Source organism: Aporhodopirellula aestuarii, from assembly GCF_023701485.1.
In the GTDB taxonomy this organism is placed as follows: Bacteria; Planctomycetota; Planctomycetia; order Pirellulales; family Pirellulaceae; genus Rhodopirellula; species Rhodopirellula aestuarii.
Genome location: NZ_JAMQBK010000049.1, coordinates 57,672 through 113,346, shown reverse-complemented (window position 1 = coordinate 113,346; position 55,675 = coordinate 57,672). Strand labels below are relative to the sequence as shown.

Below are 55,675 nucleotides of genomic sequence, written 5' to 3'. Positions count from 1 at the left end.
AGTGTGGGAGTGTGGGAGTGGTTGCGCTTTCGTTGGCCGGCAGTATTTGAGGTCCGGTGACGTGCCTGCGCGGGACAGCCATCGCGGGAGCTCAATTTAATTACTGCGGGACTTCAATTTTAGCGGAACTACGCAAGCCGTCCGGTCCCGAGTTACCGGACGGCTTGCGTAGTTTCGTTGCAAATAGCACTAAAACAATCGACGTCCCCTGACGGCTCACTTCCCTCGCCCTGCCGGGCGGGGGGAAGTGAGCAGCGACTCAGCACGGAACTCAGAACGACCCTGCGTTTTTAGAACAGGTGTTTGATGTCTTCGTCTCGGGATCGGAATTGGACCCGATCGGAGAGCGTGGCGAAGTAGGCATCGGCACCGGTGCCGCCGTTCATGAAATCGACGGCTCCATCGTTTTCACTGGCGGCACTGAGGTCGTCGATTAACGCGGCGAGTCGGTCGGCCACCGAGTCGGTCGATTGCGACCAACGCGTGAAGAGGGTGTCGTGGTCGGTCTTGCCTTGCACGATACCGAGTTCGTCGCTGATGAGCAGGTCATCGTCGCTGCCGCCATCGAGCAAGTCGATTCCCCAACCGCCGACGAGGATGTCGTCGCCGCCGTTGCCAATCAGGCGATCTTCTCCCGAGCCACCGGACAGGTAATCGCTGGCGGCACCCCCGAGGAGTTTGTCGTCTCCGCTGCCCCCGAAGAGGAAGACGGGGATTGTGAGTCGTCGATCGGTGGAGATGTCATCGTCACCCGCACCACCGTAGGCTTCGATGCGGCTGATGTTTTCATACATCACGCGTGTCCAAGGTCCGTTGCCGTTCTTCGTTCGGACTTCGACCGAGTTGGGTTGGTTGCGGACGCTCAGCAGCATGATGTCGTCGTCGAGTTCGGTACCGCCGATGACGAGAACTTTCAGGCCAGGATTGTCGACGTCGTCCGGCGTGTCGATGGCGGTGAACGTGAGTGCTTGCGTCGCTGATCCAAAGCCGGCTTCGTTGTCGCTGAGCGTGACTTTGGCGGTGTAGTTGCCGGCGGTCGATGGCGTGAAGGTGAACGAGGTTCCCGAACCCTGCGCGACGAGATTGCCCTCGGCATCCGTGATCTCCCACACGAGGTTGGCAACCGCGGTGACGGGAAGGTCCGCGAGGACAACCGAGAGCGTGGTCGCCTGTCCGATCACCGTGGCTGTGGCCGGCGGCGTGATCGTCAGAGTGCGTTCGACAGGTGTTGGTGGGTCGACGTTTCCGTGGTCGGTACCGGGATCGGTTTCCGGCGACGGCGTAACAGTCCACTGGGCGTTGGCGTCGACCGAAGCGGCAGCGTCGAGCAGCAGTCGTTGATGGACCGACGTCGTGTTGGCGTTGCGGAACGTGCCAAGGGTTTCGCCGAGGTCGAGTCGCGGTTGGTCGGCTCCGTCGTTGTAGCGTCGGTCGCCAGACATGGCGGCGATGTGATCGTTGCCGTTTCCACCGCGGAGCACATCTTGCCCGTCTCCGCCCCGCAGGACGTCATCACCAATTTGGCCGAGGAGTTCGTCGTTGCCATCCCCGCCATTGAGGTCGTCTTCATTGGTGTCAATGTCGACGAGCCGAAGTGCCGGATCATCGAGGAAGGTACGAGCGGCGTCGTCGATGTATCCGGTCGTGTAAACGGATGCTCGGAGCGAATGATAGAAGGCAGGATCGTTGACATAGACGGGGCTAACGATGGAACCGTTATCACCGAGGAGAATGTCATTGCCATCGCCCCCGACCAGATCGTCGTTTTGGAAATCCCAATTACCATCGATTTGGTTGTGCCGGGCTTCGGGCAGGAGGCGTTCGGCACCTTCGCTGCGTAGACGTGTCCGGCCGAGGTAGTTTTGGTAATCATCGGCAGCGTCTTGCCGATGGGCGTCAACGGTTTGTGCAAGCAGTTCGCTGACGTGATTGTCGAGCTCGCGTTGTTCGACTTCGGTGGCCGGTGTGTTGGTGACGAGCGGGCGAACGAGGAAGCCGTCGTCGCCGATCAAAACGTCATCACCGAGCCCGCCGTCAATTTCGTCTTGATCGAGTTCACGGTCGACTCGTGGAACGATCGCGATCCGATCGAGCGATGGTCGATCGCGGAGTTCGGTTTCAAGGTTGATGACTCGCGATTCTCGACGAGACTCCAGGTTGAGTGTGTTCGTGTCAGCGGCGAGCAACAGGGTGCGGTTGAGCGATTCGAGTTCTTCGGGGGTGAGGCCGACCGTGACGGAAGACTCGGGAAGATCAGCGATGGTGCCGGTGACGATCGGCATCAAGAACATTGCGTCGCCGCCGACAACGGTATCGTTCCCGCTTGCGGAGACATCGTTTTTCGTGTCGCCGTAAATCTCGTCTTCTCCGATGATGAGATCGTGAAGGAAAACGTGTTGGACGTCGCCGGCGGAGATTGCGGGCAGGCCAGGACGGTCGGCTTCGGCATCGGCGAGCAAGGTATCGATGACACCGAGGTGGGCGACGCCGACGAGGCCGATTGCGTCGACCGCGAGCGTTTCGAAATCGGCGAAGTACCGTTGCAGGTCGATGGCGTTTTGGGAGGCGGTGCCGCCGCCCGGGACGCTGCGGCTGGTCGGTAATTCGAACGTGGCGTTGTCCCCGACGATGGTGTCGTTGCCGGCGTCGCCGCTAATCGTGTCACTGCCGACTCGCACGTCGCCGCTGAGGACTTCGCCGTTAACCGATTTGCGAATGAGTTCATGATCGAGAGCCAGTCCCTCAAGGGCTTGCATGATTCCGGCCATGGCCGTTTCGAGCGAATCGAGTGCCGCGTCGAGCGGTGCGATGCCGGAATCGAATGTGTTGTTGACGATCATGGAATCGCCGAAGAGCAGATCGTCGTCATCGCCGCCGTTGAGCGTATCGTTTCCGTCGAGATCACCCTCGTGACCGAAGAAATGTGGAAACGCTAGGAGCGATGGAGCGAGGAGGAGTCCGTTGGTTGTCGCGATCGAGTCTTCGCTGGCGATCGCCGCGAGTTCCGGATTAACGTTCGAAACGCGGTCCCATCGTGGGCGTTCGGCGATCAGGTCGCCGACTCGGGCAACCATTTCGGGGACAATCACGTGTCCGTCGGGATGCAGACTGAGTTGGAGGCCGGTCCAATCGTCGGCGATGGCGTCGACACCGATCAAACGGATCGCGTCGACCATTTGTGGAAGGTCTGTCCAGGCGGGCGACAGGTTAATGCCTTGGTCACCGATGACGGTATCATCGCCAGCGTCACCTGAGAGAATGTCGTTGCCACGGTCACCGAGGATGATGTCGTTGCCGTCGCCACCGTTGACGGTATCGTCGTCGGCGTCGACGAGATCGATCAGAATGGCGACCGTTTGCCAAAGACCGGTTTCGCTGTCGGAAAATTTCGCTCCGCCGGGCAGGTGCACTCCCGAGAAGACAACACGGTCGGCGGCGAGCAGTTTCGCGGCGAGATCAGCGGGTGGGTTCTGCAGCTGGATCGGATCGATCGGCACAATGTCGCTGACGGTGCCGATTTGTTCGGTAATCAGGTCTCGATGCCACACGCCGTCTTGGTTGAGTCGAGGCGTGCCGTCCTCGTTGAACGCACGCAGAATCTGACCGGCATCGCCGAGGATGAAGTCAACGCCCGCGTCGCCGTGGATCGTATCTCCGCCGAGTCCGCCGACGATCTCATCGGATTCGTTTCCACCGTGGATCGTGTCGTCGCCACGCTGTCCGATCAAAATGTCTTGAGCGTCATCGCCGTAGATTTCATCGTTGCCGCCGATTAAGTCGCGATCGTCGAACGCGTTGATTTCTCGAATGGCGATCGCGTCCATCGGTGCGAGGTAGTTCTCCCACGTGCCGAGTTGCGTGCTGAGCAATGTGCGAGAGATTAAGCCGTTGTCGCCAAGGATGACGTCTTCGTTGTCACCACCATGGATGATGTCGTCGCCGTCGGCACCAAAGGGAACGTTGTGTCCCCCGACAAGGTCGTCTTGCCCGGCACCACCACGGATGGTGTCACCACCTTGGCCGCCGAAGATGAAATCGTCGCCGTCATCACCGTCGATGGTATCGTCGCCACCACCGTCGAGTGCCCCGATGAAACGGCTGATCACGCGTCGGTCGACGACCCGTCGGAAGTCGACTTCGCCGTGATCGCCGAGGATGATGTCGTGACCGGCGTTGCCGTGCAGGATATCGCCCGCGGTGCCGCCGATGATGGTGTCGTTGTCGTCACCACCGTTAATCGTGTCGATGCCGCCGATGGTGGGGTCGATCGTGATGATTTGATCGAGCGTACTGAAGTCGCCGTCGAGGGTGTAGTCGATGCGCCCGTTATCGCCCATCAACACGTCGAGCCCGGCATCGCCGTCGATCGTGTCATCGGCCGCTCCGCCGAGTGCGACGTCGTCGCCACCGCCAGCGGTGATGATGTCGTTACCGCCGATCGAGGTATCGGTCGTTTCGATGAAGATCAGATCGCCGGTTTCATTGAACGTTGCTCGTCCGTTGTCACCGAGGATCACGTCGCGGGCGTCGCCGCCGGTGATGGTGTCACCGCCAAAGCCGCCGATCAGGATATTGGTCGAGTTGCCGGCCGTGATGATGTCGTTGCCACCTTCACCCGGAGTCGTGGTTTGCACGGTGGTGATGATGCCCGTGGTCGCGTCAAAGTTGGCGACGCCTTCGTCACCGAGGATCAAGTCAGCGACGGTGTCGGAACCGGCGAGCAGGCGATCGTCCCCGGCACCACCGAGGATGATTTTTCGTCCCGCACCGGCGGTGATCCAATCGCTCGCTCCGTCTTCCCAAGCGATCGTTTTGGCGGTGATGAGAATTCCGAATCCATCCGTTTCGACAACGTTGTCGACGTGGCTGAACGTGAGCGATCCGGAATCGCCGACGATGATGTCGAGCCCCGTTTCACCGGCCGGATTGAGGACTTCGCCGTCACGTGAGTAGTTGACGTAGTCGCTGCCGAAACCGCCGAAAATGCGGTCGTTGTCGGCGTCGCCGGTGATCTGGTCGCTGCCGCCGATGTCGGTCGATTCGCTGCGGGCGTTGACGACCGCGCGGCTGGTCAACAGCAACAGGGCCGTCGACGCGGCGGTGTCGTCGGTGAGGATCTCCGGCGTTTCGTTGTCATCGAACGGCCGAATCACCTCCAACGTGATGCTGCCGTGGTCACCGAAGATCAGATCATTGCCGTTGCCGCCGAACAGATTGTCGTTGCGGTTGTCGGCAGCGCCACCGGTCATGTCGTCGTAGTTGAAAGCGTAGTCAGCGGTGGTGCGGAAGAGCGTCTTTTGCTCCGCCGTCAACATGGCGTTGGTGTGGACGATGGAAAGGATCGACGTCGCGAGATCCATCCGCATGGACAGGTCCGCGTTCAGTCCCGAGTCGCCGAGGATCGAGTCATGTCCGTCGTTGCCGAAGATCGTGTCGTTACCGCCACCCCCGAGCAGCAGGTCGTCGCCCGAGCCGCCGTTGATCGTGTCGTTGCCGAGGCCGCCGTAGACGGTCACGCCGTGGGACGAAGTAATATTGAAGACGTCGTTGCCCGCGTTTTCATATCGAATCGCGGCACCGGTTCCGACATCGCCCGGTGCGGCGTAACGGGTTCCGTTTTGGAAGGTATCGCCGAGCAAGATCAGTGGTGCGTCAATATCGTTTTCGAGATTGAGGTCTCCGTCGACACCTCCACCAGTGACGGTGAACGTGTCACCGCCCATGACGGCCGATTCGAGCATCGTGTTGCCGCCACCGTGGATGACGGTGATGGTACCCGCGGCGGTGGAGTTGACGACGATGTTGTCGTTGCCGCTGCCCAACATGATTTCGACAACTTCGAGGTCGCGGTAATTGATGCCGGCGGGCAGCGTCGTGTCGGGATCGCCGTCTTCGCCCTCGATGATAACGGGCGTGGTACCCATTCCGATGCCGGAGATGTTGGTCGCCGTGACGGTCAAATTGTCGTCGGTGCGGGACGCGTCGTTGTAGACTTCCAATCGGTCGGTTTGCGTGGTCTCATCCGTCGGGTCAACTCCGCGATCGACTTCGAATGCGGTCTCATGAGGCAACATGATCGCGCGAGCGATGGCTTCATTGCTCTCCGCACCGATACCGCCGATGAAATCGATCGGCCCCTGGATGCTAGCCGTCAAGTGTGCCGAATACGCGAACGAAAGCTGGGGTTGGCCGGAGGAGGAGAACGCCGCGTTGCCCGTCACCGTGACGGTCACGGGAGTGGACCAGTTCGTTGCGTTAAAGCGGAGGTAGCCGGGGGTGTCGCCGACGGCCGGGAACATGCCAGGGGCGGATAGGATGACTTGGCCGTCGTCCCTCAACGGGACGTCGACAATGTCGGTGCCGGTCAGCGGTTTGGTCAAACGGATTGTGTACGAATCCGTCAGCGTGCCGTCTTTGCTGACCAGAGTGTTCCCGTCGGACTGCACGATCAGGGCGCCGGCGGAGTCGTTGTCGAGCACGTCGATCGATACGGTTGGGCCGTCGGGGTGGGAGGTGAACTCGGACGGACCCGCGGTGATCGTGTGCGTGAGCGTGCGTGGTTTGATGTTTTCGACGTCGGTGTCGTTGATGGCTCGGACGGTGACGGTTTGTGGCGTGTTCCAGTTTGCCGGTGTGAAGATCAGCGTCGAAATCTCGATGCCGAACTGATCGAAGAACTGGACCTGCGCGACGTCGTCGTCGGGGATCGATTGGCCGAGCGTGACGGTGACATCAGCGGTCGGTTGGCTGGTAAGCTGGACCGTGTAACTGTCGTCGACCCGTTCGCTGACCGTGTCACCTTCGAGGACGAGTGTGTTGTTCTCGGTCTCGTTGATGATCAGTCCGCCTTGATCGTCATCGAAGATCGTGGCTTGGACGTCCGCTAATGGGAACCGATAGAAGTCGGCTTTGTTGGATAGCACCGAGTGGTTGATTTGAGCGAGGCGTTGGCCTTCTTCGGCGTCATCGGCGATGCCGCGGACCTGGACCGTGTAGGTCTTGTTCCATTCCGCCACGTCACTACCGTCGAAAACGACCACGGCGGAGCGGACCCAGGTGGTTCCGCCGTCGATCGAGATTTCCAGCATCGCACCTTGGTTTCCGTTGTCGTCGACATCGTTGGTCGACGCCCCAGCGGCGGAGATGGTGACGTACACGAATGCGTCGGTGTAATCGTAGTTCTCTTCGGCCGTCCCGTCGCTCTTGGTACGGGGGATGACCATCGCGATGGTATACGTGTCGATGACGTCGGGTTTCTGCGAATTCACCTCGACGACGCTGGTTGCACCGCCGGATTCGGTGATCAGGATCGCACCTGCGACTTTGGTTTCGACGCTGCCCGAACCGGAACCTGCGACGGTGACTGGAATGCCTCCGAAGACGGCGAGATCATAGTCGGGGTTGGTCAGGCTTTCGGTGCCGTGGTTCACGACCGCTGACGAGCCGCGGTTGTCGGTCGAAACGATCGTTTGCGTGACGTCGCCGCCGACGACAACGGTGTCGGATCCGAGTCCGCCGATGATCGTGTAAGCAACACCGCTGCGGGTGCCGAGGACGTAGAACGTGTCGTCGCCTTCGAGCCCGTCGACCTTGACCGCTTCTTCGACGCCGTCGATGGTCACGTTAAGCCCGGCACCGAATACACCGTCTTCGGTCAACACAAACGAGTCATCGGCTTCGGTGCCGACGGCCGTCACGGTGTCGGTTCCGGCCCCACCGTTGATGCTGACGGGGGCGTTGATGTTGTATCGGATGATGTCTTCGCCGTCACCGCCTTCGATGACGGTTTCGCCGTCGATGATGAAGGCACGGATGATGAATTCATCGTTGCCGCCTTCGCCTTCGAGCCGGATCGCAGCCTTGTTGCTGAAGACGGTGAACTTGTCGCCGCCGTCACCGCCGTAGATCACCATCGGCATCGAGATGCCGTGACTGAGGAAGTTGTCCCCTTTAAGATCCAACAGCGCGATCTGATCTTCGACGGCCACGCCGCCGGTTTCGTTCGGGTTGCCGCTGAAGACCTGTCCAATTTGGAATGTGTCTTTTCCGATGCCGCCGTCGAGCGTGGTGATGACGGAGTTGTCGTCGCTAACGAACGTGTCGTCGCCGGCGAGAGAGTTGACCCGCAACCGGGCGTTGATCGCGTCGGTGTAGTCAACGCGTTCGTAAGTGTCTTCGAGCCCGTCGTCGTCATCGACTTCATCGGTCGTTTGCAGCAGGGCGACGAATTTCTCACGCAACAGGAACAAATCGTTGTGGGCGGTTCCGAGAATCAGGATCGAGTCGACGCCGTCATCGGGAGCCCCGGTGTCGTCGATCGAAATGCGTTCGCTGCCGGTGCCCGACAGTGTGATGTTGTAAACGTCTGTTCCGCCGGTTCCGTCGATGTAGTAACGGTTCTCGTCGAGATACTCAATGTTGACGGTGTCTTCGTCGTTGCCGCTGGTGATGCGTGAGATCGGTGCGGCGATGTTTTCGAAGATGTCGATGACGCTGCCGATTTCATCGATGTCACCGATGTCGACGTTGAGGAGGAACTCACCGCTCGCGGTGATCGTCGAAACGGGATCGCCTTCTCCGTCGACGGAGATATTACGTGCCATGCGGAAACTATCACCGACCTGGAAGGTCACGTTTCCGTCCGTCGCGATCACGAGGCTGGCCACGTCGAGCAACATGTCTTCACCGGTCGCCGCGGTATCGGGCAGCGTGACGACGATGTCGCCCGCCACCGAGCTGACGATGTCGCCGATGACGGCCGATCCCGCGGTCTCGGTCAGATAGATGCTGCCCGTCGTGGTTGCGCCGAGACGTTCTGACGGCTGGCTGTCATCGTCGGCATCGACGGTGTACGTCGAGCGAGTATCGACTTGGATCGGATGTGCGAACAGACCGATCGAGCTGTGGATGACGGCATCGACCGCGTCGGCGAGTCCCGCGAACAGTTCGACGGAGGTGCCGATCACGTCGTCGGCGGAAGTGTTGTCGGCGTCGAGAAGATTGCCGGCGGCCGACAGCGTGACGTTGCCCGAATTGCTGAGCACTTGTTTGACCATCAGCGGCCCGGCGACTTCATCGATCCAAATGGATTTGTCAGCCGTCGCGTTAAGCCATCCGCTGCCGTTGTCGGTCGTATCGATTAACAAGTGATCGGCGATCGAACCGATCGTGGCGTCTTGCGTCGGAACGCTGGTGGCGTTAATCGAAAGTGTGTGGGTGACGATGTGCGCGTCGGTGTCTGGCGTGACGATGCGGCCGTCGAGAACGCTGCCCGTGCTGTTGATCGTCGTGGTTGCCGATTCGGCATCGAGTTGGATGAATTTGAGTTCGCCCGCGACGCTGATTTGGAAGACGCTTCCGTCGACGGTCAAGGCGAGTTTGACGTCGTTGTCTTCGTCGTCTTTCTCGTAACTACCGATCGTCGTCGACACGTCGCTGCGGAGGTAGGCGTTGCCTTGGACTTCGCCGCTGATGCCGCCCGTGATGACACCCGTCAGGGCGTCGGCGAACGCGTGGGCGACGCGGAGGTCAATGGGGTTGGTGAGCGAGCCGACGTTGCCGTCAACGTTCAAGACCAACTGCGGTGCGTACACGTTCCAGTCGGTTGGGGTCGCGGATGGCGATCCGTCGACGAGGTTTTGGTTGGTGGTCAGTGTGACGATCCCGAGGGCTTCGAGTTTGCCGATCGTGAGATCGCCATCGGTGACCGTGATGTCCATGTTGCCACGGGCGTAAGCTCGGGAAACGATCAGGTCGTCGTATGTGATGTCGGTGCCATTGGCGTCGTACGTGCCGTTACCTTGGATGACGCGGAAATCAGCGTCGGATGATCCGGACAATTCCGCGGTGCGCGGAACGAGAACACGCAGCGGCGAGTTGACTCCGTCGACAATGTTGACGCCGCGGATGATTTTTCCGTTGAGGTTCACGTCGCCGGCGGCGATGACAGCGGCACCGTTGGCGGTTTCCAAGTCGACGAGGTCGCCGATCGAACGCACGCGAACGTTGCCTGCCGAGACGATCTGTTCGACAAACAGGTCACTGGCCCCGTTGAGTGCGACGTCGCCATCAGCGATTACCAACAGGGTGCCGTCGTTGTCGCCGTTGTGCGAGTCCGAATCGAGCGTTTCGATGTTGACGTCGTCGACAATTTGGATGGTGACGCGTTGCAGGTCCGTGGTGTCAGAGACGAGTTGGCCGTTTTCGAGCGACAACGGAATGGTGGCGCCGTCGACGACAAACTCCCATCGATCGGTGTCGGTGAAATCTTCGCCGGAAAACGTGACGTCTTCGCTGTTTCCTGCGTCGACGCCGACGAATCGGAAAATCTTCAACGCCTCATCGACGGTGACGACTACGGTTTTGCCATAGGCGACGGTGGTTGGTGCGAGGAACGCGGACGCGTCGAAATCGGGGCCGAGTTGACGCGGCACGTCGACATGACTCTCGTGCGTGATCGTCATCGCGTTCCACCGATTCGTGTCGGTGAAGTCTTGCGCAGCGAAGGTGAACGTTTCGCTGTGTCCGGTACTTCCGGCGACGAACTCATACAGTCCGTAACTGACGGTGTCGTATTCGACTAGGACCACGTTTCCGTGCGTGACGGTTTGGGCGATCGCATCGTCGGTGGTATTGAAGTCCACCGTGATGGCTTCGAAGTCCGGGTGGGTTGCGAAGTCGACGCCTTCAAACGCGAACGTACCGACGTCGGCGCCGGTGTAGCGGTAAGTGGTGCAGTGACGGCCGATGACGTCGTCGACGGCGGTTCGTGCGAGGAACGATTTGCGTTCGCTCCATTCATCGAGTCGGTTTTGGAAATCGCTAGCGGACTCACCGACTTCCTGTTGCGGGATGCCGAGACCTTGAGACATGTCGAACGTGCGGACGGCAGACAGTTGCCCGATACGTCCCGATGGCGGCGCGTCGGCGTCGCCCGATCCGTTGACTAACAACTCGATGTTGACACCGAGGATGTTGAGTGTCTCGGAGGTGTCTGCTGATGCACCGGAGCCGATTTGTTCGGTGTGCGGGAATAGGAATCGGCGTAGCGGCCCGGCCAGTGGAGAGGCGAGTTGGGCGGCGGAAAGTGCCCGGTCGGTGCGACGAGTTTGCCGGTCGTCGAGCATCTCGGTTTCGCTCGTCGGGCTCGGAACGGTGTTTGTTTCGCCGAGTACAAAGAAGTAGTCTTCGTCGTAGTCGCCGCTGCGGATCGTGCTGTTCAGACCGAGGGTTTCGTCGGTGAATTCGGCGGCGTTGGTGGTGTAGTGGTAACGCAGGAATTTGAGCTGCGAAAGGTCGCCGAATCCGCCACTGATTTCGGGAAGATCGAGCGTTTTGCCGGTGAGATAATCGGTCGAACCGTCGAATGGAGTTTCGGGATCGAGGTGTCCGCCGATAATCGCCGCATCGGCTCGAGTGATCCCCAGTTTGAAGGTCGTCGCGGTCGACTCGGCGACGTAGTACGTGACTCCGGCGCGGAGACCTTGACGTGTGGGGGCAAACGCACCGGTGTCCGACGGGATCGGGGTGGCGAGTTCGATGACCTTGGTTTTGGTGCCGGTGTACTGCACGAGGTTACCGGTAAGGTCCAACGCGTAATCGCCAGGTAAGAACTCGACACGATCCGTGAAGTTCAACGCGCGGGCGTCCAGACGGATTGTCGAGGAGTTGAAATCAGACGTGCTGAAGTTACCCGATTGCAAGTCGAAATCGGTTTCACCCGTGCCGGTGTAATGCACTAACTCGCCACTGAGCAACAGGATGATGTCGCCGGTGGAAAGGTTGACCAGTTGGGTGTCGTTTCCGTTCTGCGTGTGGTCGATCGTTTTCGCGGTCCAATTTGCACCGTTCATCGCGTCGCGAGCAGGCACCAGTCCGATGTCGAAGATGATCTCGTCGCCGTCGGATAAACCGTGAGGTGCGGTGGTCGTGATAACATCGGTTTCGTGGTTCATCGACGCGATGCTGATCTCGGTCGCGACATCGCGGCGGATCGAGTAATCGGATGCTTCGACGGGCCCGCCGTGGGAAAGGGGAACCAGCGTTGGGGTGACGGCAACAGCGTCGGCATGCGATGCGGCGAAGGCGACTCGTTCGGGGGCCGCGGGATCGACGACGACGTAGTACAGCGTGCCATCGGTCAATCCGATGTCGACAAACGTGTCTTCGGTGAGGTTGAAGATCACCGCGTCGCCGGTGGTGAGTCCTTGGTCGGAGCCGAAGATGAGTTCCTCGGTGGCCGCGTCGACGGCGGAGGCGATCGATTCGGTGCGGCTGGCTCCTCGGGTTTCGGTCCAATAGCGGTGGTAACGCTCGGTCAGTCCCGACTCGAGATTGATCATGCCGTACTCGACGGCCTCTCGGGCTTCTTTGTCGGTGATCGCGAGTTCAGCGTTGAGGGCGTTGAGTTCGTCGATCGTGGGACCTTGCAAGACTTCTTCGATCCCGTCACGGATGTCGCCGTGGAGGGTGGTCAGGAAGATGCTGCCGTGGAGCGATCGGACCGAGATGTCTTTGCGATACTCGGAGGCGGGTTTACCTTCGTTGGTTGCGTCAGGGTCGGCGAGGTCGGCCGTCACCTGGCTGCTGTAGCTCTTTGGCGAGAGCAGCACGAGGTTGCCGGTTTCTTCTTCGACGTGGATGTCGAGTTCGGCGAACGCCGACAACCCGCCGTCGCCGTAAATATTGCTGTCGATGCGGATCGGGCTGCCGTCGGCGCCGATCGTTCCCGAGCGAGTTTTGAGTTCGATGTGGTTGCCGCGGATGTGCCAGTTGGTAGCCGGTTCGGCGGTGGTGGTTGTGTCACGCTGGTAATCGGCGAGGACGACGATACCTTCGGCGGCGGTGATGAAAACGTCACCGGTGGCGTCGATGCGGTCGATTGTGATCGTGCCCGGGGTGGGTTCGGGTTCGCCGGCGCCGAAACTCGCAAAGGCGGCTGCCGCGGGTACAGGCGGCGCGAGATCGTTGTAGCGTTGCTCTTCTTGCTGTTGCCGGATGAGCTGGTTTGTGATGCCGTCGACGCGGACGGTACCGCCAGCGGAAATGATCAGCGGGCCGTTGTCGGTTTCGACGTTCACGTCGATGCTGCCGCCGGTGTGAATTTCAGGCGTGACACCATAGAAACCGACCGTCCCGGCGCCGATGACGTCCTTGCCGGCACTGAACAGGATCGTGCTGCCATCGGGCGCGTCGATGTCGCCTTTAAGGATGATGTTCCCACCGGAATGGACATCGATCGTCGACGTGGTGTCGCCACCGATAAACGAAATGTCGATCGGATAGTCGGCTTTGAGCGTGTGCGTGTAGTAGTCGGTAACACCGGTGGCGGTGGTGATTTCGGTGTGAATGGTTTTCTTTCGCAGCCATCCACCCCCGGTGGTCCAGCGTCGCGCGTTCTGGCTCTCGTTTTTAAAATCACTGCCCACGACGTTACCTGGGAAGATACCGCCGGAGGCTTTCGGGAAATCACCCGACGCAACGACTTCCCATTTGTCGGTGTCTCCGTAGTCTTGTTTGGAGAGTTCGAATTCGGCGGGAAGGGGACCGACGTATTTGTAGTACAGGTTCGATCCGTTGAGACCCTCGTGGTTGTTCCCAACGATATAGACGTGAGTGTTCGCCTTCATTTCGACGGTGGCGTCGGGAGCCTGGGAATATTTGATTGTGTAGGCTTTTCCATTCGCATAGGTGTGACCTGATTCATTGGTCGGATAGCCAGCCTCGCCGGCACCGACGAGGACTTCGGACTCGAGAATCGGGTAGGCGTCACGGAAGTTGACGGTTTCCCATTTAAACGATCCGTCTTTGACGAGGAAGTCACCGAAGGCGTTGTCACCGAACAGGTTGAACGAACGTTTCTCGTACTTCTGAACAACGACCTTGGTTTTGTCTTGGCCTTCGACCCAGACGTAGAGCAGTTCGGGTGCGGGATCGCTGTTGCCGAATTGATTGACGATACCTGGACGGTATTGCATGACCGGGTCGGCACTGGCGTCGGTGACGGTCGGATTGGTTGGGTGCAGTGAATATTCAATGCGAGAGAGTGCGTCGACTCCGGATGCCGTGTCTGATTCGCCTTCGATGAACGTTCCGACGTAGTTGGTTGCCTCCATGCCGGCGTCGCTCATCGTGTAGACCGTTTTGGTCAAACTGTTCGTATCGAGCAGGATGATTTGGCCGACGCGGTCGGTGGTCGTGTCGATCTCGTTGAGGATGACGTCGTAACCGCTTTGGTTGTCGATCTTGACATTGGCGTGTCCATGGGCGGCGACGATGCGTCCGTTACCTGTCGACATCAGCCGTCCGGCGAGTGTGATGCGTCCGCCGGTGGGAGTGATCGGGTTGAAAACGATCGCTTGTTTGGCCGCGTCGAAGTAACCGCTGACGGGGACCGAAACCGGTTCCGCACCGCTGGTAAATGTGATCCCGCCGATACCGTTGCCGTTGCTGTCGGTCAGCGACGTGGTTGAGGAGTTTTGATGGAATGTCGATGGGACGTTAACGGTGATCGTGTCGACGCCTGATTGGATAAGTCCGTTGACGTTGAGTTGACGTGCGGTGATCGTGATCGCACCCTGCGCGGTGATCGCGGATTCGTCTTCGTTGATGGACTCCTCGAGGTTGCTTCCTCCGCCCGGAATCGGGATGTAGAACGTTCTGGTAAACAATCCAAAGAATGAGAAACGGAACGAGCGGAAGGCCGGAACTCCGACATCGGCTGCGTCGTCGTAGGTTCGATATCGCGGGTTACCATCTTTGTTGAAGACGGCACTGCGGTAGTACTGGTAGTTGATGTATTGCCGAGGGTCGCGATTGGTATGCAGCCAATCTTCGCTGTTGAGATTGAAGTCTTTGCCAGCCTCGATGTTGACCGACGCACCACGCACTTCGCCGCTGACGGTGATGCTGCCGAACGCGTTGACGATGTGAACCGATCCGTTTTCGTTGACAACATCGCCGCTGATGTAGAGATCGTTTGGGGCGGTGAACGTGGGGGGAGTGCCCTCAGTGACCAGACCGTCAGTCGATTCGGTGTTGGGGACGGCGATTCCCGCGTCGTCGGCGGTCATCGTGTTGTTGGTGATCGTGATCGTCGAGGTGCCGAAGCTCGATGAGTTGTCTCCCGTGCTTGCTCCGGCGTGACCTGCGGGTGCGTTCGGATCGGCGACGGGAAGGACTTTGCGATAGTTGTGGTAGACAAATCCGGGTTCGAACTGGACGAGCTCGTCATCTATCACGACGACCCGTCGGTTGTCGCGGACGATGGTCTCACCGACGATCGGGATGAACGGTGTGTTGTTTTCGATCGTGATGCTGGATTCGTCCCGAGCCATCACGTTGGGGTTGTAGGTGAACGGAGCCGAGGCGTCGACGTAAACCGAACCGGGAGCGGCGTAGATGTTTGGCAGTTCGACGAACATCGCGTCGAGTTCTTCCCGCACGACGGTGATCGTTTTGGTCACCGTACCGTTGCTGCCCGCTTCTTCGATCGTGCGTTGTTCGGTGAGGCCGAGGTCGGCTAGCGTCGCGTCGATTTGGGCGAGTTGGACTTCGTATCTCGCGATCGCTTCGGGGTTGTTGGAATGAGCGTTCATCCATTCGATGACCTGCTCGCGTTGTTCGAGCAACAGGTTGCCGACATTGCGATACGACAGCGTGGGCATGTCGATATCGGGGTTCTTAATGACGTAGAACTTGTTGTTGAGACTGGCTTCGAAGACGGCGGTCTGGCCACTGGTGTAGACGACAGATCCGTTCGATGCGGCTTCGGCTTGGGTCGGAGTTAAGACACCGAGGTCCTGCCACATCGAGGTGTCGGCGTAGTTGATGTTTTGCAGGATGAGCTGTTGGTCATCGAGTTCGGGCCGGAGGTTGCCTTGCCCATCGAGGGGGCGATAGCGATACGATCGGCCCGCGACGCCTCCGGTGTGGTAACTGCCTTCGACGGTGACGATATTTCCGATCGATACATCGACCGCAATTTGATCGACGGTGAGCGTTGCGAACTCGTAGGGGATCTGCGAATCAAGATCGAGGCCAAGGAATTCTGCGAACGCATAGTCGCCGTCGGCTTCGAGAAAGTTGCCGCCGTTGGGATCGAAGACGTAACCTGCGGGAGCGGGTTCGGAGGTGCTGGCTGCTTCGGTGATCTTCTGTTGATCGAACGCGACGCTGCGGATCACCATCACGGATTTATTGTAGATCCCTGCGGTGACGTGGGACGCGTCGGCTCCCGTCGAGACGGTGACTTCGGAGGTGCCGTTGCGACTCGTGTTTCCACCGACATCGTAGCCATAGGGGACGAGTGAGAGGCTGAGCACGAGGCCGTCCGTATCGACGCGGACGGGGATGTCAATGTTTTGCTCGGCAACGAGCACGACGTCTTTGAAACCTTCGATGGCCGCGTTGTTGTTGAGAGCCACGCGGTTGACGTAGGTGGCGTTGGCATCGGGCGTGCCGATCGCGACCGAAGGGCCGAGCGAGGCGGTGGTGACGTCGACGTTGCTGCTGAGCGAAACCAGGTTGGGGATTTGGAAGTTGCTCCGGCCCGACATGATCTGTACCTGAGCACCGCGGATCAGGCTGTCGTCGACGGTGATCGTGTTGTCGACGTTGGCGTTGGCGTTCGCATCGGCCCCAGCGGCGACACTCACGCCAGCGGAGAACAGATTGCTGCTGGGGAACAATCCGACGTCATGCGTTGTGGCGATGTTGACGTCGCCGCGTTTGTTAATCAACGAGGCGCCGCTGACAACGACGTTGGCGTTGGTATTTGAGCTGATGTCGCTGTTGGCGTGGGTGGCGCCGAAACCGGAAACGGCTTCGATCTTCGTCCGGTCGAACGCTTCGGCAACGACGATGGATTCGATCTCAAGCAGGCCTGGATTGTCCGCGGTTCCGCCGTCGACTTCGATCAAGGCGCCGTCGCTGATGGTGATTAAGGCTTCGACGTTGTCGCTGGTCGTGCCGATGTCGGTCTTGCTCTCAAGGATGGTTAGCGAACCGAGGCCGACCGAGCCGCTTTGCAGGTTGAATCCATTGTTGATGCCATCTTTATGGACGCGGTTGGTGGCTCCGATTGAGAAGTGGTCGGCGTAGATTTCCGCGCCACCGTTGATTTCGATGTCAGCATCACCGGTGAGCGTGTTATGAGTGCCGGCACCCGCACCCGTGGCGAGACCGACGGAGTAAGCGTCGGCTGAGGAGTCGACGTGCTGCGTGTTCGCAGACGTAATGCTTATCGGGCCGGCGATGACGACCACGTCGGAGCCGACTTTGGCGAGCGTGCTCTGGTTGCTGGTGATGGTGCTGTCCGATGCCGATGCGGACACGACACCGCCACCGGCGGCAACCGTGGTGGCGAGCAAATCGTCGTAGGAGGTTGCCGACATGATCAGGCGTCCCGCCGAAATTGCGGATCCGTTGTCGATCAGTGACGTGACGTCGGGGGCAGCGTTGGTGCCACGGTTGATTTCCGACAACATCACGCCGACCGCGATGGCGCCGAATGCTCCACCGAGAGCGTCCGCACGGGCGTAGCTCTCTCCATCGGCGAGGATAGACAACTCGTCTGAGGCGAGGATGACGGAGTCGTCGACCAACGCGTTGACGGTGGTGCTGAGGTTGGCATTGGCCGAGTTGGCGGCAACGCCAACGAGTGACGCCGAGACGCCCGCCGTCGTGGTGCGATCGATGTGGGCATCGGAATCGGCGCGGATCAGGACGTCGACGCCTTCGATGCGGGCCGATTCGACGGTCGCTTCGACGGTGCTGGCGAGATTGTTTGTCACCGTTGCGACGCCGATCGCGGCACCGAGGCTGATCGCGACTGTGACGGCGGTGGCATCCGCGTCGACGTAGGCGTCTTCGTTGGCGCGGGCTGTGACGGTGGCGTTTGACTGGACGACAACGCCGTCGGCGATGCTAGCTTTGACGTCGTTGGCAATGGTGTTGGTGATGTCCATGCCGCCACCGCTGGCCGAGACGAGGCCGCCGGAGACCGAGGCGACGACACCGGTGACTTTGTCGATCCGCATTGCTTCGGCGTCGGCCATGACCATGATGTCACCGACCGCGATGATCTTCATGGCTTCGTCGTTGGCGTCGGAATCGTCGTCGTCGATCCAAGCTCGCACGTCGGCGTCGATGGTGTTTTCGATCAGCGTGACGGCAACGGAAACCGCGCCGAGTGATACCGCGAGGGAGGCACCGACACCGGTGGCTCGTAAAACGCGTGAATCGGCCGTGGCCTTCACGGTGACGTCTTCGCCGGCGCCGGCGGACGTTCGGCTGAGGTAGGAGTGGGTGTCGTTGGACAGCGACGTGTCGCTGGTCGTTCCGGTGGCGGAACCGGCGAATCCGATACCCGCCGCGATGGCGACTCCACCGGCGAAGGACAACGTGCGGACGGTTTCAGTGCTCTTGGCGAGCACGTCGATGTCGTTGCCGGCCGAGACCATCGAATCGGTGATCGATGCGATCGTTTGGTGCGTGTTGGATCCCGACGCGGCGCCCTCGGTTCCGATCGTGTTGTCGGCGAGTGCGACACCGATCGATCCGGCACCCGCGACGCTACCGCCACTGACTGCGGCCGCGACCGCGAAGACTTTGGATTCGATGTGCGACGTGTTTTTGGCGTCGAGCAGAATGTCAGACCGGGTGATGCCGATGAGCACGGTCTCGGCAAGGTCCGGGTCGGGAGTGTCGAGTGATGGCGATTGATCTTCGACGGCAAAGATCAACGCCCCGTCGGCGACCGCAAACGAGTTGTCGATCGTCGTCGTGACGACGTTGTTGATTTCATTGGTCGCGGTCGCACCGGCACCCGACAACGCGATCCCGACCGAACCAAACGCGAGCGACACGGCGGCTGCCACCGATACTGATTCGATGGTCGCGTTTTCAGTTGCCGTCAGCGAAATGTCGCCTTCGTATTCGTTTTCGATCGTGTGCGTAAAGAAGTAAACGGTTTCGCCGTTGATATCTTCTTCGGTACGCTCGGTTGTGACGGTGGAGTATCCGGTCGTGTACATGCCCCGGTTGATATCGCGGATCGACGCGTCGATGTTGTTCTCGATCACGTTGGTGGCGAGCGACACACCGATCGCGAGTCCGATCCCATTGGCACCGAATGCGGCAGCGATCGCAGCGGCACCGGCGAAGGAATCGATCTGCGTGTTGTCGTCAGCGTCGAGCGAAACGCTGCGGGTGTGGTAGGTCGGGAAGCTCGTCGCGGAGAAGTTTGCGAGTTCCGACGCATCGGTGGTCAGGATGAATGCACCGTCGGTGCCGCGATAGCCTTCGATCGTCGGCGCGGCGTGTTCGCCGTCGATTGTCGAGGCGACGTTGAGCGTGATCTCGTTGTAGGAACCGACCCCGGCACCGGCCAGAGCAGCCGCATTGGAACCGAACGAGGCGGCGACCGAGGCGGCGAAGACAAACGACTGGATCTTCGAACGGGCTTCCGCGTCGGCGGTCAAATCACCCGTGGCAACAATCGCGGAGTCGTGCAGGATCGCACCGACGGCCTTGCCGATCGTTGGATCATTGGCGTCTTGGGCGACCGGGGCGATATCGGCCCGTTCCCATTTCTCACGGTCGTTGAAATCCAATCGGGTCAACCAGTTTTCGTCGGCCGAGGGATTGGGATCGCTCATCGCGGGTGCGCCGATGTAACGATAGACGTCACCGGCACCTGGACCCGCGGTGACTTGGATGGTTTGCCCGTTGGTGATGGTGATGTTGCGGTTGCTCAGGTCGTGATCGATCGCAACGGCCACGTCGGCTTGACCGATGATGTTTCGAGCCAGCGAGACACCGATGGCGGCACCGACGGCGTTGGATCCACCGGCGATGGCAACCGCAGCGGAAACGACGAACGAGTCGATCGCGGTGGATTGTTCGGCGTCGACATCGACGTGACCGTTCGCGGACAGCCGGCTGTCGACGATCGTTGCGAGAGTCGTGGCGTTGATGCGGTTGGTGGCTTCGGCACCTGCACCGGCAACGGCGACTCCGGTGCTGCCGAAGCTGGCGCTGATGGCGGCGGCCGCGGCGATGGCGTCGATCGAACCCGACGAATTCGCGCGGACGGTGACGTCGTTGACGGCGAAGTCGCGGACGAGATAGGTTTCCTCAGGGCTGCTGTCGGGGATGATGGTTCCCGTGTCGACGACGCGTTCGAAGTGGGCGGTGTCGATCGAAGCGAGCGTTTGTGAGGTGATCGTGTTTTTGGCGAGGCCGACGCTGATACTGACCGACACCGCGTTGCTGCCCGCGACGGCGATCCCGAGTGAGGCGGCTCCGGCGAGAGCGTTGATCTCGGAGGTGTTTTCCGAAACGACGAAAACGTCTTGAGCGTAAAACTGATGATCGGTTTCGTTCGTCGGGGCCGGCACGTTCTTAATGGCGGCTTCGGCGTCTGCGTTGATCGTGTTCTCCACCGACGCACCAGCACCGGCGAGTCCAACGGTGGCCGATGACGAGCCGCTGATCGCGACGCTGCCCGCGATGACGGTGGTGCTGATCCGTTGGCCCGAGATGGCGCTGACGTTGACGTCGTGTTCGATCAGCGTTTTCGAACCGTCGATAATCGCGCGGGTCGATCCGAAGTGATTCGTGGAACTGTTGTCGCCGATCGTGTTTTCGGCCACGGCGGCTCCGATAGCGAGTGATCCGCCGCTGGAGCTGGAAAACGATGCCGATGCGGCAGCTGCGATCACGGTCGAGACGATGCCGGCTTGACTGGTCGCGATCACGTCGAGATTGCCGCTCGATGTTTCGTCGCCATCGGCCACGTCGACAATCACCGTGCTGCCGACGATGGTCGCGAGGACCTCGGTCAAGATCGTGTTGCCGGTCGAGGCTCCACCACCGGAAGCAGCGAGTCCGTTCTTGCCACCGGCCGCGGCGAGTGATGCGGCTACGGCGACGGAAGAGATCGACGATTCGCTAAAGGTAAGTGTTTCGCCTTCTTTAAAGATGATGTAGGTCTTGCCGGCGGTCTCGTCAACGAACATCCACGACGTTCCGACGAGGTTGGCGTCGTCTTCCTTTTCGCTGCCGTCGCTGGCGAGGTCTTGTTCGTATTGGACATCCTCATCGGTCGACTGCTGCGCATCGCGAGCGGCTTTTTCCTCGTCGGTGAGCTCTTCGTCGTCGGCTTCTTCGACCGGCTCGAGGGTTTCGGTGCCGAGCTGCGAAAGCGTCAGGACTTGCCCGGCCGGTGCGGGGACACCAAAAATTTGTTGGTAGAGCGTCGCTTTGATGGAGGCGTCCGCAGACCGATCGGTGATGTATTCATTGGCGACGGTGTCTTCGTCGTCGGAGTCCGCTTTGGCTGCGTCGTCGAGGTTGGTCGGAGTGAGTCCGCCACCGAGAGCTTCGCCGGGACGGCCCAACGCTTGGGCGACCACGCGGACTTCGTCGTCACTGGTCACGATGCTGCCTGCTGAAATGCGGGCGATCGTTTGTCCTTCGATTTCGTTTTCGGCGATCGAGATTCCAACGGCGACACTGACGCCCGTTCCCGATGAGCCGACGGCGAGCGACAACGCGGCCCCGACGGCGTAGGCACGGATGCCCGATTGGTCTTCCGTGAGGACGTGGACATGACCGGTTTCGGTCGTTCCGAGATCGCCGTCATCGAGTCCCGCGGTGACGACCGAGGCGCCGCGGATTTCCGCGACGAGTTGACGATCGAGTTGATTCAGCATGCCGGAGCCCGACGCGGCGACGCCGACCGCGGCACCCTTGGTGGTCTTGGCCAGAGTGGCGGTGACGGCGGTGGAAACGGCGAGCATGTTGGAGGCATCAATGGCCTGAACCAAAATGTCGCTTCCTGAAGTCACGTGGGCATCGTCGATGACCGCGAGGGTGTCTGAGTCGATCGTGTTCCAGGAAAACGAACCGGCAATTGCGATCCCGACGCTCGCTCCGCTCTTGCGATTGCTCTTTGATCCGGAGACCCCAGCGGTGATGGCGAGAATGTCAGATGCCGCATCGGCCGCCACACTGATGTCGCCATCGGCGTGAACGTCGGCACCCGCAATCCACGACTGAGTATCGAGTTCGAGATCGTTGCGTGCAAACGATCCCGCCAGGGCGAGTGCGAGACCGCCGGCTTTGGCGGTGGCCACCGCGCCCGAGACCGCGGAAATGCTGGTTTCGTTTTGCGAGGAAACTGTCAGTTCGCCTGTCGCGTTGACATCACCGGACGTGTTGATGTAGGCGAGCGTGGAATCCGTAACGGAGTTCCAGGTCACGTCACCGGCGAGTCCGATACCGCTGGTGAAGGAGTTTTTGCCTTTGGCGCCTCCGGTTTTGGGAGATTTCGCGTTAGCGCCGCGAGCTTTGGTCTTGCTGACTTTGGTGCCGGCAACGCCGAGCGTCCACAACGATCCCGACATGCTGGCGTCGACGAGGATGTCACCGTTGGCATCGATGTCGAGGCTACTGCCCGATGCGGGAGGCGTGAGGCTGTCCCCTTTTTCGCCGACGATCGCTGCGGTTTCGCGATTGACGTCTTGCACACCCACCGAAATTCCAACCGCGGCGATTCCCGCGGTCTGCATCGCGCCGACCAATGACACGTGCGATGTTTCGTCGTCGGCGAGGACGCTGATGTTTCCGCCCGAGACGACCGCGTCGTCTTTGATATGTGCGATGGTCGTGTTGTCTTGATTGAGCACACTGACACTGCCGCTGACACCGACCTTGCCCGCTTCGCCGCCCGCTTGGACGAGATCGTAGCTGACCATGACTTCGGTGACCGACACGTTGACGTCGCCATCATCGCCGGCACGGACGAGTGCGCCGTTGCCAATCGTCGCGAGGGTTTCGTTGTTGATCGTTTGCAGGAGGGCCGATCCGCCCAGACCAGCGACACCGGCCCGGTTGCCAATCGGTGAAAGTGTGTCTTTAAGTTTCTCTTTGCCCTTGGCGACGTTGACGATGTTCTCGGCGTAGGCGTAGATCGTCACGATGCCGGCGAGATTGACCAGTTCGATGTTGGTCGACGCGTCCACGTTAACGCTCTGTTCGTCGGTCTGGTAGGCAACCTTTTGATTGATCCGTGCACCGTCACCAATCGTTGCGCCGGAGTGGTTGTCGTAGTCAACGACGGCGATAGAGGCCGCGATCGTGTACTTGGCTGCGCCCTCGACTCCGGCCGGGTTGTTTTCAGGATCGGTCCCGTTGCCGGCGACTTGGGTGGACGCCCAAATGTTGACCGTCTCGCCGAGTCCGAGATCGGGACCCATCGAGGTGTTGAGTTCTTCGCGGAAATCGGTGGAGAAGAACGTCTCGGCGTCAAAACCGTCTTCAATCGTCGAGCGGGTGAGTTCGCCAAAGGGCAGTGCGGCGATCGGATCGACCCAGAAAGGATCGGCGAGAATCGGATAGCTAAGTTCGCTGGTGACGTCGATGGCTTGTTTCGCATCGAGTTGACTGCCACCGCTGACCGTCGCGTCGACCGTGTTGGTGAAATTGCCGATTGAGAGAGCGAGGCCGGCGGCAAAGGTTTTGTCTTTGTCGCGGACGCGGCGTTTCTTGGGTTCGGTGTTGGGATCGTCATCGTCGCTGGCTTCGTCGCCGCCGTCGGAGATTACGGTGCCTTGTGATTTGACACTGACCGATTGCTCGGTCTTGGCGGTGATCGCAATGTCGCCGTCGGATTCGAGTTCCGATAAAGGCCCCGTGGTGGCGAGAACCGTGTGCGTGAACTCGCTGTACGCGACCGCTCCGGCGATCGAGAAACTGCTGTTGATGTTGTCGACTTGCCCGGATGCTTCACCGGCTTCTCCCGAGAAACTGCTCAGCCCGAAGTCGTCGCTTTCGGAATCGTCATCGTCGTCCCGGTCGACTTGACGTTGGCCCTTGGTGATCGCGTCGCGTGCCTTCGGTTCATCGCCGATGCCGGCGCCCGTCTCGACGGCGTTGGACGCGGTCAGCACGGCAGCCACTTTGATGCCCGATGCCATCATTGTCTGCAGTGAATGATCCGTGGACGTTGCACCCGAGACGGTCAGTTCGATCGGTGCGGCCGCGAATGCGTCTGACCGAGTTTCGCTCAACCGGATGGTTCTGTCGTTGATCCTGGTGACGTAGTAGGTTTGTCCGCCACCGAGGCCGCGGATCGCCGAGTCGCCAACGGTGACTTGGCTGAGGCGTTCAAAGGCGTGGTGATTGCCACTGACGTTTGTCGGGGCGGTCAAGTCGACTTCGCCGATTCCGTTGTGCAATTTGAATGTTTCGCCATCGACGTCGGAAACGGTGTACTGCGTCCCGGCGGTCATGCCATCGATGTCGACACCGCCGTCGTTGAGATACGTGATCACGTCGCCGTCAACAAAACCGTGACCGGGAAAGGTGATCGTGTTGTCGGTCGCGTTGACGGTGGGGCCGGCGGTCGGATCGAACCGAACCAGCCCTATGGTTTCGGTCGGCGCAGTCACGTACGGGGTGAACGTGATCTCAATGTCGGAATCGTTAGCGGTCAGCCGGTGGGTTTGCCCCGCGGTCGCGGTGGTCAAGTTCATCACGCTGCCCGAACCGACCGCGTTGTTGCCGGTGGGAGCCACACGCAGTTTGATCTCATCGAGGCTGACCGCTTCGACTTCGTAGGTGGCGTTGTCGACGAGACCGAACAGATTCGAGCCATCGGCGTGGTAGGTGACGAGGTCACCGGTCAGCAAGCCGTGATCGGTCAAGAACAACGTTTCGGTGTCGACGTCGGCGTCACCGTAGAGCACTTCGAAGGCGTGGAAGTCGGCCCCGAGCGTGGCGCCACCGGTGATCGTGATTGGTGCACCGGCGGTGGTTTGCAATTGGATCGTGTCGGCATCGACGACATCGATCAAATAGGTTTCGTTGGGGACAAGAGGTGCGACGGCATCGCCGCCTCCGGTGCGATAAACGACTGTGGTTCCGTCAACGAGTCCGTGTTCGGGAATGTTGAATTGGTTGCCGACAATCAAAGGCGAGGTACGTGAACCGTCAAAGTTGACGACGACATAGTCGCTCGTGATTGCGGCACCGAGCGTGATCGTTCCCGGATCGCTCAGGCTGACGATGTTCGCTGACGGATTGGTTTGCGTCGTCGCGAACTTGATCACGTCGCCGCTGACTTTCACGACGTAGTAATCAGTGCTTTCGAACAATCCAAACGCCGTGTTGCCTGCGGCGGTGTACCGGACCGTTTGCCCGGTTTCGAAACCATGATTGGGCAGTGTGATTTCGTTGGTGGCGGCGTCGATGATGGTCGACGCGGAAACACTGGTGGTCGTTTCCGGCGTGATCGCGGCAGCAGCCAGATACGCCGATCGACCTAATGTCTGTGTCTCGACGTTGGTCGGGTCGGTGCGATAGGTGACTTGGTCGCCGGTGACGAGTCCGTGATCGGCGGTGAAGGTAATTTGATCTGCGTCGTTGTCGACAGTTGATGATGGTTCAAAGCTGATCGGTGTGTTGGTGAACCCGAACGCGTGCGAGTCCCCCACGGCACCCGAGGTCAGGTTGATCACGACGAGCGGATCGCCATCGGCAACGGGTTTGGACAGTTTGATCGTTTTGCCCGTTCCGTCGTATTCGGCGACGATGTATGTCTCGCCGTCAGCCAAACCGCCGATCGGTCGGAGTGAATCGATCGGCTGAGTCTCGGGATCAGATCCGCCGACGACGTACTTCACTCGTTGTCCAACCGTGAACACGGTATTGCCGACCGCGATCGTGTTATCGGTCGTGTCGACGATGCCCGCGGCGGTGGGGTCGATGACAATCGCGTCACTTTGTTGCAACGTGTGAGTCGTTCCGGCCTCAATCAATCTCGCATCCAGATCGATCGAACTTTCGCGGGTGAACTGGATGTGGTCTTTGTCGATCACGACGACGCGAACGGTTTGTCCGTGAGTCAATCCGCCGATCGCGGTTCCAACGGTCGGTGAGTCACTCAGGTCCGTCGCGTCTTGGGCGAGGTAGATGAGTTCCTCGCCTGTTTCGAAACCGTGGTCCGTTATCTCGATCACATTGGTCATCGAAGCAACGGATGGGTCGAGACCAGATTGGTCGGCATCGGTTTTGGTGAATCCGATGAGGGAGGTCGCCGTGCCCGCGGTGATCTTACCGTCAACCGTGGCTGTGATGTTCGCGTCATCGAGTCCGACGGCGACGCCGATCCCGCCGCGTCCGTCGACAAAGATTTCCAGCCCACTGGTGGCAGCGTTGGTGACGTCACCGATCGCGTGGATATTGACGTTACCGGCGGCGTTGATCGTCACGCCGTGAGCGATGGTGGCGGTGCTGGTCGTCTTGGTGTTGGAAACGGCGATCGAGGCGCCGAGTGCGTTGGTGTTTGCCGGAGAGGCTTCTTTCTTGAATACGTCGCCTTCGGCGGCTTCCTCGTCGTCATCGAGTTCGTCCGCATCGGTATTGATCTCGGTACTCGCCGACACTTCCGCCGTCGTGGTCGCGTCGGAAATGATCGAGACGCTGCCGGTGTTGGCCGTGATCGACGCGCCGCCAGAAACGTTGATGATCGAGCGCGAGGTCGCTTGGCTGTATCCGGCGCTGAGGTTGTTGGCTGCGGAGAGGATCTTGCCGAGAGCCGATTTTCCGGACGTGTCTTCGGCGTCTTTCACCGCGACGGCGTCCGTGGAGGCGTCCACGGAGGTCGTCGAATTGATTTCGATGTCGCCTGATGCCGTGATCTGGGTTCCCGCGAGGTCGATCGACGCACCGCTCTCGCGGACCATCACCGACAAGGGGATGTTCGGCAGGATGCCGTCGTTGATGTATTCCTGAATGGGGCCAAAGATGTTGTTTTGAGCCCAGTCGGGTAGCTCGTCTGCGAGATTTTCGTCGGCTGCCGTGGCGTTGATACTCACCGAGGCAGCGTCAATGTCTGCGGAGCCGATGCGGATGTCGACGTTCTTTTCGCCGTAGCCGAATGGTCGTTTGCCACCGATGAACGAACTCGTGCGGTTGGCCGATAGGTCCAATTTTCCGTTAGCATCGATCGTCACATTGTCACCAACCATGATCAGTCGGTCGTCCAGTGCGATTGAGATTGGCAAATTGTCCGTGATCCCCGCGCCTACCTCATCGCCAACGCTTGACATCGTGATGTTGTTTGCGGTCAGCGACGTGGTCGTGGAAACATCGGTGGACGTGCCGGTTCCGCCTCCTATCCCAGTGCTACCGATGAAGATGGATTCCCCGATGAGCTTGAGGTTATTCGATGCACCGATGTCAAACGCACCGTAGACGTGGATCGTGTCGTTTCCGCCCAAACCGTCGATTTTTAGGTTGTCGAAATCCGCGATCGGTTTGGACGTTTGGGGGACTCCGTCGAGCGACCAATTCAGGACACCACTCAATGTGCTGACGACAATTTTGTTCGCGAACTCGTTTCCCTGAATTTCAAAATCCCCGGCCAGCAATTGACGTTGCTCGAGCGATTCGATTCGTGATAGACGAGTGCCAAGTTTGCTCTGCTTGCGTTTGCGGCTCGCAAGCTTGGAGTTCTTGCGAGTCGAGCGCGTACGAAACTGCTGGAGCAGGAAGTCGATATTCATCGGCTGGTGGCCCAAATCCATTTGGGGTCATTGACGGTTGTCAGTTGCCATCATGGCGACCGCGTCTCGGTGGAGACGAACATCGACTTGAGCCAAAAGCGGGATTTTTGACGTAATAAGACGATGTGTGACGTAAATAGTCAAAAGTGACACACATCGCTAGATGAGTTTCACGCCATGTCGCCCTCGGAATGGCCAAGAGTCGGCCGCAGCAGCGGTCTGCCATCGACCACCGTTTTCGATTGCTCTCGCCGTCGGCGCCGTTGAGGGATCTCGCCCATTTTGCGAGTTTTTTCGGGTGGTGAACGAGAGTTCCTTATCTCGTTTGCTCTCTGAGTACCCCCCAGTCTCAACACGGGTGCGGGACCGGTCACGCCAAAATTCCGCTGTCGGCATGGCGTGTCGCGATTCATTAATTAGTAGCGATTCATCCCAGCTGAGGCGGCGAGCTTGCTATTTTTGAGCGTGTTGACTCAGTGACAGGGCAAATAGCCAGAGCATTGACGGTGTTTTAGGACCCCGGTAGGTTGGGGGGCGTCGATTCGTCCCAAGGAAAACGCAGCTACAACCTGTTTTTGGGCTCGAGAACGAGATGGTTGGCAGGGGTTTTTTGATAGGGACACATATGTCACGCATGATCGGTTGTTTGGCTTTCTTGTTGTGTCACTCGATTCTGGTGACGAGTCACGCGGAGACCTGGAGCGACGTCTCGGGAAAGTTCCGAGTGGAAGCGGCGTTTGTGGGCGTCGTGGGTAATCAGGTTCAGTTGAAGAAGGCAGATGGCCGGGTGATCAACGTTCCGATCGCGAAACTTGACGCGGCCAGCATCGCCCAAGCAAAACGATTGCATGAACAAGCGAACGCTTCGGTCAAACCAACAGCGCGAGTTGCGGAGGAAGCAGCAGTTGCGACTGCCGAGTCTTCGGCTGCGTCTCTTGGTCAGGACCCTACGATCGAGGACACGCTCAACGTTCTCAACAGAACTCGCTACGCCGACCCGGCCATTTTTTGGGACTTATTGCCTCGGACATATCGTCGCGATGTCAACGAATTGGTGCGATTGTTTGCCAAGTCGTGTGATGCGGAAACCTGGAATGCGGTCGTCGGATTGGTTCGCAAGGTCCATCGTTTATTCGATGAGAAAGAAGACCGGATTGTAGGTAGTCCGGCGGTTCCAGCCGCTCAGAAAGAGGATGTTCGCCAAGTTCTCGTTGTCACCGGCCCGGTATTGCAGGCGATTCTGAGCAGCGACCTGGCGGAGCGTGGGGCGATGCAATCCTTCGACGGGGACCAATTTTTTCAATCGCAGTACCCCGAATTGAAGAAGCAAGTGATCGAGTTTGCGGAAGTGGTCGACAAGATGCAGCCGGATGGTTTCGCGGCACAGAAGTTTGATTTCACAATGCAATTGGTGTCCGTCGACGGGGACACCGCCGTTGTCAACGCAACTTCCCCGACGCAACAGAAAGAAATGCGTTTTCGACGAATCGAAGATCGGTGGCTGCCGGAGGAATTGTTGGATCGGTGGTCGACCGATATGACGGCTGCCAAGCGGGCGTTGGAGGCACTCCAATCCGACGAGGGTCGGGAAGCCATGACAGGAATCAATCAGGCGATTTCCATGGTCTCCGGCATGCTCGATCCGCTCTTGGAGGCGAAGACTCAGGAGGAGTTCGAAAGCGGCGCAATGAGTTTAGCGGTGTTTGTGCAGTTCTTAAAAGCGAGCACGGGCGCGTCCGAGCGATAAGCGACCGCCCGTCATCGCCGCTGGGGCACACCGCCGCGTCGTTTTCTTACCCGAGTGCTATTTAGGCGGCGGCACCTTTTGTTCCAAACGAAGCGGTGATCAAGGGGCGGCAACGAATCGCTTGATCCGTGCGTTCTGATTCAGGTGCCTCGGCGGTCGGGGGGGATTGGTGGCACTGCGCACGTTCGTTGTTGGGAAGCTGACAACGGCCGGGTCTTGTCGGGCGAGACTTCTGCTAAGATTGACCCCCGACAGCGAATGAACGATTCACCAATGTCCGCAAGGAGTCAGCCCTGTGCAGTCCTTTTTTAATCTGTACTTCGACGATCCGCTGTTAAATATGGCGACAGTTCTGGTCGCGGGGATCATCGGCGGCGAGATTTTCGCGATGATGCGGCTACCGAAGGTGACCGGATGGATCGCCACGGGAATTCTGTTGCGGATGTTGGCTCTACCTGGGATGAACACCACGGTGGACCCGGGCTGTTTGGACCGGTTTCTTCCTTATATGCACTTTGTGTTAGGGTTCATCGCGTTCACGGTGGGGGCCACCCTGTATTTCGCGAGTCTGCGCAATACCGGGAAACGGATCGGTTTGCTGCTTCTGGGAGAACTGCTTCTCACACCCCTGGTCGTCGGATTATTGCTGTACTTTCTCGGGCCGTTGGTTCCCGGAGGCGACGTGATGACGGCGAAGCCCGCTCTCGTCCTCGCAGCGATCGCGATTGCGGGGGCGCCGGGGACGACGGTGTTGGTGATTCAGGAAGCGCGAGCTCGTGGGATCTTGACCCGTACGTTACTCGCAGCGATCGGACTGATCGACATGATCGCGGTCGCCGTGTTTGTGTTCATCACGACAATTTTGGGTGACGAATCGGGTATGTCGCATGCGTTACAAAGCGTTGTGTTTCAGTTCACCGTGACGTTTCTGATCGGTGGCGGCTGTGGCGTGATCGCGATCGTGCTAACACGGACCTTGGTCAGTCCGGCATTTTTAGGCCCAACGATGGTCGCGGTCATTTTGGGTTCCTGGGGGTTTGCTGCAGGGTTTGGAACCTCGGGTGGAATTTTGGCGTGTACGTTTGCGGGCATCGTCGTCACGAATCTCCGCCACGACTTGGTGCGTTCCGGGGAAGCCTACCTGCAAACGATCGGCGGCGCTCTGTTCGCCTTGTTTTATACCTTCGCGGGCATGCGATTGGATTTCGGATTGGTGCCGCAGGCGGCGGCCTTGGTCGGGTTGTACTTCGTTGCCCGATTGATCGGAAAGTGCGTCAGTGCTTTCACTGCCATGTCGCTGGCCGGAGTGACCGCCAACGTTCGTGGATACCTGGGCGTGTCGCTGTTGCCGCACGGGGGTGTTGCGGTTGGATTGATCCTGTTGGTGTCGGGTGAGAACTCAGGGTTTAGCGAAGAGGTCCGGACGTTGGTCAACACCGTAGGATTGTCGGCGCTCGCCATCAATCAATTACTCGGTCCGAGTGCGACACGATTCGCGTTGGAACGATCAGGCGAAGCGTTCAAGGACCGCGCGAGATTGTTGGACTTCCTGCAAGAGCATCGCATTACTGTCGGGTTGAATGGTGACGACCGGGAAGCAACGATTCGTCAATTGACCGCGCAGCTCTATGCGACCTCCAAGATGGATGTTGATCAAGAAGAGTTTGTTCAAAGGGTTTTGGCACGCGACGAAGAACATTCGACCTGCCTCGGTAGCGGACTGATGATTCCGCACGCAATTTTGGAGGAAGGGGAAGGTCACGAAATTCGGGGTGTGCTCGGGATCAGTCCGGAGGGACTGGACTTTGATACTCCCGACGGACGTCTCGTCCACGCGGTGTTGCTGTTGGCGACCCCGGAAATTGAACGCACACGCCATTTGCAAGTGCTTTCGGCATTCGCCACGGCGATCACACGCGACGCCAACTTGGTCGAGCAGCTGTACCACGCCCGCAGTCCCGCGCACGCCTACGAAATTCTTCACGCCGACAAACACGCCGATATCAATTACTTCCTCGAAGAGGCGGCCGATCAAGCCGGTTTACGGGGAATCTAAGCGGATAGCCGCGAGACCGTGGGTAGCCGCGATACTGTGGGCGGATGGGAAACCGCGGGTGTCGCGTCGAGAATGTTGGTTTTGTGTATGCGTTGGTTGGTTGGTTGGTTTGACCGACCGACCGCTCAACCGGTTCGGTTCACGGTTTGGCTGCGCGAAAATTCTTGCGGTAGGCTAAAGGGGTCAGGCCGGTGACTTCGCGGAACCTTTTGGTGAAATGGCTTTGGTCGTAGAAGCCGGTTGCGTTGCTAACGTCGGCGACGGAATAATCGGTCTGGGTCAAAAGTCGCCGCGCGTGTTCGACGCGGCGGGCGAGTAAGAACTGAGTGGGTGTCATCCGCAGCAGCTCGCGGAAGCGTTGGTTGAAGTGGGTAGCCGACAACCCCGCCCGCGCCGCCATCTCTTTCATCGAGATCGATTGAGTGAAGTTCGATTCGATAAACTCGATCGCGGGGGTGAGTTCACGAAAGCTTTGCTTCTGTTCCTCCGGTGTGTTGATGGGGTACATCACCCCCGCGACTCCGATCACGCTCCCTTGAGGATCATGGAGGGGCGTCTTGGTGGATTTGTACCAGTGCGGCGTGCCGCGAATGTGGGGCACCAGCCAGACTTGATTGGCGATTGTGACGCCGCCTTCCATCACCCTGCGGTCTTCTTGGTGATAGGCTTCGGCGAGCGTGGGGGGCTGGAAGTCGGCGTCTGTTTTGCCGAGCAGATCTTCATCGCTGTTAAGTCCAAACACGTCGCGGAGCACGGGGCGGTTGACGGCGATATACCGATGCTTCGCGTCCTTGGCGTAGAAATAGACGGTCGGCAGATAGCGGAATAGTTCGATTACGTCCGCCGCGCTGGGATGCCGTGCGAAGAAGCCAGAGGCAAAAGGATGTGAGGTCGAGGGAGTATTGGTCATCGTCAAATTGTACCAAAAAACGCTCGCGTAGTTACAAGACTCACATTGTCCTTTCTCTAGAATGCGGGTACTCGATGGAGACGGTAGGTCACGTTATTGCCTAGGAAGCGGCGGTTTCCTTCCCGTCGCCATCCTCCCGTCCAGACTTGGTCACCCCGTGACCGCGTTCCCGCCTCTTCCTTACTGAAGCGTCAATATCTATGGATTTCATTCGGAGCATCTCTGTACGTTTCATCACCCCGGTCGCGATCGCAATCGTTGGATTGGGGATTTGGAATCCGGTTCGTGCTGAGATCGATTTCAACAGTGATGTGCGACCGATTCTTTCGGACAAGTGTTTTAAGTGTCATGGACCTGATGCGGCGAACCAGGAGTCGGAATTTCGAGTGGATTCGTTTGAGCACGCGACGGCCGATCTCGGTGGTTACTTCGGGATCGTGCCGGGCGATTTGGATGCCAGCGAGGTGCACCTGCGGATTCACGATGAAGACAGCCCGATGCCGCCAGCGGGCGATCTCAAGAAGCTGACGGCGGACGAAAAGGCAATTTTGGATCGATGGATTTCCGAAGGTGCCAAGTTCGCCGCTCACTGGGCATTCGTGCCGCTTCCCGAATCGGTCGAGGTTCCAGACGCCGGAGACAATTGGGCGGAAAACCCGATCGACCGTTTCGTCGCGAACGTGGTCAAAGGAAAAGGTTTGACACACGCGGCGCCGGCCAGTCGTGAAAAATGGATCCGGCGGGTCACGTTTGATTTGACCGGGTTGCCCCCAACCGTGGCGGAGATTCGCGAGTTCGTGCAAGACGAATCCAACGATGCGTATGAAAAGGTGGTCGATCGTTTGTTGCAAAGCGCCGCGTGTGCAGAACGATTGACGAGCGAGTGGTTAGACGTTGCCCGATATGGTGACACGTATGGTTATCAGCGTGATGACGAACGTTTTGTTTGGCCGTATCGAGATTGGGTGATCGATTCCTTCCACCGCAATATGCCCTATGACGAATTCGTGACCTGGCAACTTGCGGGAGACTTGCTACCGGACGCAACCCGGGACCAGAAACTCGCTACCACGTTCAACCGATTGCACTCGCACAAGAAAGAAGGTGGTGTGGCGATCGAAGAGTTCCGCGTCGAGAACGTCGCCGACCGGACGCACACTGTCGGCGCCGCGTTCCTGGGGTTAACGATGGAGTGTTGTCGATGTCACGACCACAAATACGATCCGCTGACGGCGGAGGACTACTATTCGATGTCGGCGTTCTTTGACGACATCGACGAAAACGGATTGATCTCTTACTTCACTGACGCGGTTCCGACACCCGCGATGCCCTTCGCTGATGAGGAGCAACAGGCCGTGATCGATTCGGCGGAAGCCAACGTGAAAGCCGCCGAAGCCAGATTGCGAGAGCACATCGACTCAGGTCTCGACGAATTTTTCGAAGCATGGCTGTCGATGCGTCGCACGTTGGAGCCGATCCCGGGACACGTCGTCGGATTGTCGATGGACGAATTGGAAAAAGCAGAAGGTGGCGATCTCACATCGGAAACGGGTGCCAAGCTGTCACCGGACAAGGTTCACAGACTCCGCAATCAAGCCGCTCCAAACCAGGACGACAAGTTCGCGTTAACGTTTACCGAAAACAAGCACGTCGATGGCAAGTTCGGTAAAGCGATTGAGCTGACGGGAGATGACTCGATCTTCATGCCGGGTGAAGGACACTTCGAACGCCACGATCCGTTCTCGATGTCGCTCTGGATCTGGTCTCCGGAGGTGGAAACACGCGGCGTTCTGATTCGTCGCTCTCGCGGTTGGGATGACGCCGGATCGATCGGGTACGAGCTGACACGCGAAGGAAACAAGCTTGTCGCAAAACTCTGTCATTTTTGGCCCGGTGACGCGATCGCAATCGAAACGACCGATGAATTGGTTGCGAAGAAATGGACGCATGTCGCGATGGTCTATGACGGTTCGAGTCGAGCCGATGGGCTGCAGATTTTCATCGACGGGAAACCCGCCGCGACTCGAGTCGTCGTCGATCACCTGACCCGCAACATCACGCAGTGGCGCGACGGTTATCCCGACTTGGCGATCGGAGAACGCTATCGTGACCGCGGCTTCGTCGGCGGACGTGTGGATCAGTTCGATGCGTTCGATCGGCAACTCAGCGAACTTGAGATCGCCCAGCTTTATGATGGTCAATCGTTGTTTGCAAGTTTGATTCGGCCTCGTGATCAGCTTTCTGAAGCGGATCGAACCGCCTTGCGGGACTACTATGTTTTAGCCGTAAACGAAAAGTCACGGGCGCTTCGCAAAGAACTGCGGGAGGCTCGCGTTGCACTGAACAAAGTAATCGATGCGACACCCGCGATCACGGTGATGCGGGAAAGTGCCACGCCACGCCAAGCTTATTTGCTCGAACGCGGCGTCTATGACCAACGCGGCAAACCGGTTGATCCACGCACGCCCGAGTTTTTACCGCCGATGGACGTGAGTCTGCCTCGCAATCGGCTCGGGTTCGCCCGCTGGCTGACGCATCCCGATCATCCGTTAACCGCTCGAGTGACGGTAAACCGTTATTGGCAAATGATGTTCGGCACCGGATTGGTTCGCACATCCGAAGACTTTGGCAACCAAAGCGAACCGCCGTCGCACCCCAACTTGCTCGATTGGTTAGCCCGTGACTTTGTCAATTCGGGTTGGGACGTTCGCCATCTGCTTCGTCAGATCGCATTGTCAGTGACCTACGGTCAGACCAGCGTGGTATCTCAGGAAGAACGCGAGAAGGATCCCGAAAACAAATATCTCGCACGAGGAACCGGGCAACGTTTATCGGCCGAAATGATCCGCGACAACATGTTGGCGGCGAGCGGATTGCTCGTTAACCAAGTCGGTGGACCGCCCGTAAAAACCTACGATGTGGCGTTGGCGTATAACCCATTGGAGGTCGATAAGGGTGAGAAGCTCTATCGTCGTAGTCTCTACACGTTCTGGAAGCGAACGTCACCTGCGCCGGTGATGATGACGTTGAACACGCCGACACGCGAAGTATGTCGATTACGACGTGAGATCACGTCAACGCCGCTGCAAGCACTCGTGTTGATGAACGGTTCGCAGTTCGTGGAAGCCGCACGAGTGATGGCGGGCAATCTGCTCAATGAGCACGGTGATGGCGTTCGCGAAATGGCGAGCGACGCGTTTGAGCGTTTGACGAGCCGCCGCCCAACCGATCGTGAAACGGAGATTCTGATTCAATTGTTCGACGAACAGTTGCAAGGTTTCCAGGAGAATCCCGAGCAAGCCAAGGAGTTCCTCGGCGTGGGACCGGCCAAACCGACTACCGAACAAACACCCGCCGAATTGGCTGCCGCGACGGTGTTGGTCAGTTCGATCATGAACCTCGACGAATGCGTGAGGCACCAATGAGCGTTCCCACTAACCTTCCACTACCCACTCAGCCGCAAGAGAAATCGATGAAGACTAACGTTTGCACTGGATTTGACGCCACGTCGTTGTCGCGTCGGCAATGGCTCGGCCGATTCGGCTATGGCCTGGGTTCGATGGCACTCGCGGAGTTGTTGCATGCGGACAAAGCGATCGGGGCACCGTCGGCGGTCATGCCGGAAACCCATTTTCCGCCGAAAGCGAAACGGATCATCTTTCTGTTTCAGTCGGGGGCCCCGTCACAAATGGACTTGCTCGACTACAAACCAAAGCTCAACGAAGTCAACGGGCAAGAACTGCCCGCTTCGGTTCGGATGGGGCAGCGACTGACGGGCATGAGTGCCCACCAAGCCTCGTTTCCATTGGTCGGTTCGCCGTTCAAGTTTGCGCAGCATGGAGAGAGTGGACACTGGATGAGTGAGCTGTTGCCGCACACTTCGAAGGTCGCCGATGATTTGTGCGTGATCAAGTCGCTCAATACTGAAGCGATCAACCACGGTCCAGGTGTCACGATGATGCAAACGGGATCTCAATTCCCCGGCCGTCCAAGCATGGGGGCGTGGTCATGGTACGGACTCGGCAGCGAGAATGAAGACCTGCCCGCCTTCGTCGTGATGGTCTCGAGCAAACGGGGCGGACAACCGCTGACGGCCCAGCTTTGGGGCAGCGGTTTCTTGCCGGGCAAATACGACGGTGTCGAGCTGCGAGCGGACAAGGACGCGGTCTTGTATCTGAACAGCCCCGCGGGTATCGACCGTGTCAGTCGCCGCAAAGCTCTCGATCGGATTGGCGAACTGCATCAGCTGCAACTCGAAGCCACCGGAGACCCTGCGATCGAAAACCGGATCACGCAATATGAGATGGCTTTTCGCATGCAGACGTCGATCCCGGAAGTGACGGACGTTTCCGGCGAGACAAAAGAGACTCTCGCGTTGTACGGTAACGAAGTTTCGACGCCGGGAACCTATGCGGCGAACTGTTTGCGGGCGAGACGTTTGGCACAAAAAGGGGTGCGTTTTATCCAGTTGTACCAGCCCGGATGGGATCAACACGCGGGGTTGCCCGGCGGACTTAGGAACCAGTGCCGGATGACAGATCAACCGACCGCCGGTTTGATCCAGGACCTTAAGAACCACGGCATGCTCGATGACACATTGGTCATATGGGGCGGTGAGTTCGGACGGACGTGTTACAGTCAAGGAAAGATCACCCCGGGCAGTTTCGGTCGCGATCATCATCCGCGTTGCTTCACGATGTGGATGGCCGGTGGCGGCGTCAATGCCGGACATTCGCACGGTGAAACGGATGAATTCAGTTACAATGTTATCAACGACGGCGTGCACATCCACGACTTCCATGCCACCATCTTGCGTCTGATGGGAATCGATCACGAGCGATTGACCTATCGGTACCAAGGCCGCGATTTCCGACTGACCGATGTCCACGGACACGTGGTTGATGATCTGATCGGGTGACCCTTTCTCTTCCGCAACTAGAAGCCAAACGTTGGAGACTTTCGAGCAAATCTGGGAAACGTCGCGGACGAATGATTACTCGTGGGGGTATTCCTATGTCGTTTGGTCGGGCGTAGCGTTGTTGGTGCTCTTGTCATTGGTTCGACACAAGGTCATCCGCCGCGTTTTGAAACTGGTCGTGATCGCTGGGGGCACGATGCTCGCGACGCATTGGTCTGCGGCAGAGATTCACGAAAAGTGGCGCCTTCGCCGAGAATGGGCAGACATGCATCCTGATCGGATGACCCAGGATGGGATGGAGGCATTGACGATCGACGGGGCCAATCTGACGATGGGGCCACTGATCTTTGGTGTCGGTGCGATAATCACGTTGCTCGGCGTCGCGACATTGCTTTTTTTTGTACGGCTAGTCGTCGTCCATGTTCGCGCCCCGACGCCGCAGTCGGATACCGATGTGACCGACGCCGTCGAGCCCCCGATCGAAACCGGAAACCCATACCAACCGCCGGCTTAGGCTGGTAGGCAGGAGTCTCGTGGGATATTGGCCGCTGAGGATGAACCGCGGTTGAGACGTTCAACCGGGGATAGCACCGGATTGTGAAAGGTGCGTTGCATCCGCGAACCCTGCTTTTGTGCCTTTTGTTTGATTACACCTGCTGAATCTCGCAACTGCGAAACACGCCGACCAGAAATTTGGCGTAGGATGTTTCCTCTCTTTCATTGCGAATCGCGATAAAGTGGAATCACGCCATGATTCCGTCAGACTGATTGACGCTACTTTTCTCTGAATTTGGATTCTTCCGATGACTGTTTTTGATCTTTGGTTGCCGATCGTGCTTTCCGGACTCGCGACGCACATCCTCAGCACGTTGAACTGGATGGTGTTTCCGCACCACAAGCCCGAATGGCAAAAGCTGCCCGCGGAGGATCAGCTTCAAGACATGGTCGTCCTGGAAAAGATTCCGGCAGGGCAATACATGCTGCCTTTCACTGATCGTCCTGAAGAGATGAAATCCGAAGCGTTTCAAGGCAAGCAAGCGAAATGCACCGGCATGCTGATTTTGTGGGAAAGGCCCATCAACATGATGTCGGCGATCGGAAAGACAATCGCTTTCTTCATGGTCGCCGCATTCGTGATCGGGTATCTCGCTTCTCTCGCGTTGGCTCCAGGGGCATCATTCGGGACAGTTATGCAGTTTGTCGTCACGGCTGGTTTGCTCACGCACTGTGCCGCGCACTTCCCTCACGTGTTTTGGTTTAAGCGACGGATCGCGATGGAGTTGCTCGACGGTGTCGTGTATGCGGTCGTCACGGGATTGATCTTCGCGATTGTTTGGCCGTCGGCGTAACCGAACGCGGTGCCCATTGACTCGTCGCCCGTGATCAATTTCCGACTGCCCTCCGCCAGAGATTGATCGCCCGGGTTTGATTTTGGCCGGTCCAGGCGGGGTCAAACGGTGGCCCGCCTCCGTAGTGGCTACGTAGCAGATAGTCACACATCGCCCGTTGGCCTAGCGATTGCCCGGCGAGCCCGATCATCAACAGCTCGATTTGGACCGGGCTGAGTCCAATCCTTTGACGTAAATTCTCACACATCTGTTTGACTTGCGCCACCGTGCGGGGAGACTGTATCACTCGGCTGACGCCTGCCCAAATCGCCTCGTAACGCGGGTCCCAAGCGGGCGTTTCCAACAATCTCGCCAACGCCGCATTGCGAATTTCTGGTTCGGTTCGGCTGAACAATCGGGCGAGGTGTTGATCGGACAGTGTGGCCTGCCACATCGCGAGTGTGGCAAGCGTCCGCGCGTCGTTTGCGTTCCTGCTAGGAAGCGACGCGAGCATCTTGGTCCGCCCCGCTACGTCGGTTAATAGATTGTCAGACGTGGATAGCTGAGCGAGCACAACGTTGGTGACGGGAATCGTATCGATCGGCCGGTTCACCCAACCCGGCATCCGCTTCACTTTGCCTTCGATGCGCGGTTCCGCGTTGGGCGATAGAACCAGCAAGCTGTCTTCGAAAGCATTCCCTTGGATCGATACCGTGCCTGAATGAATCTCAACGGCAAACCCTTCCAGTTGGTGCCCGATCACGACGGAACCGTCGGTGTCCCATCGCAGTTTCGCGACCGGTTGGCTGGCCGAACGCAAGTCGATGACCGTTCCCGATAGGATGTCGGCTAATGCGACCGATCCGTGCTGGACATCGATCACGCAGGAAGCTGTCGGTTGATCTGTCGTGAGATCGACATCACCTTGCAGTTCGATTTTCGAGTCTGACGCGAGGACCAGACGGCCATTCTGTTGGACCTTGGCTTCGGCACGTGATAGCGGCAGCGTAACCACGTTGAATGATCGACGGTCGTTTGCATCGTTCAACGAGATGGTCGATTCCGCGAGCGCCGACCAAGTTTCACCCCGACTGTAATCACGATTTTCGGGTTCGTCGTTTTGGCTCGCGGCCAATCCAGTGATACGAGTCCAAACCAACTCGTTGAGCGGCGTTGCGACGGGAGTGGGGGTACGTGTTGTCGGGACGCTTGAAGGTGTCGGCGTGATAGCAACTCTGTCGTCCGTGTCGCGGTTGGTATCATTCGATTCCCGCATCGACGGCATTGGAGTCGCGACGTCCGTCGGATCGAGGGCGGGCGGCGGAGGAGACTCAACGATTTCAATGTTCTGCGTGTTGTCTTCCGGTAGTTGTTCGGGGGGAATGATGTAGGGGAGTTCGCCGGTGTTACCCTTGTCGGGGTCAGGGCTGCTAGCGATCTGGTTGTCAGACGGCGCCGAGTCGTTGCTCGGACGCGCGTAGATCAATGCCAGCCAAACGGCCGCGGTCGCAGCAACCGCTGCGGCAATCCAGAGGCCGCGTGATTGAGATCGACGTCGAGAGCGGCGGATTGGGGACGCGTCGGGCTGGACAGGTTGAATATCGGGGACGGTCGTCGTGACTGATTGTGAAATCGCGTCTTGTGTCGCGTCAGAGACTTCCGGTGATTCGACGTTACCGGTCGCCGCGACGCTCGGTGGCCCCATCTTGAGGAGGCGTTCGGCGAGCGATTTGGAAATATTGGTCGTTTCGGTTTGGGACTCCTGTTTCGCCTTCACTGCAGCGACCAGTTCCGCGATGACGCTGTTGTCGACTTGGACGGCACTGAGGACCAATCGAGCTTCGTCGTCCGAGGCGTTTCCATCGGCAAACGCCGCCACGGTTCCGATCGGGATGATCGGCGAGCGGGCATCGGTGGAAGGGGCCTCTTGACGAATGTCGCTTGCAACCAACGAGACGATTTCGCTCAACGTGCGCACCGACCCCCTGTCTCCGCGAGTATCGCTGAGATGTCGGTGAATCGTGGTCAGGAGCGTTTGTTGGTTCACGAAATGCTTGGGGGCGGTCGAAGCGTTGAAGTAGGTGTTGGGGAGTGCCGCGGTGAATGGTGTTCTACGACGAGTCGAACGTATCCGGTTCCAGGTTTTTTCTGAGCCGTTCTTCGGCGCGGCGAAGGGTCACGCCGATCGAACCGATCGGCATGTTCAGCCGCTTGCTGATTTCGGCGTACGATTGGCTTTCGAGATGGAACAGACGGACCACCTGTTGTTGCTTCTCGGGCAGCTCAGCGAGAGTTTCGAGTAATCGTTGCTGTTGTTCTTTGCGAATGATTCGCCGAACGGGTTCGTCATCGCCACTCGCCGCTGAGTCCAACGAGTCTTCCTGCTCGTTGCCAGATCCGTCGATACGTTTGCGGGCGAATCCTCGCGTTGCACAACGCGTCGCGACCACTGCTAGGTACGTGACGAGCGATGATCGGCCTTCGTATGCCTGCAGCGCCGCGGCATCGTTCGCCAAGATCACCGCAAAAACATCCGCGGTCGCGTCGTCCACCGCGTCATCATCGTTGCCATGTCCAAAAGCCACCGCGACGTCCGCAACGCGGCTGCGAACGATCCGTCCGAACCGCGTGACGAAGTCTTCCCAGGCGATTGCGTCACCGCGCAGCAGTCGATCGACCAACGCACGATCGTCTTCGTGCGAGGCGGGTGCGTCGACATCCCTGCAGCCGGCAGAGCTGGTTCGCTGCAACTTGAAAGGCCTGAAATTCGATCGAAAAGGATTAAACCGCGATTGAGATCTGTCGCTCAAACGTGGCGTCAACCGATGGTACACGATCCGGGCACCTGTGACGGGAGGCTAATTGAAACGCCCGGTCCCTCTCCTATAGCATCGGTTTAGGTTCTAACGGATGACACGCGTCGTCTTTCACTTTGTGAGTGAGTGTCAATGCACTCTTTCACGCCGTGAAAGGCAACCGTCTTGCGTTTCATCAGTCGTCGCTGAGGTAGATCGCGACCACATCGAATCGGTCGACGAACAGATCGTCAAAACCGTCGGTGAGGATGAAATCGACCACGCCGTCGCGAGCATGGATATCATCGCGTCCTTCGCCGCCGTTGAGGCGATCACGCCCAGCACCGCCGATAAGCACATCGTTACCCGCGTCACCGTTGATTTCGTCACGCCCGTCGCCACCACTCAGTTTGTCGTCGCCGAGACCTCCATGGATCCGGTCATTGCCGCTGCCACCGCGGACGCCATCGTCACCGGCACCACCATGAATCAGATCGTCACCGCCGCCACCGTAGAGAAGGTCGTCGCCCCGCCCCCCAAAAATTTTGTCGTTGCCGTCGCCACCGTAGATGACGTCATGGCCGCGATTGGTGTCCGAAAAGTCGCGGGCGTACACATCAGGATCGACGTAACCTTCCGGATAGCTGTTCGTGGCGTCGCCGAATAGCCAGTCGTCGCCATCGCCGCCTGACAATTCGTCGTTGCCGGAGCCACCGATCACGTAATCGTCACCGTTGCCGGCGTCGATCCGATCATTGCCCGCCCCGCCGAACAGGATATCGACTCCGTTGTTCCCGGCGATGGTGTCGTCGCCGTCGCCGCCTTCGATGTAGTCGCCATGGGCGCCACCGGAGACGTGATCGTTGCCCGCTCCGGCGTGGATCACGTCGTATCCCGGTCCGCCGGCGATTCGATCGGCCTGTTGACTGCCGACGATCACGTCGTTGCCGCGGCCGCCGTTGATACTCGTTGTTTGGCGAACGCTCTCATCGATCGTGACGGTATCGTCGCCGCCGCCGGCGTGGATCTCGATATGCCGAATCATGGCATTCGGGAACTCGGCAACTCTTCCGTCTACCGTCACGACCAGGGTTTGTGTCTCTCGGACGGTGTGAACCGAAATGTCATTGGCTCGATCGTCAGCGTGGACGGTCACGAGTCCATCGGCGAGGACGCCGACCGCGCTGAGCACGTGCCGATCCTCAAACGTTTGGTAAACGAGTCGCCTGCTCGACTTTCGTGGGAATCGGTTGCTGCGTTGGTTTCGAGAGATGCGGCCCATGTTGTTTTCCTCAGAACGGGGATGAAAAGTGTGCTCGGACACCGAACACCCCGTTAGTGACAGGCCAGGCCGCGTTTCTTACAGCTCTTACGGTAATTTTGGAAAAAAGTGGCTGAGGAGTATGAATCGCTCAGATTCGGTCGGTGCGGTGATCTCGCCAGAGGGGGGCGGTCGCTGAATCAAGGCACTGCTTTTGGTCTAGAATTGCCGCAAACAAAAATGTCCGCGGGTTCGAGAATGGAACGACAGCTTTGAATGCAATGAAGGCAAATACGGTTTGGGGGATGCTGCTCATCAGCACGGTCTGTCACACATCAGCGATGGCCCAGGATTCGAAAAGCGTCGACAGGAATGCTTGGAAGAAGAGCGTCGGACGGGCCGGTTTGAGCGGATGGCGAGTCAATGTCATCGCACCGGATCCAAACAATCACGGGCCCGATGGTTTCAACCCGCACGACTGGGACGGAGACGGTGATCTAGACGTCTTGGTCAACTATGAAGAGGGCGGATACAGTCGCCTATACTTTAATCCGGGAAAGAGAGAGGTTCGCTCGCGGTGGACCGAATACATCGAGTTTGCCCAGCATGGGAAGTGTGAAGACTCAGGTATCGGTGACCTCGATCACGATGGCGACATCGACTACGTTGCCAATGGTGGACACGTCTATTTCAATCCCGGCACTGCCGACGTCAAAGATCCCGCAAAGTGGGAGAAGATAACTCTGTTCGAGAATGAGGCACGCGTTCCCGTTATCAGCGACATCGATGGCGACGGTCTCAACGATCTCCTCGTCGGCGCGAACGCATGGTACAAGCAACCCGTCGAAAACAAGCACGACGCTACCCGTTGGCAACGTTACGAACTCGGCAAAGCCAAATGGCCCATGACATGCCTCATCAATGACATCGATGGTGACGGCGACGACGACGTCCTCGTCCAAGAGCGTCGAGTTCAGGGCACGTTCTATTACGAAAACCCCGGCCGAGATAAAGTGACGAAACCTTGGCCCGTCCGAATGATCGATCCGACGAAAGGCGGCATGTTCATGGCACCCGGCGACGTCAACGGGGACGGTCGTCTCGATCTGGTCAAGTGCGGTAAAGAGATTGTGATTTACATCCGCACCAACGATTCCGGATCACCGCAGTACAAAAAGATCAACGTGCCGGTGCCAACCCAGCCTGAGAGCGTGACGGTCAAAGCCAAGCCCAAGGGAGTCGCCCTTCTGGAAATCAACGGCGACGCCGCGCATCCCGAAATCGTGATCATTCCCGAGTACGAAGCGCAGCTTTGGTACTTGACTTTATCGGGCGACGGAATGTCCCCGAGTGACTGGACGAACACACTGATGGACATGCCGAGTCCGGAGTCGCGTAAGAAGATGGATAACGCCTATCTGGTTGACCTCGATGGCGACGGAGACACCGACATTGCCACCACCGAAGAAAACGGAGGTTGGGGTATCATCTGGTTTGAGAATCCGGCAATCGAGTAGCGGAACGGGTTAACACCGATCGGCATCCGCCTTTCTGCGAACGCGTCATTTTTCACGCAGCTCGGTCGCTTGTGACGTCGATCGAATTACTGCGGGATTTCAAAGATAGCGGAACGGCGCAAGCCGTCCGGTGACTCGGGACCGGACGGCTTGCGCCGTTCCGCTAGAAAGAGAACAAAAACAATCGATGTCCCCTTATGGGGCCAGGCAATTGTGACAATTGTATTGCAGAGCGAAACGTGCAAAATTCGAACTTGGGTGTGCGTTGAAAACATCGCATCGATCGGTGTAACGAGTGTTGGACAATCGAGATCCTGAGTTATCCGCTTTGTTACGGAAAGGGTGCGAGAGTGATTCACGGTGACATGCAACAAATGAGCGCAGGCCGGGATTTGTTGTCGTTTCAGAACGACCATCTTAATACAATGTTGTTTTGATCCATGCGTGAGACTGAGAACCGTTCAATGAAAACGTGGCCATCGAGTACGATCGTTCTCATGACGGTGGTGTTGGCCATGGGATCCAGCCGTGCTGCCGCTCAATTGTCGTACGAGCAACAGCCGATCGAGTATTCCCAATCGAAAGCGACTGATCCCGTTTCTGTCTTGCGGCAACGGGTCGAAAGCGGAGCGGTTACGCTGGCGTATGACGCTCATTATGGATTCTTGGTTTCGCTCTTAACCGAACTGGAAATTCCGGTGTCGTCACAGACGCTCGTGTTTTCCAAAACGAGCCTCCAGCGGCATCTGATCTCGCCCGCTAATCCACGAGCGATCTACTTCAATGACGATACCTACGTCGCATGGATTCCCGGTGCCGAAACGATCGAGATCGCGTCGACGGATGCGTTGTTAGGAACCGTTTTTTACACCGTCGATCAATCGCAACCGAAGATGCCGGCTCAGGTTGTCCGCAAGACAGAGCGATGCTTGTTTTGCCACGCATCGAGTGATACCGGGCGTGTCCCAGGACTGATGATGCAATCCGTGTTCGTTAATCGAGATGGAGATCGAATGTTTCCGTCCGATTCGATTCTGCCGGATGCAGATGGACCGCTGGAGGCGCGCTGGGCGGGGTGGTTCGTCAGCGGTCGACATGGCAGTCAATCGCATTTAGGGAACCTGATGATCAATCGGGGTGACAAAGTCAGCGGGGAGGTTAACCACGGCAATGGGAATGTGGTCGATCTGTCGAAGTGGTTCGATGTCTCGAAGTATTTGTCGCCGCATAGTGATTTGGTTGTGCTGCTTGTTTTGCAGCATCAAGTTTCGATGCATAATTTGCTCACCGAGTCCAACCATCGAGCTCGAATCATGATTCATCGATCGGGGAAGGAACATCAAAAAGGGGGACACGAAGCATCCGTTTTGTCGGCCGAGGACCGGATCGTTTTAGATCAAATCGCCGAACGTTTGGTGGATGGATTGTTGATGGTTGGGCAAGTCGAGCTGAGCGAGCCGTTGTCGGGAACGAGCGAATTTGCAGAAGACTTTTCTGAACTGGGGCCATCCGATCGCGATGGCCGAACGCTGCGTGATTTGGATCTCGGGCAAACCGTCTTTCGATATCCCTGCAGCTATCTGATCTATTCCAAAACGTTCGACGAACTTCCGCAGTCGTTGCTCGATGCGGTGTATCGACGTTTGAGCAACGTGCTCGACGGCAAAGACTCGCGAGAGAAATACGCCCATTTGTCGATGCAGGCACGAGAAGACATCTTGGCAATCTTGTTGGACACGAAAGCCGAGTTTTCGTCCCGTTGAGCTGACCCCGTCGCTCGCGATGGTTCACGTCACCGCGGTTGCTCTCTCGATCGTCATCGATTCACTCCGCGTGTCGAATTCGCTCTCGTGACGGATACGATCGGGCTGTCACGGTTCGTGGCGCGAACGCGTCTTCACCACCGGGCCGGGCTTTCCCGTGAGCCAGGTTCGCTGCCATCGATGCAAATTCGCCCGAAAGAACAAATTGATCTATTGGGGGGTGAGCTAACTCGCTATCCTCGAGTTTCACGCGTTTTAACAAGGGCATTTCACGCGTTCTTACAAGGGGTAGATGATGAAACTGAATGCTGGTGTTTTGATGTTGTTTGTGGCTTTGTCTCCAGGTCTGGCTGCTGCCGATTGGAGGGACCGCATCTCTTCCCGCACGGAGTCTGGGTCGGAGAAAGTCGAGGAGCCGCTTTTTGATTTTCCGATTTCGCGAGCGCTCGGGGTCAAGGTCCCGGTTCACATTATGAAGGCGAGGGGCGAACGTACGTTCAGTGTTCCTCTTGCGCCCTTTTTTATGTTCCCCGCCGACCATGAGTTTGATGCTCGCGTCGCACCTGTGGTGGATTTCCCCGACAAGTCCGATGCGAATCATTGGGACGGCTTTCCCATGGCGACCCGCTAACGGGGCGGCATTGACATGCGTTGAGCTGATCGCCCGAGATACGTCATGGCCTTTTTGCGGTTTACCTGCGGACGGTGACGGTGCGTAGGTAGTTGCCGGCGAAGGTGAAGATCATGATGCCGAGGGCGAACAGGGCATAGGGGATACCCCAGGGGCCGTCGACCGCAATCAACGCGATGGCGGTGAAGCAGAGGACGGTCAGGACGACGCTGATCGCGATGCACACGGTCCTGGGCCAGCCTTCGTCGACTTCGAAAGAGGTCGAGATCGGCAGCGAGAGGAAGACGGGGGCGAGGAACATGATGATCCCGCCCACCAGATCGCCGCGGATCGCTTGGATGATCCCGCCCACGACACCGATGCCGATGCACGTCCCCACCAGATTCGACGACCAGCGTTGTTTATCGCTGAGCAAAAATTTACCGAACGGGTGAAATCGCAGAAACGTGTTGAACAACGGTTCGGCGATCCAGCTGAGCAGGCAAAAGCTGAGATAGAGGATCGAGATTGGCAGCACGTACGGTTCGATTGCCGGGTATTGATCGGCTAGCGAATTGAGTAGTCGCATGCCGAAGAACAACCCCAGGATGATCGCCCACTGGGCTCCTTGGGCCATGCGTCCGATGAACGAATAGAATCGAAATACCAATCGGAACAACAAATGATTGTTGTTGAGTGCTTCGATCATTCCCGACCGCGCGAAATTGTCCGTCGGGTCGAGTCGCAACGCTTCGCGAAAGGAATCTTGTGCAGCGAGGTGGTCGCCGGAGTGGAGTTGCGCCCAACCACGCATGGCGTGTGATTCGGCGGAGTCTGGATTACGTGCAACCGCCGCATTGGCTTGCGCCAGAGCATCGTCGGGTCGACCCAAACGTTCGAGTGCGAGCGAGCGGATCGTGCTGCAGCCTTCGCTATCGGGGTCGATCGCTAGGCCTTCGGTGGATGTCTCGAGGGCGTTTTGCCATTGCTGTTGTTGTGCATGGATCGACGCGGCGAGTGCGTAGTACTGCGGCTCGGCGGTGTCCAAGCGGATGGCTTCCTTGGCCGCGTTCAACGCCTCGGGTAATCGCTTGCGTTTCTGCATGATGACAGCGAGCGCGTAGTGCGAAAAACCCATGTCGGGTGCTTGATGGATCGCTTGCTCAGCTTCGCGGGTCGCGTCATGCCACTGATCGCGGTCGTGCGACATGCACAGCGACAGCATCGCGTGGGCTTCGGCGACACCGGGGTCTTGCGCGAGAAGCTGCTTGAGTTGATCGGCGGCCTTGTCGCTGCGGCCCTGCCTCATCAACAAATGAGCTCGTTGGAGAAAAACTTCGGAACTCATTTGATTTTCAGATATTCCAAGATGTCGTCGTACGTGCCGCCTTGGTTGGCATAGACCGCATGGTTCCGAGCCGTCGCGAACCATTCTTTGGTGGAGGGTTTCACCGTTTTTAATGTGGCGAGCAAGTCCTTCGTGGTCAGCGGCGTGGGTTTGCCCGTTTTCACGGCTTCTTGGAGTTTGGTCTCGACGGCGCGGTCGACGACGGCTTGCAAATCGGCTCCCGAAAATTCGCGACTTTTCTTGGCGATCGCCTGGCAATCAACGTCGAGAGTCGGTTTGCCTTCGATCAGCAGTTTGACAATTTCCACACGAGCCTCTTGGTCCGGCGGTGGCACAAAGATGACTTGATCAAATCGACCTGGACGTCGAAACGCGGCGTCGACGTGCCAGGGGGCGTTGGTGGCGCCGAGGATCAGCACGCCTTCGTTATCCGATTCGACTCCGTCGAGTTCCGACAAAAACTGATTCACGAGATGTCGGCCGGCACTCTGTCGCATGTCGCTGCGGCTGGCTCCCAACGCGTCGACTTCATCAAAGAACAACACGCAGGGACGGTTGCGACGCGCTTCTTCGAACAGCGAGTGCAGATTGCGTTCGCTGTTGCCGATCCACATGTCCAACACATCATTGATGCCGATCGACATGTATCTCGCGTCGACTTCGCCGGCGGTCGCACGAGCGAGGTGCGTTTTGCCGCATCCCGGTGGCCCGTACATCAAAATCCCCCCACCGACTTTTTTGCCGTATGCGGCATACATCTCGGCGTGCGTCAGGGGATGGATGATTTTGACTTCGATTTGTTCTTTGACTTTCGTCATCCCGCCGACGTCGGCGAATTTGATCTTGGGGCGTTCGACTTTGCCTTGGCTCGGGCCGGTATCGTCACCTTCGGAAGTGAGGCGAATGCGGCCATCGACGACTTCGTTCTCGTCCTCTCTGCCACCGAACGGCGACTCGTCATCGCTCGACCAACTGCCAATGCCCAGCAAGCCTTCGAGCTGCTCGTCAGCCACTTCATCGTCGAGATCGATCGCTTGTTTGTAGCTCGACACCGCACGCGAAACTTCACCGGCTCGGTACATCAATCGTGAGTGAAGGATCAACGCGGGGGCATACGTTGACGGCCCGCTGATCAAGGTTTCCACGATCGCTAACGCGTGTGAGTTTTTGTCTTGCCGGTAGTAGGCGTCGGCGAGCAAGGTTTTGATCGATCGCGAGTCCGGGTACCGGGTCAGCATGTCTTTGAAGTGCTGCTCAGCTTCACCATATCGCAGCATCGTCATCAGAGTTTTGCCGAAGTGTTCAGCCAAGTCCAAACTGTGCGGCGCCAGACGCATCGCGACTCGTAGTGCCTCCAGTGCTGCTTCGGAATCACTCATGCATTGCGCCCCTCAAGTTGGTGATCTTAATTTGATTAGCTGTGCGGCCCGCGGTTGTCGGGCTTCAAAGCCCCGACGAATGCGAACTGCAAGTATGCCGCTGCTCAATTCCAATACGCTGCCGCGACCTCGCGGTGATTCAACGCTGCTAACTTAGTCGGTTCGGAATGCAGCAACAACTGGCGGGCGGTCGAGCGAGTCCCGAACCGGGATAACATCGACGTAGAGGTTGGGGCGTTTCACTCGGTTGCAAGCTGAGCTGGTTTTAGAGCGTTTATGTTTCTGCTGTAGCCACCGTCGCCAGACGGTAGACCACGTTCTGGCTACCTATCAAGAGTAGCGGAACGGCGCGAGCCGTCGGGTCTCATTCTCATTCTCAATGCTGATAAACATGAATCGGTACGGGAGGGGGAAGAGGTGATTGTCTTGTTTGGCTGCGCGGTGGATGTCGACGGTGTCTAGCTCGATGCTGGGTTCACCGGAAGACTCGAGCCAACGATCGAGTTCGGCGCGATACAGTTGGCGAATCACGCCAGCGTGTGAAGCGGAGGTGATGCATGGGCTCTCGGGGGTGCCGTCAAAGTTACTGGGTAACGAAAGCATGATCAGGGCAAGGCAGTCGATCGCGGTGTGTGGCATGTCTTGGCGGGGCGCGATCCGTATCAGGGTTTCCGGTCGTAGTGGCTGTCCGGCTCACTCCACCTGTCCTTGTGGCACCGTTTGTTTCGTCTGTCTGGAAAAATTCGGGGGAGTCGATAGCACCCATGCTGTTCCGGTTCCTCCAGGTGTTCCGAATGGTTTCTTTGGGTGGAGTCCGCTGCGTCAAGGACGCGTGCTGCGGACTTGTTCGATGGCGAACCACGGCGCCCGTTTACATTCAATCGAGTAGGGAGACACTGATGGCGGCAGATCTTACACGGTACTTTTTGATGTTCGCGTGCGTGGCGTCGGGCTTAATCGCGTCGACGGCACGCGCACAGGTCATTCGAGACGAGGACATTGCCAAGGATGTTCTGGATCGAGGTTACAGCTTCGTGGGCAACGTGACGCAGTTTGGAATGGGCGTCGTGGACGGAGGAAACGACGACGAACCCGATGTCTTCCGATATTCCGGTCATGGCGATTACCTCCTCAATGCAGACTTGCATCAGTTCGGTTGTCAGGAAGGGTTCTTTTTGCGGATGCGAGTCGAGCATCGTTTTGGCGACTCACTCAATCCGGTGAACACGGGATCCGCGTTGCCGCCGGCGCTTGCCGGAAATCTACCGGTGGACAACGACCACGTTTACATCACGAACCTTGTGTTAACACAAGCGCTCTCGGAAAACTTTGCCGTTTTCGGCGGTAAGCTCAATTCGCTCGACGCCGATCAAAATGACTTTGCTTCCGGACGCGGGATCACTCAGTTTTTGGGTGCCGGCTTTGCACTGAATCCAGCCGCGATTTTGGCGTCACCGTATTCTTCTTTGGGCGTCGGAGTTGCCTATTTTGAAGATGCGGTTCCGGTCGCCTATTTCAGTGTTTCGAACCCGATCGACACAACGCGAACATTTGACCTGGACGACGTCTACGAAGAGGGAGTCGTTTTGACCGCGGGGATCCGAAAGGAAACCGGCTTCTTCGGTAAAAAGGGGCACCACTCGTTCACTGGAATTTGGAACAGCCGAACATTCACCGAGCTCGAACCGGATCCGCGGGGGTCGGCTCGAGACAACGAAACCTTTGCCCTGACGAGACCTCGCGATGGTGTTTACGCGCTGCTCTATAACTTCGATCAGTATCTGGTCGAGGATAGCCAGGGTCGCGGATTTGGGCTCTTCGGACGCTATGGCAACAGCGACCCGAAAGTGAATCCCGTCGAAAATTACTTTTCGCTGGGTATCGGCGGTAACAACATGATAATGAGCTCTCGACGCGACGACACGTTTGGCGTCGGTTGGTACTACGCCGATTCGAGTGACGACGCGAACCTCCAGGATCTCATTACAACGGTTGATTTCGAGGATGGCCAAGGCGTCGAGACGTACTACAACATTGCGATGGGAACATGTGCGTTCCTGACGTTCGATTACCAGTACGTCAAGTCGGTGGCGGGAGATCTGGATCCGGCTCACATCGCAGGATTTCGTTTGAACTTGGCCCTATAGTCCACGTCGTTTGTCCCGCTCCTCGTTGTTGGTCGGCGGCGAGGTTTCGAATCGATTCGCCGGTGGCAATGCAGTGTGGCGATTTGCGTTTTAAACGATATCTAAGGACGAGACCCTCGCTTACGAATCGAACGGCTGCATCGTTGATTCCACAGGCTGATTGCGAATCAGGCTCATCACCCGCTCGTTAAACCGAGCGGGTGATTTTATTTCATGTCGGCAACGAATACTGATTCGTTTCCAATGCAGGCTGGGCGATTCCGCGTCTGAAGAAAACGTCAGATATCAAAAAGACGTGTTTGGCCGCAGGGCTAGTTCGACTCCGCCGTGGCGGAGGGAACCCGGTAGAGGTGTTTGCCTTGTTTGGCTGCGCGGTGGGTGGCGATGGTGTCTTGGTCGATGCCGGGATCGCCTTGGGATTCGAGCCAGCGATCGAGTTCGTCGCTGAGTTCTTGCCGAATCGACGCGGTGGAATCGGAGTCAATCAGGTTCTGCATCTCGTACGGGTCACTGGCGGTGTGGTACAGCGTCTCAGCGGGCCGTTGTTGATAGCGGCGGACGAGGTTGTAGATCTCCGGTGACGTGGTGGAATCCCAGATCCAGGTCCGCCAGTAGTTGCGGGCGACGTTCGTATCGTGCTGCGTCCCCATCACGTGCTTCTCGATGTAAAGATTGTCAGGGCTCAGATTGCGGATGTAGCGGTAGGTGCCGTTACTGATTGAGCGAACCGGGTAGGGTGGGCCTTCGGGGACGTTGTTGTGCACGGCGTAGACGTAGTCTCGATGACGATCGGTTTCTTGCTTGAGGACCGGTAGAAAGCTCTTGCCGTCGAATGCATTGGGATCGACTTTGCCGCCCGCAGCGTCGACCAGCGTGGGGGCGACGTCCGCGTATTGGACCAACGCATCGGTTCGCACCGCATTGGGGACAACGCCGGGCCAACGTGCGATCAGGGCGGTGTGCAGTCCCGTGTCCCAATTCGTCCATTTGTTACCAGGAAATTGTGAGCCCTGTTCCGATGTAAATAGCACCAACGTATCGTCGGTGTGACCAGCCGAGTTGAGCATCGCGAGCAGATCACCGACTTGGCCGTCCATGTAGGTGATCTCAGCGAGGTACCGCGAGAAAGCTTCGCGGGTCATCTCCGTGTCGGCGATGTTGGGTGGTAGATCCAATTCGCTGGGCGGGTACTTGGATGCGTCACCCATCACCCAAGGCACGTGGGGGTCGACAAGAGCGACGACCAAACAGAACGGTTCGTCGCCGCTCCGTGTGACGAACTCGCGGGCGGCGGCAAGGTCGTGTGTGCGTGTCGGATCGTGCGTGCATGCGGGTTCAAAGCCGCCGACCTTTTCAAACGGAAACGTTTTTCGTGGCGCGACGTGTACCTTCCCCGCAATGCCGACGCGGTAGCCGAGCTCGCCCAAGTGATGAGGCAGGCTCTTGGTATCGCTGTGGCTGGCTGAATGGTTCCATGCGCAGCCGTTTCGCATCGGGTACTGCCCGGTGTAAAGTTCAGCGCGGCAGGGTTGGCACATCGCTTCGGCAAGATACGCGTGATTAAAGACCATGCCTTCGGCGGCGAGCTGATCGATATTGGGAGTCTTGGCGTTGACGCCCCCGTAGATCGGTAGATCGTTAAACGTGCAGTCGTCGGCGAGGACAATCAGAACGTTGGGCCGGGTTGTGGTTTGGTTGGCCGCGATGAGGTGGGCTGAACTGAGCAGATAGAAAATGGCTAGGCCGATTGTTGTCAGTCGGATCATTTTGGGGCGGGCTCTTGAGGTGGGGAATGATGGCAGGAGCGTCCTGGAGGGGGCGATTCATTGTAGCTTCTGTCGCTGACTGACTGTTGCGGTCTGCGGAGAATTCATGTTCGGGGATCGGTCAGCTCTGTCTCCATTTTGAAGCGCGAACGCTGCATCTGACGAACCTTGGGAAGCGTATGTGATAGGCTTGGCGTTATGCTTTCATGCGATCGTATGCGGCGTTGACATCACGCGATAATGAAGCGACTTCCTTTTTGATAGGCTTTGATTTTGCAAGAACCGAGCGATCCGATCCGTGACGAACAGGCTGCCAATGACGACGACGCGTCTGGCGTGGTAACGCCTGACGATGTTTCGCGTTACGTGGCGGGAGTCGAACTGCCGGTCTCGATCGAAGAGGCGTTTGCCTACCACGAACGGCCCGGTTGTTTGGGACGGTTGGTGCCGCCCTGGGAATCGGTTGAGATCGAGCACACCGACAACAGCATCACGGAGGGCAGCCGCGTGGTCTTGAAAACCGGATTGCTCGGTGTGCCGCTTCGCTGGCGGGCACGACACACGCGGTATCTGCCGCCGTCGTTGTTTGCCGACATTCAAGATTCAGGGCCGTTCGCGTTTTGGCATCATCGCCATCGATTCAAGAGTACCGGACCGACGTCATCGCGGCTGACGGATGATGTCGCGTACCAAGTTCCGCTGAGCGGTGTCGGGCGGTTGTTCGGTGGAGGGCTCGTTCGCAAGAAACTCGAGACGATGTTTGCTTATCGTCACCGCGTCACTCGTGAGGACTTGGCGTTGAAGGCGAAGTACCCGAGCGAGCCGATGACGATTGCGGTATCGGGGGCGACGGGCTTGGTGGGATCGTCTCTGTGCAATTTGTTGGGGCTTTTGGGGCACAAGGTCATTGCGATTACCCGCGGAAAGACCGGTGGCGATAATGAGATTGCCGCGTGGTCGACCGATGAAGAGTTCGAAAAGTTCAACGGCGTCGATGTGGTTGTCCATCTCGCGGGCAAGTCGATCGCGAGCAAGCGATGGACGGATTCGATCAAGCAAGAAATTCGCGACAGCCGTGTGGAGAAGACGCGATCGTTGTGCGAGCGATTGGCGAAGTTGGATCGTCCGCCGAAGACTTTGATTTGTGCCTCGGCAACTGGTTTCTACGGAGATCGTGGCGATGAGTTGTTGACCGAGTCTTCCGCGTCAGGGAAAGACTTTTTGGCCGACGTGTCTCAAGAATGGGAAGCGTCATGTGGGGCCGCATCGGAGGCCGGAGTGCGTGTGGTGAATACCCGGTTCGGCATCGTGCTCTCGCCCAAAGGGGGCGCGTTGCAACAGATGCTGTTGCCGGCCAAGCTCTGTGGCGGTTCGCTGGGCGGTGGTCGCCAGTACTGGAGCTGGATCGCGTTGGACGATGTGCTCGGCGGAATTGTGCACGTCATGCATACCGAGTCGGTTTCGGGGCCGGTGAACTTTGTGTCGCCCACCCCGATGACCAATCGGGAGTTCGCCAAGACGCTTGGCAAAGTCGTCGGTCGGCCTGCCTTGTTTCCCGCCCCAGCGACTGCGCTGCGGATCGGCGTGGGCGAGATGGCCGATGCGTTATTGCTTGCAAGCACCCGCGTGATTCCGGATCGTTTGATCACGAGCGGGTATGAGTTCCGATTCAGATCCCTTGATGAAACGCTTCGATACTTGCTCGGAAAGGACCGCGTGCCATCGGAAGTTTAAAGCCAGTTCGGATCTGAAAGGTCGTGCCGGATTTCGCCAGAAATTTTCTGCCTAAAGAATTTTGGTGGATCGCACTCCCGATTCGGCTGAGAGCGTCTGTTCGACGGGAACCGAACACCCACCATCGCCCTTTCACGCATCGGTTTACGAAATCAACACGCCGCCACGCGTCGCGGCCGACGGACGCCCCAACGACAAAGCAAGTTCATGCTGCCTCAATTGCTCTTTGTTCTCAATCTCCTGGCGACCTGGTACATGGTCGGGCTGATTTGGATGGTTCAGATCGTTCACTACGCGATGTTCGATCGGGTCGGCGAGGAGGCGTTCCAGCGATACGCGGTCGACCACGCTCGATTGATCACGCCGATCGTGATGATTCCGATGCTGATCGAAATCGTCAGCGCGGCGGGGTTGATCGCGGTGAGCCCGGCGTCCGTTCCGCGTTTGTGGATGGTGATCGGATTCGCATTGGTCGTGGTGATTTGGGCGAGCACCGTGTTTTTGCAGGTCCCCTGTCATTCGCGGTTTGCCGAAGGGTTTGACATGCAGGTGTACCGGCGGTTGGTGGCGACGAATTGGATTCGGACGGTTGCGTGGTCGGTCCGGGGCGGATTGATGGCGTTTTGGTTGTGGCGAATGCTCCAGACGCGGTAGTTTGCCGTCGCCCGAGGTCGGCGACGAGGCCTGTTTGAGCAACCGATCCGGGGGGACGCCAAATATGCGATGGTTGACAATGTGGGGCCCCCACCTTTATCCTCCCCAGGCTCGATCCAGAGCGGTTCGTCTATGGTCCTCGCAGCGTTTCGATTGGGTTGGTCACGCAT

Annotated in this window: 21 protein-coding genes; 12 read left to right on the top strand and 9 right to left on the bottom strand. The window is 58.3% G+C overall.

The window, feature by feature from the left end:
* Positions 1-290: 290 nt before the first annotated feature.
* Positions 291-27,593 carry a hypothetical protein gene (locus tag NB063_RS18650; RefSeq protein WP_250930273.1) on the bottom strand — a complete coding sequence of 9,101 codons (27,303 nt, stop codon included), beginning with the start codon at positions 27,591-27,593 and terminating at the stop codon, positions 291-293.
* 604 nt (positions 27,594-28,197) lie between these two features.
* On the opposite strand from NB063_RS18650, the gene NB063_RS18645 reads away from it, so the two are divergent.
* Together NB063_RS18645 and NB063_RS18640 are read left to right on the top strand one after the other, a co-directional pair.
* Positions 28,198-29,319: an SHD1 domain-containing protein gene (locus NB063_RS18645; protein ID WP_250930268.1), complete on the top strand. Its 1,122-nt coding sequence runs from the start codon at positions 28,198-28,200 to the stop codon at positions 29,317-29,319.
* A 340-nt stretch (positions 29,320-29,659) separates the two neighbouring features.
* Positions 29,660-31,375 carry a PTS sugar transporter subunit IIA gene (locus tag NB063_RS18640; RefSeq protein ID WP_261367456.1) on the top strand — a complete coding sequence of 572 codons (1,716 nt, stop codon included), beginning with the start codon at positions 29,660-29,662 and terminating at the stop codon, positions 31,373-31,375.
* 139 nt (positions 31,376-31,514) lie between these two features.
* Here NB063_RS18640 and NB063_RS18635 read toward each other — a convergent pair whose 3' ends face one another.
* Positions 31,515-32,285: an AraC family transcriptional regulator gene (locus tag NB063_RS18635; RefSeq protein ID WP_250930266.1), complete on the bottom strand. Its 771-nt coding sequence runs from the start codon at positions 32,283-32,285 to the stop codon at positions 31,515-31,517.
* A gap of 200 nt (positions 32,286-32,485) precedes the next feature.
* Here NB063_RS18635 and NB063_RS18630 point away from each other — a divergent pair, with 200 nt between their 5' ends.
* The 4 genes from NB063_RS18630 (at position 32,486) to NB063_RS18615 (ending at position 38,552) form a co-directional block, all read left to right on the top strand.
* Positions 32,486-35,710 (top strand): DUF1553 domain-containing protein, encoded by a 3,225-nt coding sequence (locus NB063_RS18630; protein WP_250930265.1) that lies wholly within the window; start codon positions 32,486-32,488, stop codon positions 35,708-35,710.
* Between the two features lie 47 nt (positions 35,711-35,757).
* On the top strand, positions 35,758-37,203 hold the full coding sequence (locus tag NB063_RS18625; protein ID WP_250930264.1) for a DUF1501 domain-containing protein: 1,446 nt from the start codon (positions 35,758-35,760) through the stop codon (positions 37,201-37,203).
* 31 nt (positions 37,204-37,234) lie between these two features.
* Positions 37,235-37,717 carry a hypothetical protein gene (locus tag NB063_RS18620; protein ID WP_250930263.1) on the top strand — a complete coding sequence of 161 codons (483 nt, stop codon included), beginning with the start codon at positions 37,235-37,237 and terminating at the stop codon, positions 37,715-37,717.
* A gap of 289 nt (positions 37,718-38,006) precedes the next feature.
* Positions 38,007-38,552 carry a hypothetical protein gene (locus NB063_RS18615; protein ID WP_250930262.1) on the top strand — a complete coding sequence of 182 codons (546 nt, stop codon included), beginning with the start codon at positions 38,007-38,009 and terminating at the stop codon, positions 38,550-38,552.
* Positions 38,553-38,586: 34 nt separating this feature from the next.
* Here NB063_RS18615 and NB063_RS18610 read toward each other — a convergent pair whose 3' ends face one another.
* The 3 genes from NB063_RS18610 to NB063_RS18600 all read right to left on the bottom strand — a co-directional run bounded on the left by NB063_RS18610 (position 38,587) and on the right by NB063_RS18600 (position 42,608).
* Complete coding sequence (locus NB063_RS18610; RefSeq protein WP_250930261.1) at positions 38,587-40,578, bottom strand: hypothetical protein; 1,992 nt, start codon at positions 40,576-40,578, stop codon at positions 38,587-38,589.
* A 64-nt stretch (positions 40,579-40,642) separates the two neighbouring features.
* Entirely contained in the window at positions 40,643-41,281 is a 639-nt protein-coding gene (locus NB063_RS18605) for an RNA polymerase sigma factor (RefSeq protein WP_250930260.1), read from the bottom strand.
* Between the two features lie 241 nt (positions 41,282-41,522).
* Positions 41,523-42,608: a calcium-binding protein gene (locus NB063_RS18600; RefSeq protein ID WP_250930259.1), complete on the bottom strand. Its 1,086-nt coding sequence runs from the start codon at positions 42,606-42,608 to the stop codon at positions 41,523-41,525.
* Between the two features lie 260 nt (positions 42,609-42,868).
* Between NB063_RS18600 and NB063_RS18595 the strand changes: the two genes are divergently transcribed.
* The 3 genes from NB063_RS18595 (at position 42,869) to NB063_RS18585 (ending at position 46,498) form a co-directional block, all read left to right on the top strand.
* Positions 42,869-44,104, top strand: a complete 1,236-nt coding sequence (locus tag NB063_RS18595; protein ID WP_250930272.1) for an FG-GAP repeat domain-containing protein — start codon at positions 42,869-42,871, stop codon at positions 44,102-44,104.
* A gap of 464 nt (positions 44,105-44,568) precedes the next feature.
* Positions 44,569-45,867, top strand: a complete 1,299-nt coding sequence (locus NB063_RS18590) for a hypothetical protein (RefSeq protein WP_250930258.1) — start codon at positions 44,569-44,571, stop codon at positions 45,865-45,867.
* A 295-nt stretch (positions 45,868-46,162) separates the two neighbouring features.
* Complete coding sequence (locus tag NB063_RS18585) at positions 46,163-46,498, top strand: hypothetical protein (RefSeq protein ID WP_250930257.1); 336 nt, start codon at positions 46,163-46,165, stop codon at positions 46,496-46,498.
* Positions 46,499-46,559: 61 nt separating this feature from the next.
* Here the strand turns inward: NB063_RS18585 and NB063_RS18580 are convergent, their stop codons facing one another.
* From NB063_RS18580 to NB063_RS18570, 3 genes are all read right to left on the bottom strand, one after another.
* Positions 46,560-47,825 carry a tetratricopeptide repeat protein gene (locus NB063_RS18580; RefSeq protein WP_250930256.1) on the bottom strand — a complete coding sequence of 422 codons (1,266 nt, stop codon included), beginning with the start codon at positions 47,823-47,825 and terminating at the stop codon, positions 46,560-46,562.
* Complete coding sequence (locus tag NB063_RS18575; RefSeq protein WP_250930255.1) at positions 47,822-49,204, bottom strand: AAA family ATPase; 1,383 nt, start codon at positions 49,202-49,204, stop codon at positions 47,822-47,824. The genes NB063_RS18580 and NB063_RS18575 overlap by 4 nt, the downstream gene beginning before the upstream one ends.
* 330 nt (positions 49,205-49,534) lie before the next feature.
* The gene (locus tag NB063_RS18570; RefSeq protein ID WP_250930254.1) at positions 49,535-49,843 is read right to left on the bottom strand and encodes a hypothetical protein; all 309 of its coding nucleotides are present in this window, start codon (positions 49,841-49,843) and stop codon (positions 49,535-49,537) included.
* A 260-nt stretch (positions 49,844-50,103) separates the two neighbouring features.
* On the opposite strand from NB063_RS18570, the gene NB063_RS18565 reads away from it, so the two are divergent.
* Positions 50,104-51,351, top strand: a complete 1,248-nt coding sequence (locus NB063_RS18565) for a carbohydrate porin (protein WP_250930253.1) — start codon at positions 50,104-50,106, stop codon at positions 51,349-51,351.
* Between the two features lie 311 nt (positions 51,352-51,662).
* On the opposite strand, the gene NB063_RS18560 is transcribed toward NB063_RS18565, so the two are convergent.
* Positions 51,663-53,117 (bottom strand): sulfatase family protein, encoded by a 1,455-nt coding sequence (locus NB063_RS18560; protein ID WP_250930252.1) that lies wholly within the window; start codon positions 53,115-53,117, stop codon positions 51,663-51,665.
* 336 nt (positions 53,118-53,453) lie between these two features.
* Here NB063_RS18560 and NB063_RS18555 point away from each other — a divergent pair, with 336 nt between their 5' ends.
* Together NB063_RS18555 and NB063_RS18550 are read left to right on the top strand one after the other, a co-directional pair.
* A complete protein-coding gene (locus NB063_RS18555; RefSeq protein ID WP_250930271.1) occupies positions 53,454-54,851 on the top strand; it encodes a TIGR01777 family oxidoreductase in 1,398 nt (465 codons plus the stop codon).
* Positions 54,852-55,058: 207 nt separating this feature from the next.
* Positions 55,059-55,505 carry a hypothetical protein gene (locus tag NB063_RS18550; RefSeq protein WP_250930251.1) on the top strand — a complete coding sequence of 149 codons (447 nt, stop codon included), beginning with the start codon at positions 55,059-55,061 and terminating at the stop codon, positions 55,503-55,505.
* Positions 55,506-55,675 lie beyond the last annotated feature (170 nt).

Bases quoted from the DNA above. Each gene is read 5' to 3' on its own strand.
- NB063_RS18650 (WP_250930273.1), bottom strand. From the start codon at position 27,593: ATGGATTTGGGCCACCAGCCGATGAATATCGACTTCCTGCTCCAGCAG.
- NB063_RS18645 (WP_250930268.1), top strand. From the start codon at position 28,198: ATGTCACGCATGATCGGTTGTTTGGCTTTCTTGTTGTGTCACTCGATT.
- NB063_RS18640 (WP_261367456.1), top strand. From the start codon at position 29,660: ATGGCGACAGTTCTGGTCGCGGGGATCATCGGCGGCGAGATTTTCGCG.
- NB063_RS18635 (WP_250930266.1), bottom strand. From the start codon at position 32,285: ATGACCAATACTCCCTCGACCTCACATCCTTTTGCCTCTGGCTTCTTC.
- NB063_RS18630 (WP_250930265.1), top strand. From the start codon at position 32,486: ATGGATTTCATTCGGAGCATCTCTGTACGTTTCATCACCCCGGTCGCG.
- NB063_RS18625 (WP_250930264.1), top strand. From the start codon at position 35,758: ATGAAGACTAACGTTTGCACTGGATTTGACGCCACGTCGTTGTCGCGT.
- NB063_RS18615 (WP_250930262.1), top strand. From the start codon at position 38,007: ATGACTGTTTTTGATCTTTGGTTGCCGATCGTGCTTTCCGGACTCGCG.
- NB063_RS18600 (WP_250930259.1), bottom strand. From the start codon at position 42,608: ATGGGCCGCATCTCTCGAAACCAACGCAGCAACCGATTCCCACGAAAG.
- NB063_RS18595 (WP_250930272.1), top strand. From the start codon at position 42,869: ATGAAGGCAAATACGGTTTGGGGGATGCTGCTCATCAGCACGGTCTGT.
- NB063_RS18590 (WP_250930258.1), top strand. From the start codon at position 44,569: ATGAAAACGTGGCCATCGAGTACGATCGTTCTCATGACGGTGGTGTTG.
- NB063_RS18585 (WP_250930257.1), top strand. From the start codon at position 46,163: ATGAAACTGAATGCTGGTGTTTTGATGTTGTTTGTGGCTTTGTCTCCA.
- NB063_RS18580 (WP_250930256.1), bottom strand. From the start codon at position 47,825: ATGAGTTCCGAAGTTTTTCTCCAACGAGCTCATTTGTTGATGAGGCAG.
- NB063_RS18575 (WP_250930255.1), bottom strand. From the start codon at position 49,204: ATGAGTGATTCCGAAGCAGCACTGGAGGCACTACGAGTCGCGATGCGT.
- NB063_RS18570 (WP_250930254.1), bottom strand. From the start codon at position 49,843: ATGCCACACACCGCGATCGACTGCCTTGCCCTGATCATGCTTTCGTTA.
- NB063_RS18565 (WP_250930253.1), top strand. From the start codon at position 50,104: ATGGCGGCAGATCTTACACGGTACTTTTTGATGTTCGCGTGCGTGGCG.
- NB063_RS18560 (WP_250930252.1), bottom strand. From the start codon at position 53,117: ATGATCCGACTGACAACAATCGGCCTAGCCATTTTCTATCTGCTCAGT.
- NB063_RS18550 (WP_250930251.1), top strand. From the start codon at position 55,059: ATGCTGCCTCAATTGCTCTTTGTTCTCAATCTCCTGGCGACCTGGTAC.